The following is a 47,000-nucleotide window of genomic DNA, read 5'->3' on the forward strand; positions in this document are numbered from 1 at the left end:
CAAGCCCGTCGAGAAGGCGCTCGTGGCGGTGATCCAGGAGGCCTGGATCGCCGGGGTCTCCACGAGGAAAGTCGACGAACTGGTCCAGGCGATGGGGATGAGCGGGATCTCGAAGTCCTCGGTCTCCAAGCTCTGCCGCGAGATCGACGAGCGCGTGCAGGCCTTTCTGGAGCGGCCGCTCGACAGCGAGTGGCGCGCGCCAGCGGGCTCGAACCGGTGGCGCCACACTGGCGCGCCTGTGGCTCGACGCCACCTACCTGAAGGTCCGCGAGGGCGGGCGGATCGTGAGCGTCGCGGCCATAATCGCGGTGGCGGTGAACACCGATGGCCGCCGGGAGATCGTGGGCCTGCACATCGGCCCCTCGGAGGCCGAGCCCTTCTGGACGAGCTTCCTGCGGAGCCTCGTGAAGCGCGGCCTGTCGGGGACCCGGCTGGTGATCTCCGACGCCCATGAGGGCCTGAAGTCCGCCATCACGCGGACAATGAGCGGCGCCACCTGGCAGCGGTGCCGCGTCCACTTCATGCGCAACGCGCTGGCCCATGTGCCTCGGTCACAGAACACCGTTGTGGCTGCCGCCATCCGCCAGGTCTTCGTCCAGCCCGACCACGCAAGCGCGACAACCGCCTGGCGCCACGTGGCCGACCAACTCCGCGAGCGCTGGCCCAAACTTGGAAAGCTCATGGAAGACGCCGAGGCCGACGTGCTCGCCTACATGGCCTTCCCCGCCCGCCACCGCACCAAGCTGCACAGCACCAACCCGCTGGAGCGCCTCAACAAGGAGGTGAAGCGCCGCGCCGATGTCGTCGGCATCTTCCCGAACGAGGCGTCCATCACCCGCCTCGTTGGCGCCGTCCTCCTCGAGCAGAACGACGACTGGCAGCTCCAGCATCGCTACATGCAGATCGAGGGAATGGCCGAACTCGACGCCGAGACCGCACCCGAGATCGCGGACAACAACGCACCCCACATCACACCGCCCCCTACACCCAAAGCCGCCTGAACCGATGAACCCGGAGCCACACCGAAATTACACCTCATTGACGGACGTGATCCTGGCACCATGCCGGGACGGCCATCGAGGTGAGCTCGGTGCCATCGTCGGAGACCACCATGTCAGCGTCAGGCACCTCCAGCTTGTAATCATCGGCCACCGCCAGCACCCGAAAGCGCCGTTAGTCGGTCAGCGGACCGCTGAACCTTGATCGCTTCATTGTCCGTTTCCGCTGCCTCAGACTGGAGGAAGAAGCGGGCTCAGGTGATTAGGGGTAGGTCATCTGGTGCCCGGCTAGAGCTTATCACGGGAATTCCCGTGAGAGCTAGCAACAGCCGCTAGGACAACTCCTGCAACGCAAGGAGATCGTTATGCACACAACCGGACGCCAACAAACCAACGCTACTGAGGGGGCACAGCCACCTGATCGACTGCTGCGCAAGTCCGAGGCCTTCGGGCCTAGCGGCCTCATCCCCGTCGCCATGTCGACAGCCTACGACTGGATCAATCGCGGCCTGTTAGCCCCCCCGTCAAACTCGGGTCCCGTGTCAGCGCGTGGCGCTACAGCGACCTCAAGGACTTCATCCGCCGCTCCGAAGAAGCCACCAGTACCGGGCAACCTATCGCTCCTGTCGCTCATCACGCGGGAGGCGAGTGATGCGAGTCAGACTTTCTAAGCAGGAAGAACAGGACTCGAGAGGTCGACTAGCCTTTCTCAAGAAGCTGCACCTCCGGACTGGGTTTGGGGGAGAAGAACTTGAGAAAATGCTCAACGAGCAGTGCTGCACCGAGTTTCTATGTGGCAGACGGGCGTGTCCGCGCTGCGCCAAGCTATCGTCACAGCGGATGGCAATCGAAATTGAAGGGCTAGTTGATGAAGGAGAGCTAGGACCTTCATTAACCTTCGTGACCCTGGTGCATGAGCGAGGCACGCTGTCTCCGGAAGACATTGTGCACAGCAATATCAAGAAATTTGCATCTCAGGAAGGTCGGAAAATCTGCGGAGCGCTCAGACGAGGGGCCGCGGTCATTGGAGCCGTGGACGATGGCTTTATCAAGGATGTGGACGGCAGCGAATACTTTCAGAGACATTCCCACTGCATCGTCTCCGGCAAGCTATCACGGGGACAGCTGAAAAATTTGAAGCAGCAGTATCCCAAGACTGAAAGCATACAGCGTCCTGTGCATACCAATCGCATAACTCCAAACTCCATACTACCGCTTTGCAAGTACATGCTGAAGATAGAGCACTACGGGAAGTCGAAGTTTATTGCACGTCCTAAGTCTTCTGGCCGGAACCCATACAAGAGCTCCGCGACCATGAGGCTTCCTCAATACGCAGAGGAGGCACTGATCAGGAACCACGCCCAATTTAGGGTCACAGACAGCCTGATCCTAGTGGGCCTGCGGAGGAAGCGTTCGGCTGATCCTACAGCCTGCAACTCCACCATCCTGAAGCGGTAGTTGGTTTCAGGTTCTTTCTAAAAATTGGCTGTTGAGGGGTCTGGCGACCTTGGGAACGTCTTAAAGGCATAGGTTTGGGTGGGTAGTGTGACTAACTGCAGTGCCCACCAGCCCGCCATTCAGCCAGCATAATTTTTTATTGCGCAGTCGCAGGGGAACCGGGGGAAATGGGGGAAATCCCAGCCCACGTCACAGTCTCTTGTGCAATGAAGGAGGCCCAGACATGGCCAAGAGTAAGAAGTCAGTTAAGAGCACAAAGTCGGCGAAGAAAAAGATCGGAACAACAACGGCTGCAGAGGAGCAGAAAGTGACAGGCGTTCTGAGGATCGGCCAAGCAATGCTATCGCAGGACAACGACAAGTACGTCGAAGTCGTCAAAGGAGATGAGCGTTGCTGGATCAGCGCCTCCGACGCAGTGTCACGTGATGGCTGGATTACGGCAAAGGAGCGACTAAGGCAGAACAATATCCTTGTCATCTCAGAGCAAACCACGCGCCAGTGCAAGTCTCTACTTGAAGACGCCGATGCAACCGGACGGGGCCTTGTGGCTAAGCAACCAGGTTGGGTTGATGACGAGGTTTATGTTCATCCGGATGGGACGATACAAAAGCGGGAAGATGATGATCGAATAGTATTGGTGGACTTCGTCAGACAAACGATGTTTGATGAAAGGGGCAGTGTTGAGGAATGGAAGAACCGGATGGCGCCCTTCCTCAAAGCCGATCCGGTACTTTCTTTCGTCATGGCCTTCGCACTCATGGGGCTGATTGTGCCGAAGCTCCCGAACCAACTTGAAAACCCCATGATGGAGCTCGTCGGCGAGAGGGAGTTGGGTAAGACGACTGTCGCTGTGGCAGTAGGTTCGATGTTTGGAGGTTCGACAAAAAGCGGTCTGGGCGTTATACGGAGCGCCAACATGACACTGAATGCGTTTCGGCAGATACACCGACAGCACTCCGATTCAACACTATTGCTTGATGAAACGAATGTGGCGACGCCTCAGGTCAAAGAGAATCTCAATGTCGTATTCGATGCTGCTGCCGGACTGGACAAAGCCAGGTTCGGCGACAGCGGTCGCAAGGCTCCAATCCGAGGCTGTGTTCTGATGACTGGGAACATGCCGCTGGAAGATCACGGTCGTACGCCTCCGGATATAAGAGAGGCCGCTCGAACTCGCCTGATCACCATCAAGATGAAGCACCCCCTCTTTCGTAGGCTTCCCGATGGCTTTGACAGGCGTGAAGAGGCCATCGGCTCCCTTCTGACGCTTGTCCGCGAGCAACACGGCACGATATCTCGCGCATTGATTGAAGAGATCATCAAGGATGAGCAGCAGTTCCTTGAAGAACTTCAACGAAGGGCATTTAAGTTCGAGAAAAGGATTGATCCGCTTCAGACTAAGGTTTTGAACCGCGTGATCCGCGTATTCGCACTTTGCTATGCCACCGGGAGGATGGCAGCAAACCGAGGAATCCTACCAGAGACAAACGTTTGGTCACGCACACTCAAAGCCTTTCGTCAGTACGCCTATGATCTCCAGGTGACAAGAACTTCACCCTCGAAGCGGGCTCTCTTAGGGGCCTTGAAGAAGTTCGAGCCTGAAGTGGCACGCATCGACAAGACGAAACGGAACAAAAAACGCCAGACTGCCGAAGCGTGGATGTACATAGATACGGAAGAGAGCGTCTTGTTCCTCACTAGTTCTGCCGCCAAGCGCTGGTTCGGCGACGAGCTGTCGAAGATCAAACGTGAGCTGAGGGCTGAAGGCGTGCTGCAAGGCGAAAAGGGCAAGTCGCCGAAGCCCTCCATTAAGGCGCCAAAGTGCGTCCCGTTCGACGGCCGCGTGTATAGGTTCTCGATCTGAAGCGACGAAGGTCTCTTTCGCAAGAGTCCGTAAATCGGCATCTCCATAAAGGGGGGCGGACACAGCAGGTCACCTACTGGTGACCCCGCCCCACCCCCACATCTGATCTCGCTGCACGTCCCCCCACAGATTGGCCAGCAGAAGCGAGCTTGAGTTGGCGTGAGCGAGGGCGCCGGTCCGAGAGGCAACGCGATCCCGTCCTGGTATATGCCCCTTGAGGGGTAGAGAAGTCATGTCGGCTCCCGGCCCACAGTCGCCGTTCAAGAGTGCGCCGCGCGACCCGGCAGCATCCACCAGAGCTGCCGTTCGTGCAAAGAGCAGCAAAGTTAATTTCAGAGGAGACTGTTCGCTCCAAAGGATGAGGTGCTGATCTGCCCGATCGAAAATACGCGCGGGCAGATGGGCGTCGATATCTAAGCGGACGAACCATCCTGGCGGAGACTGAACATCTTTGTGCCGTCAGGCTGCTAACTGCCCGTGCCGTTCGAGGAGCCGCATCAATACCGAATTGGCGTGTGTAAAGTTCGCCTGCTGGCCCTGGAGTTGATACGCCCACTTCTGGCCATGGAACAGATTGTTGCGAAAGCGCCAGACGATGATCAGCACGGTCAGCAGCCGATCTCGCGGGGCGTTATTGCGCCCGTCCAGAACCGACCGGACCATATCGGGCTGATCGGCGGGGCGCAGATGCAAGTGGTCGAAGTGATGAGTGAATTCCCCATTGGCGAAATAGCGCTGCCGGAAATAGGCCAACTCTCCATCATACTGGTCGGCGTCGAGCATTCCCGCGTCGCGCCACTCGTCGGCCTTCGCGCAAATCCGGTCGGCGCGAGCAAAATTGCCCATCACCTGGGCCTCGAACAGGCTCCACAGAAAGGTGAAGTTGAAGATGGCGGCGCGGTCGTCTTCGGGCAGCGCTTGGAATCCCGGTGCTCGCGCCAACAGCCATTGCATACTCACTTTATACCCCCATTCTTTGTTGGTTTTAATGTCAGTCAATCCTCTGGCCCGTCGCGGTCATCTGGGGACATTTCCGAGAAGTCGGTGAGCGTGTCGCAAAACTCGCGGTCGACGACTTCCCAGATCGCATGCTCATCGCGCTCCTCGCTGATGTCTTCGCCGGTTTGCTCGCCGGTCAAGAAGGCTCGGCATTTGCAGGCCGGGCAGCTCTCCGACCAGATCTCGTCGTGGCTGCCCTTGAAGATTCCCATCTGGTGCTGCGGTTCGCGCAATTCCGCTTCGGCTGTCAGGCGCTCACGCTCTGCCCTCTTCAACGCCTCGAACTGCTCGCGGGCGGCCTCGACGCGTAGTTTGACGGCCGCCGCGAGGGCCTTCGCGGCCTCATCGAGAAGCTGGCGGGGCGCTTTTGCATCGGCCGCGCCGAGCCATTGCTCCAGAGATGAACCCATCTGGTGCAAGATCGTGTCGCACGCATGCCAATAGCGTGCCTCCCAGGCGTCGAGTCGCATCGTCCGGAACGGAAGATCGGCCGAATGCAGCTCAGCGTTTCGACGCTCGGCGATGTCCTGGCAGAACTTCTGGACCGTCTTGTCGAAGCGAGGGACGAGATGGGCCAAGCGCTCAAACAAGGTCTTGGCGGTGATCGTCTTTACGTCTGTGGTGACGTTGATGCCGGCGGCGACGAACATCGATTGCCAGTGGATTGGATCGACCACGAGGCTGGGATGCTTGCGAGCGAGCGCGGCCTTGCCGAGCAGTTCAAGCGCGAGAGAGGCCCAGAGCTGATACTCGTCGAGATCGCCGGCGCTCTTCCGTGCCAGCGCGCGGCCGATGTAGACCTTCGATTTCGCTTGGAGCGCGTCGCCGTTTATGGCGATGAAGACGTCGTCAGGCATCGATGAGAATCCTTGCGAGGCGTCGGCCGGACCTTGGGTCCGACGGACTGCGCCCGTGAAGGACGCGCCAGTTGTCGATGATGAGGATGTCGCCTTGGCGCCAGTGATGGGCTTGGGGCGACGCGGCGGCGATCCGGTCCTCGATGAGCGCAAGGGCCATACGGCCGCGCTGGTCAACGGCTTCAAGACAGCCGGGATGTCTTGACCGACGATACCGCGCGCAGCTGGTCCACGACCTCCAGCGTGCGGACGGAGACGGTGGCGACGCGGGCGAGGAGGTCGATGACACGCTCCTTGTGGTCGGCGAAGCGGTAGCGGGCGTCGGGGTTGTCCTTCAGCCACGCCTCGACGGTCCTGTCGCGTACCTTCCTCTCCTTGTGTTGGTCGAGCACCCAGTCGAGGCCGCTGCGGTTGCCCAGCCGGTAGTCCCATGCCTGGGGCGGAAGACCGGTGAGGGTGGTGGCGGCGTCGATCTCGATACGGCCGTCCGCCGGATGAGATTTGAGCTTGGGCTTGCCGGGGGCTGCGTCGGTGTCGTGGCGCTTGACGGGCCAGGGATCGGCGGTCTCGTAGTCGGTGTGGAGGTCCATAAGCGCCGCCCCTTGTGCGGCCCACCACGCGAAATCGGCGTGGAACGGGATGCGGGGAAACTCGCGCCGCAGGTTGATGGCGTAGATCTCGCGCCAAATGGGATCGTGGAGGCAGGCGTAGACGTAGTGAAAGATTGCATCCTTGGTGACGCCCGCGCGCTTGCCGTAGCGCTTAAGAAACTTGTTGAGGGCCCAGTCGGTGACGTTATCCATGCGGTCGCCTGTGGAGGTGTAGCGGTAGCGGGGAAATGCCTCTGTGTCTTCAAGCGTATGATAAGAATGAATTGCGCGCGAAGCGAGTGCCTGGAATGGCCGCTTAGCCGGATGTCCACCTACAAGAATGGCAAGGTCATCCTCCCTGTCTTGACTGATGCTATGGACGAGATATTCCATCTCGATCAATCGAGGATCATACGCGATCAGGCGCGAGCGGAACGGTCGATAAAGAATAGGTCGGACGATTGGTTTGGTTGTATCTAGACGTGTGGACCTTTCAAACCTAGCCTTGAGAGATCGCGTCCATTTAATTGGCGTGTTCTCCTTTTCCCACGGCGTGCGCTTTCCAATCAGACGATTGTATTTTTCTCGGAAGTCTCTGACGGCTTTCTTTGCGTATTTCTTTCTGTCCCATATGACCCATTCATCACGCGCCGTGACGACACCTTTCGAGAACAGCTTGAATACTGCCCGCTCCTGCCCCTTCACCTTCGCGGCCTTGGTCTTCTTGTCCGCCACCGGCAGCAGGTCGTCCCACTCGTTTTCCACCTGGTCGATCCAGTTGCCGCGCTTGGACGGTACGATCTCCCGCATCCGGCGCTCCGACAACGGTGTAGACAGGAACTGGATCTTGGCGGGCGCTTTCGCGTAGTCCTCCACCTCGTCGTAAAAAACTCTGAACCCCTCCGTCGCCGAAGACTTCACGAAGAACGCGATGGCGACGCCGACCTTGATCTTATCGTCGAAAACGTTGCCGCCCTCTTGCCGTCGCCGCTCCCCACTCGTGCGCGCGTTGCCCTTAAGGTTCAGCACCCATGCCTCGTTGAACTCATCGCCTACGTAGGCGCGGAAGCCGTCGAAGGTGCGGGCGTCGATGAAACTGCTGTTGGTCACGAAAGCAACGATCCCCTCGTCCGCGATGCGGTCGAAGGCCCAGCGGTAGAACCGGGAATACATGTCGTACACCTTGGTCTTCTGCGCCGTGGACAGCTTGACGAAGGTGTTCCTCACCCGCTCGTCGATGCGGGGATATTCGCGGTTCTTGTTGTTGTCGTTCTCGTTCTGCTGGTTGGCGTTGTAGGGCGGGTTGCCGATCACCACGCTGATCTTGCGGCGGTTCTGGGCCTGCACCCGCTCGGTGTTCTCGTCGGTAAACTGGCCGAGGAAGGACATCTGCTGGCCGCGCCGAATGCCGAGCCCTCCCACGTTGTCCAGCGTGTCCACGAAGCAGAGGTTCGGGTATTCCGCGATCTGGCCGGTGATGCCCGCGTAGGTCGCCTCGATATTCAGATTGGCTACGTAGTAGGGCAGGATCGCCACCTCGTTGGCGTGCAACTCCTCGCGGTACTTGCGCTCCAGTACCGCGCGCGGCTCGCCCCGCATGTGCTCGATCAGTTCGCAGACGAAGGTGCCGGTGCCCGTGGCCGGGTCGAGGATCTCGACGCCTTGGTCCGCCAGCCGCTTGCCGAAGTGCCGCTCGCACAGCCAATCGGTGGCGCGGACCATGAAGCGGACGATCTCGTTCGGGGTGTAGACCACGCCCAGCCGGTCGGCGGCGTCCGGGTTGTAGGACTGGTAGAAGCCCTCGTAGATCACCTTGAGGAAGGTCTGCTTCTCAGCATGATCGGTGATTTCGGCCGCCGCCGTCTCGATGGCCTGGTAATAGGGGCGCAGGCCGCGCAGCATTTCGCGCTTGGCGGTGCCCGCGAGGAACAGGGCCTCCAGTTCGTAAAGCTCCCGCGCCACATTGTTGGTGCGGTGGAACTCCCCGTCGTCGAAGACATGCGCGAAGATGTTCTCGGTCAGGACATGCTGGATCAACATCTCGCGTACGTCGGCCTCGACGATGTTCGGGTTCACCGTCTCTCGCGCGTGTTGAAGGAAAGCAGTGGCCTTAGCCGTGAAGGCTTCGTTGTCGTCATAGGCTTTGTCGATCCGCTCGCGAAGGTGACCCAGGATGGCTGGCAGTTCGACGCGGAACTGCTGGACCGCGCTGCGCCATTCGCCGATCACGGCGGGCTGCCAGTCGAAGAAGGCCACGAGGAGGCGATTGAGATCCTCGGCCGAGGCCATCGAACAGCGCATGACTTCGCGCCCGTCCTGGAAAAGGACGGCGGTCTCGGTGTCCTCAAAGATGGTGTTCGTGATCGGGTAGCCGACGGCACGCTTCTTCGCGATCTCCTCGTCGAGGTTGTCGTCGGAATCCTTTGCTTCCCAATAGCCGTGTTTGATCCTGATCTCGTGGAGGACGGTGCCGTCGGGAACGCGGGACGCGGCGGGGCCGTTGCCGCCGATAGGCAGCTCTGGTGCGAAGATCAGATCCTCGGCGTCGGACCAGTCCTCCAGAAGGCGCTGGAAGGCGGCCCGCAGTACCGTCTCCAGCCGAGAGCCGGTGGTAGCGCGGAGCTTGTCGATGCGGGCGTGATAAGTGCGAACCCTTGTGATAGTCACAGTCTGCTAGACACTCTCATTTGATTCATTAAAAACCGGATCGATGATGGGCCCAAACCCCATCATCGGCTTTCTGATGCTCTGCACTCGACGCTTCGCTTGCGAGCAATAGACAATGAAACCGTATCATCTTTCAATAGAGTAGTGCGGCAGTGACCGCCGGCCGGCATCAAGGGAGGGAGGCAATAACGATCTGCTTCGTGCTCAATCGCTAAACGAAGGTTCATCGGGTGGTCACTGTACCGCAGCGAACGACCGCTTCCCGCCATTGCCTTACCTTTGCAGTGGCCGCAGCGAACACTGCTTCCCGCCCAGCAGCGACGTTGCCGTACGGACTACACGCCCGCTCGAGACTAATGCGCGCGGCAACATTCTCGGCTGTTCGATATCTGCTAGATCGGGAAAGGATGGCAACTTGGTGCTCATGAACCTCGATTCAAAATTCTTCATGGGATTCCTGATTGATCCTCTCGGCCGACATCCGAGGTCCCTGACCCTGCAGGAGGACGGTATTGCGGCACGTGGCGCTGGGTCGCCCTGGATAGCGCTTGGAGCGATGGCGAAGCGGCCTTCCGTGAGGAAGGGCGTTCTTTCGTCGTCGCTTATGCTCGATCTCGGAGGCGGTCGATACCTAACCTTGCCAGCGGTGGATACGTCCGAGGCCGAAAAGTTCGCGCAGGCAGCTGCCAGCGCCTGGATAGATTTCCATCGGGCGGAGCTTGGAAAGGAGGACGTCGCGGTCCAGTGCATCCTGCAAGCGCTCCAGGCGCTGAAGGTGCCAGATGCTTACCCCGCAGCATGCCGGGTATCGCCTTTGGCGCGCGATGCTGCCGACCTGAACAACCGTGTGCTGTCTAAGCTGAACGCGGAAGCCGTCGGCAACAGGGCGATGTCTCGGGTTGCCCCTATCACGGCGTTCGCATCCGATCCGAATGCCGCCCGTGAAGCGGCTATCGATGTGTTCGTCGAAGCTCAGCTCCACCGTTGGAAGGGTTTTTTTGACACGGTCGAGTCCATGCCGCTGACGCCGGAACAGCGTCTGGCGGTCGTGATCGACGAGGACGCGACGCTGGTTCTGGCTGGCGCGGGGTCGGGCAAGACCAGCGTGATCACTGCCAAGGCCGCCTATCTCGTGAAGGCCGGAATTCGAGAGCCGAGCGAGCTACTGCTGCTTGCTTTCGCGAAAGACGCAGCGACCGAGATGTCGGAGCGGTTCGAAGCCAAGTGCGGGGTCGCAGTGGCAGCACGCACCTTCCATGCGTTGGCCTATGAGATCATCGGCGAAGTGGAAGGCGAAAAGCCCCCTTTGGCGCCGACCGCGACCGACGATAAGGCCTTCTTGTCACTGGTGAAGGAGATCCTGCGGCACATCGTGGCAACCGCCAGCGAGGTCGCGCAGACCGTGATCGGCTGGTTCGCCGGTTTCTTCGACGAATTCCCGACAGAATGGGACTTCAAGACGAAGCACCACTGGTACGCGCAGATCGAAAGCCGCAACCTGCGGACGCTGCAAGGCGAGACGGTAAACGGCTTCGAAGAGCTTCTGATTGCCAACTGGCTGTTCCGGAACGGCATCGCTTATGAATACGAGCCAAGCTACGAGCACGAGCTCGAGAAGACCGGTCGTCGCGCCTACACCCCCGATTTCCGACTGATAGAGAGCGGCGTCTACATCGAGCATTTCGGCGTGCGCAAGAGGCGCAACAGGGATGGCGAGGAAGAGCTGACCACGGCGCCATACGTCGATCGCGACGAATACCTGGCGGGTATGGACTGGAAGCGAAAGGTCCACGCCGAGCACGATACAGTTCTGGTCGAAACCTTCAGTTGGGAGCGAGACGAGGGCCGGTTGCTTGAGGCGCTGGCGAAGAAACTCGAGCCCCACGTCACGCTGCGGCCGATCTCCGACATCGAAATCTATGACTGTGTGGCAGAGGTTGGGGCTGTGGACAGTTTCACCTCGCTGATGGGCACCTTCCTGCGTCATTTCATGAACGGCGGCTACCGGGTCAAGGACTGCTCCGAGAAGGCGCGGAGGCTGAAGATGGGGAAGCGCGCCGAGGCGTTCCTCAAGATCTTCGAGGCAGTGTTTCGGGAGTATCAATCCCGCCTGGGCGATCGGATCGACTTCGAGGACATGGTGAACCGCGCCACAGCCCTCGTGGAAAGCGGACGCTACCAGAGCCCGTTCCGCCATATCCTTGTCGACGAATTTCAGGATATCTCGACTGGACGGGCGAAGCTGTTACAGGCCCTCAAGCGCCAGCATTTCGATACGAAGGTGTTTGCCGTTGGCGATGACTGGCAGTCGATCTACCGCTTTGCCGGATCGGACATACACATCATGCGCAACTTCGGTGCCGAATTCGGCGGCACCTTCGCAGGGGCCACTGGTGTCCATCGGACCGTCGATCTTGGTCGGACATTCCGCTCTGTCGACAAGATCGCACTGGCCGCCCGTCGCTTCGTTCTTCGCAACCCCGCGCAGATCACCAAGACGGTGATCCCGGCCGGCGAGAGCGACGAACCTTCGATCAGGATCGCCTGGACGCGCCGCGACAATGGCGAGAAGGCCCTGAACGACGCCGTGGCTGCTCTTGCAGCGACGGAGGGAAAAGGGGGCGGGAAGCCGTCGATCCTGATCCTTGGCCGATATCGTTTCCTGCGCCCCGATGTGGCGCGGCTACAGCGCCAGAACCCGGGGGCGACAATCACCTTCAAGACTATTCACTCGTCGAAAGGCTTGGAGGCCGATCACGTGATCATCCTCGGTGCCGACAATGCCAAGATGGGGTTCCCGTCGATGATCGTCGACGACCCTCTACTCAGCTTGGTGTCGCCCGAGGTCGAACCATATCCAAATGCCGAAGAACGACGCGTTATGTATGTCGCCGTGACCCGGGCCCGACGAACAGTGACGATCCTTGCATCCGAAGCACGTCCCTCCGTTTTCGTCGAAGAGTTGATGAAAGAGGCCGAATTCGGCGTGGTCGTGCCCCAAGAGGCCCAGAAGCACACCCACACCTGTCCGGGTTGCGGCGGGCGCTTGCTCCACATGGCTGGAAAGGACGGTCGCGACTGGTATCGCTGCGAGCATGTGAAGCTGTGCGGCAGTCGCATGCCGGCATGTCCGGCCTGCGGTATTGGCCTCCCGATCCACTCCCGAATCAGTGGGGATCTGGTTTGCGGTAATTGCGGCGTGACTCAGCCGGGTTGCCCCAGCTGCAAAGCAGGATGGCTTGTAGAACGCCGTGGCCGCTATGGAGCATTTCTCGGTTGTGTCCGCTTCCCCGACTGTGATGGCAAAGCCAAGCTGCAGACAGGCGCACGACACGCTGCGAGAGCGAGATCCCAACGACATTAGCGTGATCTGCGACGAAATCTTTCCGGCCGCGCATCCCCGTCGTTCTTGGTCATCGCGGAGAACGGTGGCTCACCGCCCGGACCGCCGGAATTGTCGCTACTGGCCCAGAGCCGACCTCCACCGGGTTGGTCAACGCAGCATGCTCTAAGCAGCGCGCCAAGATCAGCAGTGCGGACACCGCGACCTCAAACCGCTGCAAATGAAGGTCTGCTCATCTCTGTCAGGTATAGTCGCAAGACATGAGGGGGGATGCCGAAATCGGCGAGAGCAGTGCTGTAGGGAGCACAGTGGTCCGATATTCTAGGGCATAGTCATCTAAACTCAATCATGGATCGATAGAGCTTTCCCAGAGCAAGCGGTCCGCCACGCTCCTTCGTTTCGGTTCTAATCCGGCTAACGGCCAGATTTAGTTGAATGCGCGCCAGACGGTCTTGGTTTTCGGTGAAATCTCTGCGAGCCTCTTCCTCGAACTCCTTCACGACATCGCCGAGTATCTCTGAACGCAGGATGGCTTGACGAAAGGATCCTTGCGCCGTCTCTACTTCAAAGGGAAGCTCTATGGTCATTTCGCGTCCGAGATACTCGCCTGCTGATGTAAGGCGTTTGCGGTCGTCTTTTCCTTCCTCTCGAAGTTGGGCGGCGCGCCTACGGCGGAAGGACGTCGTCTCGTCATCGGCGCGGAGCCTTGGATCATCACCGAACGGTGCGGCCATAAGGCGCGATAAGTTGGGAGCACCGGCAAGCATCATTGCGCGCGCGATCGTACCCCGCGCCACGCAGTCGCGGATGAGCGGCCTGTCATCAGGTCCGATCTCTAACGGCGGGTCTTCCGGCTTGGGATCGATGATCACTAAACGGCTTGCGGTATCACTCGCCGCGCTGGCGATGTCGAAGCCCGTGACCAGCAATTGACCCTTAAGCGTCCCTCGAAACTCAATTGCACGCTTCTGAGCAAATCCAAGGCCCATCTGCTTTCGGCAGTAGCTAGGGCCCGATTGCGTCCCCTTGCACTCGATCACATACCACCGGCCCCTGGCGTCGAGAGCAACGAAGTCGGGCGACTTCCGTGCACCGTTCTTTGCCGTCGTTGCCGTGATGTGCACACCGCCTGGAAGACGCGGTGCCACACGGTCTATGAAGTATTTCCCATCACAGAAACCTACAAGGTCCAAGGCCTCGGTTAGTATATGGAGCGACATGCCCATGCCGAAGTCATCGGAGAGGATAGTCTTTTAATGCGGGTCGAGTTTGGAGAACTCATCGCTCACTCGGAGGTCTGCATCGTCCGAGAAAGCTCCGAAATATCGCACCCAAGCTCAAAGAGCATTTATGGAATGGCGCGCCGCATGAGCCGGGACCGTACAGTGGCCAATCATGAGCATGAACGCGATTAGATCGACCTGCCGCGGACCGACGATCGCGTGCAGCGATTTAGGTGGCCGATTGCGTGGCCATGTCCGCGCGTCAATCTCCAACTCAAGCTCATTCTCCACGATTCCTCCGTTCGTTCAGCTCCACGCGATGTGATCGTTCCTGCAAATGCGCACCGATGAATGGTCGTTCTAAAGCACGTGGCCCTTTTTGATAAGGCCCTCCCTGCGCTTTGGAACGGACCCAATTATGGGACTAGCTCGCGACACAACGCTTGAAGCGGTCGTGATTCGCGCCGCAGCATCTTTGACTCTGGGCTCGAAGCAGACTTGCGTTGGTGCGGCAGGCTTGGCCCGCCGTGATCGCACCGTGCACCGCCCCGGGTTTTCCGGGGGCTCCAAAGTTTGAGAGGACGGAGCCATGGGGGAGACATCAGCAAGGTATGCGCCTGAGGTGCGCGAGCGGGCGGTTCGGATGGTGGGCGATCACGCGGCCGAGCATGCGAGTCCGTGGGCACCGATCCAGTCGATTGCGCCGAAGATCGGCTGCACGCGGAGACGCTGAGAAGGTGGGTGCGCGAGGCCGAGAAGGCAGCCCCCCCCGGAGCCGAAGCGAGGCCGGAGGAGGCGGCGCGGGTGGAGGCGCTGGAGCGCGAGGTCCGGGAGCTGCGTCAGGGCGATTGGTTTCGAGCCAAGCGCCTACGGCACCCACGCAACGCGTCGGACTAAAGTGGCGCAGATATATCGCAAGACTGGCAACCTCCGCGCGGTGCAGCTCCTGCTCGGCCATACTAGTTGGATGACACGGTGCGCTACCTCGGCGTCGAGCTCGAAGATGCGCTCGCCATTGCGGAGGCGGTGCCGCTATCAAGCCTAAGATCACACTCGGCGGAAAGCCGCCATAATCTTCATGCATGAACGAGGCACCTACTGCACGAAGATGCTGTGATCGCCGCCCACCATCTAAACGGGCCTCCCTCAAAACTGCTAAGTTGTGCGCTCCAACAAACAATGGTTCTCTGTGAAGATGGAAGCTCTCGAAAACCTTCTGCAATTGCCCTACCAGACCCTTGCCATCTTGATTGCAGGCTACCTGTCCTATCGTCTGGCCTACACAGGCCGCGACACGACGCACCGGACACTGGACACACTTGCCATAGCGCTGGTGTTTGCGTTCGTGGCACAGGCCGCGTCAGCGGCTCTCTTGATCCTTTGCCACTGGAATAATCCAGCCCCATCGGGCGGCGAATTGCCGTTATGGGTCGGCTACGGAGCGAGCGTTGGCGGGATAGTTGTTGCTCTGTCGTCGGCTGGGGTATGGCGGCGGGTGAGCGTAAGCGCTGTTCCTGAGCTTCTGCGAAGTGCAGGCATATCATCGGCGGATAGAAATACCGCCGCATGGGAAACCGTCATAAATCGTGAAGACTCTGGACCATCGCAAATCACAATCGTGAAGAAGGACGGCACAACGCTTCAATGTGAGCGGCTGGACGATTTCAAGAAAGCACCGTTCGGCCCAATGATCTTGGGGCAAGACGGGTCAGTTGCGATATATGTCACCGATTATCGCGCAGCTAACTCAGATGAATGGGAAGAAGTGGACCCATCACATGGGGACTGGGGACTGGAGATCACAATCATCCCGGCAGGCGAAATCTCGGAGGTGCGGATACGGCACGCCCCTTCACTTCTTGGGCGGTGGCGGCGAAGCCGGAGCGCTGGGGATGGGGCGGGCGTTGTCGGGTATATAGACGGGTCCGCCACCTGACTGTGCTTGAACCCCTGACTGCGCTTCAAACGGCATAGCGTTACCTCTTGGGTGGCGGAGGCGAAGACGGGGCCGCAGGCATGGGGCGGGTGTTCGTCTCCGGGATCGGACGCAACGGCAGCGTTGTAGGACGCGTAGGCGGTGCGGAGGGTTTCCCACTCATCGGATTACCTTTCCGGGTTTGCTGGCAACAAGTTTCTGTGACCTTTCAACGACAACTCTAGCGACGGACGGCGTCGACGGGTGTCTGACATGTTCTACCTCTTTTGGGAGGTGGCGGCGTTCCCGGCGCAGCGGCACGGGGCTGTTGCGATCCTTGCACCCGCACCTCTCCCCGCTGTCGCGGGAGCGGTTTGGGTTTTGGGTTTTGGTGGTGGAGGCGTCGGTTTTTGACCATGCTCAGCGCTTCGGTTTAGGCGGCGGTGGCGCGGACGGTGCGCTTGCCATCGGTTGTTGCGAGTTGATCGAGATGCGCGAGTAATCCGGTTTGGCAACATCATCTCGATTCGCTGTCTCGGTTTCTTCTTTGCTCAACTTCGCGCCCCTCTGACTCGATAGGTTGTCAGAGCATAAGGAAAACACGGCTTCGCTTCTAGCATGATCTGACGTAGTGACACCTTACTAGCACAAGATGTTGCGCGAGGCCACTGTTCGAGATGGATTACCCTTGAAGGGTCTAGTCTTTCAAGCCGTATAAAGTCCGCCTCGACCTTTGCCGCCGCGCCCCCCTCCGGAAGTCTATGGTACTCTTTATCCTGTTCGCACTCTGATTTGTCATAGTCATCACTCATTGAAACGCGCTCCGTTCGGTAACGTAGTTGACTTCAACAAATTCCTTCTCGGAGAAATACCGATAGTGCTGACTATCCATCACGTTGAAAAGCGCCGCTGGCAGGAAATACTTCGGGTTCGGCCTCAGCTCGTGAGCGTTCTGGTATAGGTCGCGCACCCAAGCCAGATTCGTGAGGATAAGTATCTTGTCCGGCGATAGCGGAAAGTACCTTTGCGCGACCATACGGATATCTGGAACATTAGAACCCAAACATCGTTTAAACGCCGACAGCATTTGCGAAGCTCGAGATAACGAATTCAATCGCGTGCTACTGGTATCGGCGATCTGCCAAACAGCTTCGATTCTGTATTCGCCGCATCTCAGGGAGAGAGTTCTATTCTTGCAGGTGCTACCCAGCATGGATCGAAGCCATCCTAGCCCCTTTGGCGTGTGAAGTTTCTGCACGCTCATATAAGGTAGAAGCGTATTGAACGCGCCATTAGATTGGGAGTTGAACTCGAAGTCGGCAAAGTGTGCGACGGCGGCTGGGGCGCTTGCTGAGGGAAAAGGTGTGATTATGGCATGTAGATGCTGGCCGTGTTCTGTTTGATGGGATACTGTGGCTCTGCCTTTACAACAACGCCAATCCAAACGTCCAAGTCCTCAGGCGGATGAATTGATTGGAGCAACGGGGCGCAAATATACCCACATTCGTGGTCTCAGGAAGGACCCAAAGTGGGATCCAGATCCCGATAAGCTTGCATCACCTCGCGGAAGGCTAAGGTTTCGGCGGCTGGGCGGGGAAGGCCGGCATCGTGTTCCAGGATTGCAGCCCGTTCCTCGAACGCGTCGCGGGCGGTGTCATCCAGGGCCATGTACCTTGCAACAAGCGACATCTGCGACGGATGCGACAACTGCCAGACGAGCGAGCCAGGCTCTGAGTCGCAGTTCGCCAAGTCGGCAAGCGCTGCGTGCTTGGCCGGTGCTTTGTCGACGCCTTCCTGTCGCGGTGGGGTCGGCGGAATCTGCACCTTTTCCGCCTCGTCGAAATCGAAGCGAAACAAGTCATTCATATGCACAAAGCTCCCAAGAATGGCTCGTGACATGTCCACCCACGACTGTGCCGAGCGGTAATGGGCGGATATGTCTATATTGAACCAGCACCACCAGCAAGCGTTCGACCGTCTTGCTGTCACGGATTTTCGCCGGGCCAGGACTTACGATCATGCGCTTATCGAACGGCTGCCCGCTGAGTCGGGGTTTTAGCCAATCCAGTAGCAGCTGCGCCTGAGCGAGCGTCTCATCGACCGGGCCGGCATCCATCAGCCGTTGAGCCTCTGCGACATACCAAGCAGAAAGTTTTACACCACACTGCATGGCCCGAAGCGGCAGCTCTCTGGCTTCCGGGTCATCGAAGACTGCCAGCACGCCGGCAATGCGAGCCGCTTGCTCTGCCGCCTTCGAAGCAAACCCGGTGATATGGGCCAACTCGCCGTTCGGGCACTGGGCCCCTTCGATCTTGTTTGCAAACTGGATCAACAGAGCGCGGGCTTCTGTGCTGAGCGGCAACAAGCGCGGTGCAAGCTCCAGCGGATCATCATGCGATGGCGGAGGGCGGTGAAGAAGAGCAGACACCCGAGCTTGAAATGTTGCCAGCCTTTTCTCCGCCCGATGCCGCTTCTGCACTTCTACGTCAGAATCTTCGATAAGGCGCTGGCCGATCCTGCTGGTCGGCCAAGCGATGAGCATACGTGACATCAGTCCCTGATCTCTGAGAACCTCATTGCGCAGGACCTCTTCCGCGATCCCCGGCTGGATCATCAAGTGCAGGGCGCCCCGCCGGTGCCGGTACGTTGCCTGAGGAGAGCCTGCGCGGGTCCGGTTGAGGGGGGCGGCATCCCAAAGCTTAGAAAGCCCGGCAGCGGTCTTGAGCTGATTGTCGCGGCCCATGCCGTGGCCGCCGAAGAACTGCCCCCCCTTCATCGGCAAATATGCCGATCGACGGGTCCCCATCTTCGAAGTGGCGGAGAAGGCCCTCGAAAGTGATGTCCGAGAGCACCTTGCGTGGCACGATGGGGCAAGCTGGCGACTGCGGAGTGGTGCCCTCGACGACACCGCCTTCCTCAGCTCTAGACTTCAACGTCTTCCGCACGAGGGCTTCGTGGAGGCTCAGTTCGAACTTGTAGGTCTCGAGGTCGCGGCGGTACGCGGCTGACTTGGCTTCTTCCCAGTCATGGACCGGCTTCAATGACAGTCTATCGCAGGAGGACTTCCGCTCTCCCGAGGCGGCCACTGTCAGCAAGAACAGACTGAGTGGCGTTTCCCCGCTGAGGTGCTCGACGTCGCAAAGGTGCTGGGTTGCCAGCGAGGCCATGGCCAGCACTGATTGAAACGCGATTTCGATCGGAGCTCCGGTCAGATCGGCAATGGCCTTCGCCGGCTCTGCGATCGGGCCGAGGTAGTCAAGCGGCAGCGCCAGTCCCGACCTCCTTTGGCGGAGAAGGGGCTCAGGCCGATCCCTTGGTGCGGGATGAGGTGCAATTTGAGTGGAGAGGTCTGGAGCCCGTGTTCCAGACATAGCTCCGCAATTCCCTATTTGCATAGACATCAAGCCGTCCTTTCACCCGCTATCGGCGAGCCTATCTGTTTCGAAGTGCAGACCACAGGCCGGAACACTTCCCCCGGGTCAAGAGGAAAGTTTGGCTGACGCAGTTTCGGGGAAGTTCGCGCTTCAGCTAGATCGATATCTTCGCGAGAGCCTGCCGCCGTCCGAGAAGGCCCCCGCCTGCGCCGTAGGATGGCCGGTCGTACTTGTGGCCCAATATGTCGGCGCGTACTCGATCATCCACGCCCGCTTCCAGAAGCGCGTCCTCCACATAGTGCCGAAGACTGTAGGCGCTGTGCTGAGGCGTCTCTTTCAGCCCGTGAGCATCGAGGAACTTGTTCACGAGGCTTGACCATGCATTTGACTTGTCTCTGTAGCGCTGGATTCCACCTCGCGCGACGATCCGGCGCGCCGCTGCAAGTGAAACCCCCAACAGTGGGATGTCCCGAGCGGTATGGCGCTGTTTCAGCTCGCGCCCATGGGCTGCTACACGAATGAATGGTATCTCGTCGTCGAGGCAGAAGTCTTCCAGGGGACATAGGAGCACCTCGCTTGGGCGCAGCCCGGTGTTCACCTGAACTAGAAGGGTATCTGCGGCCTCTTCGTTGAGCCCATTTAGCGCTCCTGCAGCCAACAATTTGCCTTCGACCCAAGCGCGCGAAAACGGAGGGCGGCTTATCTCTGGGTCCACAGATTTGTCGAAGCGAAGCTTCGCGAATGGGTTCTCTAGGGCAAAATGCCCCTTCAGCTCGCACCACTCATGAAAGAGCTGTGAGAGATGCCCAAGTCTTTGTTGGCCGTCTCTGCGCGGGTCTCACCGGAATGAACCCGCTCGGCCCACCAGCTTCGAAACGCCAACGCATCCTCGCGAGTGATCTTGTCGATGCCGGACGCACGCCGCTTAGGCACGGCTTTCTCGAAATTTGTAACGGCGCGCTCCCGCGGAAGCCGCCAAAGATGGCGCTGTCGATCAGATTTCCGAATGCGGCGGGTTTTCGTGAGCTCGATGTAGTCATCGAGGACGGCCCTCAAGGGCGGCAGAGCAACCGGAACGCCGCCGAGCAGGGCATTGGTGACCTCGGGAGGCTGCGGCTTCTCGAGGATGCCTGCGGCTGCCATCAGGCGCGGCAGGTTCTCCGTGAAGGATCGTTGCAGCAGGATGTCGCTCGGCAAATAGTCGAAGCCATGGCTTTCTGCGATATCCTTCGCTGCCTGATACTTCTCGTGCGCAAGAGCGTCCTGCCCAAGCTCTAACAAGCGCCACTCTGTCCGTTTGAGGTCCTCAAGTTCGTTCGCCTTGCGCCTTGCAACGCTCAAGTCAGCGGTCCTTAGTGCTTGCCGGACCTGGCGGATCGGCTGACCGTTTCTGCCTCGAACTTTGCCGAACAGGTGCTTGGGCACGTTCAGAACGAAGTAGTATCGACCTCGATCAAGTGTCAGACCCATCGCCTCACCCTCCTCGAAAATCTGCAGCTATGCGGGAATCTATGCGGGATTTCATGAGGGACAGGATGCCATGCGCAGGTTAACAAAACCTTACGCGACTGATTTTCCGACGTTTTCTGCGGGATGACTGCCTTCATAGTGGCAGATTACTGGCGGAGGAGGTGGGATTCGAACCCACGGGACGCTCTCACGCCCAACGGTTTTCAAGACCGCCGCAATCGACCACTCTGCCACTCCTCCGGCCGCGCCGACGCACGTAGCCAACGGGGTGCGATTCGGGAAGGGTGGCGGGTGGGGGAAAGTTGGCGGGGGACCGGGGCGAGGCTTTCAAAGGAAGGGCGATGCGGCTATCCTCGCGCGGGAGGCTCGCGGGAGACGACCGACGGGCCGGGTCGAGCAGGAAGGGCCGGACAACACGGCCGGCGGTCGGGACAGGCCGCGTCAACGAGGGGGCAAACGAATGACGGGCAGCAATTCTCGCCGTGGGGTGTCGGGGCGGACCGCGATCTTCGTCGTCCTGGGGCTGGGTCTCGCCGGGTGCGACGGCGACGGCGGGCTCCGGATGCCGTTCGACATGCCAGGCCGCGCCGCCGCCGGAGAGGGCAGCGCGACCGGCGGGTCGGTCCAGTTGGTGGAGCGCGACCTGGAGGCGCCGGAGGTGTTCCAGGTCACCGAGCAGGGGCTGTGGGACGGGCGGCCGTCGCTCGGCGGGGTCTGGGTGGCGCACCCGGACGTGACCGATCCGGAGCGGGTCATCATCCGCAACCGCGACAACGGCAAGTTCGTCATCGGCGCGCTGTTCCGGCGCGAGCGCGAGAACCCGGGGCCGCGGCTGCAGGTTTCCTCCGACGCGGCGGACGCGCTCGGGGTGCTGGCCGGGGCGCCGGTCGAGCTCAATGTCACGGCGCTGCGCCGCGAGGAGGCCGCCGAGACCGCGCCGGCGGCCGCCGCGAGCGCCGCCGAGGCGGGGCTCGACGCACCCGCCGCCGTCGAAACGACGAGCCTCGCGCCGGCGGCCGAGAGCGCCGCGCCGGTGGCCGAGGCCGCGACGCCTCCGGCGCCCGCCCCTGCCCCGGTGGAGACCGCCTCGACGCTGGAGAAGCCCTACATCCAGATCGGCATCTTCTCGATCGAGTCCAACGCCGAAGGCACCGCCGACCGGATGCGCGCCGCCGGCATCGTGCCGACGGTGCTCGCGCAGGAGAGCCAGGGCAGCCCGTTCTGGCGGGTCATCGTCGGGCCTGCGCGCGATGCCGCCGAGCGGGAGCGGCTGCTCGAAAAAGTGAAGGCGCAGGGGTTTGCCGACGCGTACGCCGTGACAAACTAGCGCCACCGTTTTCCCACAGGACAGGACGCGCCGCCACATGATCCGACGCTTCACCGCCCGCCTGCTGGTCGCTCTCGCGGCCGGCCTCGCCTTCGCCCAGATGGCCGCCGCGCAGGGCTTCGATACCCGCGCGAACGCCGCCTACGTCTACGACGTGACGACCGAGACGATCCTGCTCGAGAAGAACGCCGACGAGCCGCTGCCGCCGGCGTCGATGTCGAAGCTGATGACGCTCTACATGGCGTTCGAGGCGATCGAGAGCGGCCGGCTCCGGCTCGACGAGCAGTTGCCGGTGAGCGAGCACGCGATGTCGTACGGCGGCTCGACCATGTTTCTCGACACGACCGACCGGCCGACGGTGGAGGACCTGCTGCGCGGGGTGATCGTGCTGTCGGGCAACGACGCCTCGGCGGTCCTGGCGGAGGCGCTGTCGCCCGACGGGACGGAGGCCGGCTTCGCGCGGCTGATGACCGAGCGCGGGCGGCAGATCGGGCTGACCAACTCGACCTTCGCCAATTCCAACGGCTGGCCGGCGCCCGATCACCGGATGTCGGTGCGCGATCTCGGCGTCGTGGCGACGCGGCTGATCGAGGATTTCCCCGACCTCTACCCGATGTTCGCGGAGCAGACCTTCGAGTACGACGGCCGCGCGCCCACCAACGTCCGCAACCGCAACCCGCTGCTCGGGCTCGGGATCGGCGCGGACGGGCTGAAGACGGGGCATACCGAGGAGGCCGGCTACGGGCTCGTCGGCTCGGCGGTGCAGGAGGACCGGCGGGTGGTGTTCGTGCTGGCGGGGCTCGACAGCACGGCCGAGCGGGCCGAGGAATCCGAGCGGGTGGTGAACTGGGCATTCCGCCAGTACGTGGAGAAGGGCCTGACCGAAGCGGGCACGCGCATCGCCGAGGCCGACGTCTGGATGGGCGCGGCCTCGACGGTGGGGCTGACGGTGGCGGAGGACGTGTCGCTGCTGGTGCCGGTGCTGAGCCAGGGCGGGGTCGCGGCGGAGGTGGTCTATACCGGCCCCGTCGAGGCGCCGGTGGCGGCGGGCGACGAGATCGCCGAGCTGCGCATCACCCGCGCCGACCTGCCCGAGGTGCGCATCCCGCTCGTCGCCGAGAGCGACGTGGCCCGCGGCGGCTTTGCCGAGCGGGTGAAGGTGGCGGCGCTCGTGCTGCTGGGCAAGGTCGCGCCGGGGGCCGACCTCGAGGCGCTGCCGCTGCTGGGCGACGAGGCCGAGCCGGCGGCCGAGCCCGAAGCCGACGGCGCCTGATCCGCGTGGCACCGGGCCGGTTCATCACCTTCGAGGGCATCGACGGCTCGGGCAAGTCCACCCAGGCGCGGCTGCTGGCCGAACGACTGCCCGACGCGCTGCTGACGCGCGAGCCCGGCGGCAGCGCGGGGGCCGAGGAGATCCGCGCGCTGGTGCTCAACGGCGATCCCGGCCGCTGGTCGGCCGAGACGGAGCTGCTGCTCTTCACCGCGGCACGGCGCGATCATCTGGAGAAGACGATCGAGCCGGCGCTCGCCGCCGGGCGCACGGTGATCTGCGACCGCTTCGCCGACAGCACCCGGGTCTACCAGGGGGCGACGCGGGGCGACCTGCGCGCGACGGTCGACAAGCTCCACGCGCTGACGATCGGCCGCGAGCCCGACCTGACCTTCATCATCGACATGGACCCGGAGACCGCCCTCGCCCGCGGGGTGGCCCGCCCCGGCGCGGAGCGGCGGTTCGAGGATTTCGGCCTCGCGCTGCAGGAGACCGTGCGCCACGGCTTCCTGTCGCTCGCCCGCCAGTTCTCCGAGCGCTGCATCGTCATCGACGGCGACCGCCCGGCCGAGGCCGTCGCCGCCGAGATCGCCGCCCGCCTCGAGCTCGCCGACTGACGACCGGCCCGCGGCCGCGCGCCGACATTCCCGTCACGCCCGATTGCGGCCCCGGCCCGATTGCGCGACAACCGCCGCGATGCCCGTTTCCGCCGACCTCCCTGCCCCCGACCAGATCGAGGGCGCGCCGCACCCGCGCGAGACGCCGCTCCTCTACGGGCAGGCGCGCGCCGAGGCCGGCTTCCTCGACGCCTGGGAGTCCGGACGGCTCCATTCGGGCTGGCTGCTGACCGGGCCGCGCGGGGTCGGCAAGGCGACGCTGGCCTGGAAGATCGCGGCGTTCCTGCTCGCCGAGCCGGCCGATGACGGGCTGTTCGGCGCCCCGCCCCGCCCCGACCGGCTGGGCCTCGCGCCGGACCATCCCGACATGCGGCTGATCCTCGCCGGCGCGCATCCACGCCTCCACCTCGTGCGGCGCGGGCCGAACGACAAGGGCGACAAGCTCTCCGCCGACATCCGCGCCGACGTGGTGCGCGGCATGAAGCGTTTCTTTCAGCTCTCCGCCGCCGACGGCGGCCGCCGCGCGGTCATCGTCGACGCCGCCGACGAGATGAACGTCTCGGCCGCCAATTCGCTGCTCAAGGAGCTCGAGGAGCCGCCCGAGCGGACCACGCTGCTGCTCGTCTCGCACCAGCCCTCGCGCCTGCTGCCGACCATCCGCTCGCGCTGCCGCGAGCTGCGCCTCGCGCCGCTGGGCCCGGACGACATGGCGGCGGCGCTGGCGCAGGCGGGGGTGGAGGTGGCCGAGACGGAGGCGCTCGCCGCGCTCGCGGCGGGCTCGGTGGGCGAGGCGATCCGGCTGGTGCGCCAGGACGGGCTGGCGCTCTACGGCGACCTGGTGAAGCTGCTCTCGGGCGCGCCGCGCATCGACCGCCCTGCGGCGATCAAGCTCGCCGAGAGCTGCACCGGCCGCGCCAACGACCGCCGCTTCGAGATGACGCTCGACCTGCTCGACCGCCTGCTCGCGCGCATCGCCCGCGCCGGGATCGTCGGCGCGCCCGACGTGCAGGGCGCCCCGGGCGAGGCCCGCCTGCTCACCCGGCTCAGCCCCGACGCCGGCGCCGCGCGCCGCTGGGCGGAACTGTCGCAGACCCTCATCGAGCGCTCCCGGCACGGGCGGGCGGTCAACCTTGACCCTGCCAGCCTGATCCTCGATATGGTCTTCAAGATCGAAGAGACCGCGCGCGCCACCGCCGCCGCGTCCGAGGCCCAGGCATGAGCATTCCCGAGATCGTCGACAGCCACTGTCACCTCGACTTCCCCGATTTCGAGGGCGAGCACGCGGCCCTGATCGCGCGCGCCGCCGAGGCCGGGGTGACGCGGATGGTGACGATCTGCACCCGGCTGCGCCAGGAGCCGCAGGTGCGCGCCATCGCCGAGGCGCATGCGCCCGTCTTCTACGCCGCCGGCACCCACCCGATGAGCGCCGCCGAGGAGCCGCTGGCGCGCGTTGACGAGCTGGTCGCGCTGGCGCGGCATCCGAAGTTCGTCGGCATCGGCGAGACCGGGCTCGACTACCACTACACCGCCGAGAGCGCCGAGGTGCAGCGCCGGTCGCTGCGGATCCACATCGACGCTGCGCGCGAAACCGGCCTGCCGCTGATCATCCATGCCCGCGACGCCGACGAGGACATGGCCGCCATCCTGCGCGAGGGCTACGCAAACGGCCCCTTCGACTGCGTGATGCACTGCTTCTCCTCGGGCGCCGGACTGGCCCGTGCGGCGCTCGATCTCGGCTTCTACCTGTCGATGTCGGGCATCGCCGCCTTCCCGCGCAGCCAGGAGCTGCGCGACATCTTCGCCACCGCCCCGCTCGAGCGGATCCTGGTGGAGACCGACAGCCCCTACCTCGCCCCGCCCCCGCACCGGGGCAAGCGCAACGAGCCGGCCTACACCGCCCATACCGCGAAGGTTGGGGCGGAGGTGTTCGGGCTCGACTACGCCGACTTCGCCGCGCGGACCTCGGCCAACTTCGACCGCCTCTTCTCCAAGGCCGCCGCCTGGGCCAGGGCCGCCTGATGGCGCGACTGACCGTCCGCATCCTGGGCTGCGGCTCCTCGGGCGGCGTACCGCGGCTCGGCGGCCACTGGGGCGCGTGCGATCCGGCCAACCCGAAGAACCGCCGCACCCGCTGCTCGCTGCTGGTGAGCCGCGAGGACGCGGGCGGCGTGACGCGGACGCTGATCGACACCTCGCCCGACATGCGCGCCCAGCTGCTCGCCGCCGACGTGGGCCGGCTCGACGCGGTGCTCTACACCCACGCCCACGCCGACCACGTCCACGGGCTCGACGACCTGCGGCAGGTGGTGTTCAACACCCGCACCCGCCTGCCCGTCCATGCCGACGGCGAGACCTCGGAGGCGCTGCTCAACCGCTTCGCCTACGCCTTCGCCGCGCCCGCCGGCTCGCAGTATCCGCCGATCCTCGACCTCTTCGACCTCTCCGGCCCGGTGACGGTCGACGGTGCGGGCGGCACGATCACCTTCACCCCCTTCCCCGTCCGGCACGGCGCGATCCATGCGCTCGGCTTCCGCTTCGACGACATCGTCTACCTGCCCGACGTGGCCACCATTCCCGACGACAGCTGGCCGATGCTCGCCGGCCTGCGCTGCTGGATCGTCGACGCGCTGCGCCGCGAGCCGCACCCGACGCACTCGCACCTCGCCAACACCCTCGCCTGGATCGAGCGCGCCGCGCCGGCGCGGGCGGTGCTGACGAACATGCATATCGATCTCGATTACGAGACCGTCGCCGCCGAGACGCCCGCCCATATCGAGCCCGCCTACGACGGACTTACCCTCGCCTTCGACGTCTGACGTGGGGGCACTCGTCAACGTCATCCTGCCGGTCTTCATCGTGATCGGCTTCGGCTACCTGGCGCGCTGGCGCAGCCTCCTCGACGACGGGCAGGTCGACGGGCTGATGCGCTTCACCCAGAACTTCGCGATCCCCTGCCTGCTGTTCAACGCCATCTCCAGCCTCGACCTCGCGGCGAGCTACGACTGGCGGCTGCTGGTGAGCTTCTATGCCGGCGCCATCGCCGGGTTCGTCGCCGGGCTGGTCGGGGGGCGGGTGCTGTTCGGGCGCGCCTGGGAGGACAGCGTGGCCTTCGGCTTCTCGGGGCTGTTCTCCAACCTCGTGCTGCTCGGCCTGCCGATCATGGAACGCGCCTACGGCCCCGACGCGCTGATGAACAACTTCGTCATCATCTCGATGCACGCCCCCTTCTGCTACGGCATCGGCGTCACCGCGATGGAGATCATCCGCTCGCGGGGCGAGCCGGCGCGGACGTTGCCGCTCAAGGTGCTCAAGGCGATGTTCTCCAACGCGCTGATCCTCGGGATCGCGCTCGGCTTCGCGGTCAACGTGACGAACTTTCCGATGCCGACGGTGCTGAGCGAGGCGCTCGACCTGATGGTGCGCGCGGCGCTGCCGGTGGCGCTGTTCGGGCTCGGAGGCGTGCTGGTGCGCTACAAGCCGCAGGGCGACATGCGCGCGATCCTCTTCGTCAGCTCGCTCAGCCTGGTGCTGCACCCGGTCATCACCTACGGCCTGGGCACGGCCTTCGCGCTGGAGCGCGACGCGCTGCGCTCGGCGGTGATCTGCGCCGCGATGGCGCCGGGGGTGAACACCTACGTCTTCGCCAACATGTACGGCGTCGCCAAGCGGGTCTCGGCGTCCGTCGTGCTGATGGCGACGGGGCTGTCGATCCTGACGATCTGGGGGTGGCTGGCGGTGCTGCCGTGAGGCGCCTTTTTCGGGGCGGCGGGGATCGTGGAGAGTGCGCAGCCTCCGGCGGGGATATTTGCAGGACAGAGGGTGCAGGCGGCGCACCCGATCCCATCGGCGGCGCGGGCGGCGAGGTGGGTGGCGCGAGGTGGGGGGCGGCGTTGCGGTGCGCGTTAACCTTGAGCGGGCGGGATCAGCCTTAACCAGCCGCGCAGTTAACGCATTAACCTTAATACCAGGTTAGTGCGTCGAACTTGGCGCGGCGGAGGGCGCCGACCCTTGCGGAGGCGCCCCCGGATCAGCCGGGGGACATGCCGCGCAGGCGCTCGGAGCGGCGGCGCAGCAGTTCGACGGTGGTCAGCAGGATGATCGAGAAGGTCACGAGGATCGTCGCCACGGCGAGGATCGTCGGCGAGATCTGCTCGCGCAGGCCGATGAACATCTGCCAGGGCAGCGTCTTCTGCGCCGCCGCGCCGACGAAGAGCACCACGACCACCTCGTCGAAGGAGGTGATGAAGGCGAACAGCCCGCCCGAGATCACGCCCGGCAGGATCAGCGGCATCTGCACCGAGAAGAACGTCTTCACCGGCCCAGCCCCGAGGTTGGCCGAGGCGCGGGTCAGCGAGCGGTCGAAGCCGACCAGCGTCGCCGTCACGGTGATGATCACGAACGGGATGCCGAGCGCGGCGTGGGCGAGGATGACCTTGATGTAGCCCGTGAGCTCGCGGCTGAAGCCGAGGTTGTCCTCGAGCCAGTTGCCCATCGCCGAGTAGAAGAAGAACATCCCCGTCGCCGAGATGATCAGCGGCACGATCATCGGCGAGATCAGGATCGCCATGATCGCCTGCCGCCCCGGCACGTGGCTCTGGGACAGGCCGATCGCGGCGAGGGTGCCGAGCGACACCGCGATGATCGTCGCGAAGGGCGCGATGATCAGCGAGTTGCGCATCGCGAGCTGCCAGTCGCTGTTGGAGAAGAAGTCGCGGTAGTGGCGCAGCGAGTAGCCCTCGGGATCGAGCGCCAGCATCTCTGGGGTGAAGGTGAAGAACGCCTCGGCGTTGAAGCTGAGCGGGATGACGACCATGATCGGCGCGATCAGGAAGAAGAAGATCAGCCCGCAGATGAACAGGAAGGCGTTGTGCCACAGCACCTGCCCCGCCGTGGCGTAGGGAGGCACGCCCTTGCGGTAGTCGCCGCGCACCAGCCAGTAGGCGACCCAGCCGAGGATGGCGCCGACGATGGCACCGCCGACGAGCCCGCCGAGGCCCCCGACGAGCAGGCCGAGCAACGCGCACACGCCGATCACCGCCCAGCGGCCGGTGGCGCGCTTCTCCCGCAGGCTGGTCCCGGCGAGGTAGGTCACGCCCGCGCCGACGACGACGCCGGCGATGGCCCCGATCAGCGGCCAGCCGGCGGCGTTGCCGGCGATGAAGCCGAGGAACGCGCCCAGCAGGGCGACGAGCGGCAGGGAGAAGCCGAGCAGGTTGCTCTCGCCCCTGGAGGTGACCGGTTCGGTGGTGGCGGCGGTCATGGGGTCAGCCTCCCAGCTTCACGTTGTCGATGCCCACGATGCGGTCGTAGAGCCAGTAGAGGACCAGCACGAGGGCGAGCAGGATCGTCCCCAGCGCGGCGGCGAGGCCCCAGTTGAGCGATGTCGAGATGTGGTAGGCGATCCGGTTGGAGATGAAGACGCCCTTGGTGCCGCCGACGATCTCGGGGGTGATGTAGTAGCCGATGGCGAGGATGAAGACGAGGATCGAGCCCGCGCCGATGCCGGGCACCGATTGCGGGAAGTAGACCCGCCAGAAGGCCGTCCAGTTGGTGGCGCCGAGCGACTTAGCGGCGCGCAGGTAGGAGGGCGGGATGGTCTTCATCACCGAGTAGAGCGGCAGGATCATGAACGGCAGCAGGATGTGGGTCATCGCCACGATGGTGCCGAACTGGTTGTTGATCATGATCAGGCGGTTGCTGTCGGAGACGAGGCCGAGCCAGACGAGGATGTCGTTGATCACCCCCTGTTGCTGCAGCAGCACCTTCCAGGCCGAGGTGCGCACCAGCAGCGAGGTCCAGAACGGCAGCAGCACGAGGATCATCAGCACGTTGGCGGTGCGCAGCGGCAGGTTCGCCAGCAGCCAAGCGACGGGGTAGCCGAGGGCGATGCAGGACACGGTGATCCCGAGCGACATCAGCATCGTGCGCAGGAACAGGGTGCCGTAGACCCTCTGGTCCTCGTCGACCGGCTGGATGCCGTCGGGCGTCAGCTTGCGGTCGGCGGAGGCGGCGAAGTAGCCGGCGGTGTAGTCCGAGGAGAAGGCGTCGATGGTGCCCCAGACGTCCTCGCCGAGCCAGTCCTCGTCGATCTCCTCGAAGGCGGCGGTGTAGTCGAACGGCTCGAGCCCGGCGGCGATCTCGGCGGCCTCGGCGAGCAGCTCGGCCTCGGCGCCTTCGAAGGCGGCGGGCGCGTCGGGGTTGGCGGCGAGGTCCTCGTAGAGCGACAGGTAGACTATGTTCCACGGCTCTTCGTCGACGGGGCTGTCTCCGTCTTCCGTGCGCAGCACGGCGGCGAAGTCGGCGTACATCTCGGTGGTGCGCGGCAGCGCCTCCTCGACGCCGTCGGCGAAGACGAAGCGCGGCGGCAGCTCGTCGAAGCCCCGGCCCGCCGCTTCCTCGCGCGCGGCCCACTCGTCGCTGGCGACGATCCAGCCCTCGTTGGCGAGCAGCCGGACCCAGGTCTCGCCCTCTTCCCACGCCTCGTTGGCGTCGACGAAGGCGTCGGTGTAGTCCTCGCCGATGTCGTCGACGCCGCGCCCGGCCTGGCGGAACAGCGACGACAGGCCCGTCGTCTCGTAGTTGAGGCGCGAGCCGAGGCGGGTGTGGTTCTTCAGTTCGGCGGCGACGACCATATCGCGGGTCAGGGCGGCGAAGACCTCCCCGGACGGCGGGCCGCTCTCGGAATCGTACCCGTCGAGCGCGGCGACGGTGCGCGGCAGCGTCTCGGAGACGATTTGGTTCTCGACCGAGCGGAACAGCATCTGCCCGATCGGGATGATGAAGGTGAACATGATGAAGATCAGCAGCGGCGCGATCAGCAGCAGCGCCCGGATCTTCTGGCGGCGCAGGGCGCTCGCGAGGCTCTTCTTCAGCGGACGGCCGTCGGCGGCGAGCATGGGGCCGTCGGCCCGCTCGGCATCGCGGATGGCGGTGTCGGGGGTCGGGCCCGCGATCTTGTCCTGGGCGGTGGCGTCGGTCATCTGTCGGCCTCCTGCGCGGCGGGTGCGGGCGTCATCGGGGTCGGAGGGCGCACGCGGCGCGCGCCCTCCGGTCTTTCGGCTTACTGGGCGAGCCAGGCCTGGAACTTGGCGTCCAGGTCGTCACGGTAGTCGGCCCACCACTCGTAGTTGTAGAGGAAGGTGTTCTCCGAGTTCGCCGGATCGGTCGGCATGTGCGGCGCCATGTCGACGCCGAGTTCGGCGTGCATCGAGACCATCGGCGCCGACGAGTCGCGCGCGGGGCCGTAGGAGATGTACTTCGACTGGTCAGCGAGGCGCTGGGTGTCGGTGGCGAACCAAAGGAAGTCCATCACCCGGTTCAGGCGCTCCTCGGGCAGACCTTCGGGGATGATCCAGCCGTCGAGGTCGAAGACCTGCGCGTCCCAGAGCATCTCGACCGGCTGGTCCTGCTCGACGATGAGCGAGAACAGGCGGCCGTTGTAGGTCGAGCCCATGACGATCTCGCCGTCGGCGAGGAGCTGCGGCGTGTCGGCGCCGGCGGTCCACCAGACGACGTTGTCCTTGATCTCGTCGAGCTTGGCGAAGGCCCGGTCCTGGCCCTCTTCCGTCTCGAGGACGTCGTAGATGTCTTCCTTGGCGACGCCGTCGCAGAGCAGGGCCCACTCGAGGTTGCCGATCGGACGGCGCTCGAGCGAACGCTGGCCGGGGAAGTTCTCGAGATCCCAGAGGGCGCAGATGTCCTCGGGGGTGCCGGTCCAGCCCTCGGCGTCGGTGCGGTAGCCGACGGTGGTCGAGTAGACGATCTGCGGGATGAAGCAGTCGGAGACGATCAGGTCGCCGAAGTCGTCGCTGGCGTCGGTGCCGTCGGGCGCGGGGGCCAGGACCTCGTCGTGATCGACCTCCATCGCCAGGCCCTCGTCGCAGAGGCGGATGGCGTCGGAGGCCACGACGTCGACGAGATCCCAGGTCAGGTTGTCGGCCTCGTTCATGGCGCGCAGCTTGGCCACGGCCTCGGCGGAGGATTCATCCCAGGTGATGGTCACGTCGGGGTTCATCTCGAGGTAGGGCTCGACGTAGGCCTTCTGCTGGCTCGCCTGGTAGGCGCCGCCCCAGCTGACGAGCGTCATGCTGTCGGCCATCGGCTCACCGGCGACGGGGCTTTCCATCGCGTGGCTTTCGGCGAACGCCACCGAGCCCGCGAGGGTCAGGGCGCTGGAAGCCATCAGGATTTTGGTCAGTTTCATTCAATTCTCCCGTTTAGGACCCGGATCGTATTTGTTCGGCGCGCGGACCGGGTGACCGGCGCACCGTGTCGTCATTGCGCTCAGGCGTCGAGCGCACGACAATCCTCGGGCAGCCAGCCGATCTCGATCTGGTCTCCCGGCGCCAGACGCACCTGGTCGGGCGCGTTCCGCGTCTTGATGACGAAATCGTCGTTGCCCGCCACGCGAAGGCGGGTCCGGAAGATATCGCCCATGTAGATGAACTCGAGCACTTCCGCCTTGAGGGTGTGAGCCCCCTGCTGCAGGCGCTCGGGGTTGTACTCGACCCGCTCGGGCCGGATCGACACCTTGGTGCGCTCGCCGACCTCGGAGACGTTGACGGGCTTGGCGTCGATGATGTCGCCGCTGTCGAGCTTCACCACGCAGTGATCGCCGCGGATCTCCTCGACCACGCCCTCGAGGGTGTTGTTCTCGCCGATGAACTGCGCGACGAAGCTGTTCTCGGGCGCCTCGTAGAGCTGGTCGGGCGGCGCGAGCTGCTGGATGCGGCCGTCGTCGAACACCGCGACGCGGTCCGACATGGTCAGCGCCTCGGTCTGGTCGTGGGTGACGTAGACCACGGTGATCCCGAGCCGGTGCGCGAGGTGGGTGATCTCGAACTGGAGCGTTTCGCGCAGCTGCTTGTCGAGCGCACCGAGCGGCTCGTCCATCAGCACGAGCTCGGGCTCGAACACCAGCGCGCGCGCCAGCGCGATCCGCTGCTGCTGGCCGCCCGAGAGCTGCGCCGGGCGGCGGCCGGCGAAGTCGCCCATCTGGACCATGTCCAGCGCGCGCTTGATCTTGCTCTCGCGCTCGGACTTGCCCATGCCGCGCACTTCCAGCGGGAAGGCGAGGTTCTCGGCGACGGTCATGTGCGGGAACAGCGCGTAGTTCTGGAAGACCATGCCGATCCCGCGCTTGTGCGGCGGAATGTTGTTGATCGGCTTGCCGTCCAGCTTGATCTCGCCGTGCGTGGCGGTCTCGAAGCCGGCGAGCATCATCAGGCAGGTGGTCTTCCCCGAGCCCGACGGCCCCAGCATGGTGAGGAACTCGCCCTTCGGCATGGAGAGGTTCAGATCCTTAACGACCAGCGTTTCGCCGTCGTAGCTCTTCTGCACTCGCTCGAAGGCGACGAACGCGGTGCCGTTCGCTGTATCTGCCAAATGGCGCTCCCTGATGTTGTCCGACGGTAGACCCGCCTTGATGGAGACAATCTAAACCCAAGCCCGCCCACCTTTGCAACCGATTCACCAATGTTGAACATCGAGGGCTTCGATCTACGGCCGACCGCGCCGTGCCGGAAGTGCCGCAAAAATGGGCTGTTTTGTCGCTAACAGGCAATCCCGGCCTGCGCCGAATGTCGACCAGTGACGCAGCGGAAGCCGTGGTCGGGGCCGCTTCGGACGCAGGGGAAGCTCCGGCCTCACGCTGTAGCAATTCGCCCTTCAGGTTGCAGGATTGATCCATTGTGGCCTTAAGGGACCACTTCGGGCGTGTTGTCCGGACGCTCCCGTCACGCCTAGTGACACGCGGCCGGCGGGCGGGCAGAACGGTCGGGTAAGGGGGCCGATAGATGCACCCACCGCCAAAACGAGGCGCAGCAGTAATGACGCAGGCCCCATCGCTCGCCAGAGCCGTGCTCCTCGCCGTTTGCGGCGCCGTCACCATTGGCGGGTTCGTCATGGTGCAGGATCGCAGCCAGACGCGCGCGGCCGAGGCCTTCATCACACTGACCGACAATGCCCGCACCGCGCTGATCGAGCGCGTCGAGCGGCACAACAACCTGCTCGTCGGGATGCAGCTCTACCTCGACAGCTCCGACAACGTGACCTTCGCCGAATGGCGCGACTACGTCCGTTCCCTGGAGTCGGTGCGGGGGCTGACCAGCCTGGTCGGCCTCGGCTACGCCAACAACCTGCAGCCCGGCTCGCTGGAGCAATTCTTCGAGGCCACCACCTCCGACGGCATCGCCGACTTTCGGATCCGGCCCGCCCGGACCGGCGACATCGAGCGCTACGTCATCAAGTTCTTCGAGCCGGTGGAGAGCCTTGACCTGCAGGGCCTTGACCTCGCCGCCTACCCTGCCCTCGCCGAGGCCGCCCGCGACGCCGCGCGCAGCGGCGAGACCATCCTCGCGCCGCCGGGCCCGGCGAGCACCGGGGGCACGATCCTGATGCTGCGCCCGCGCTACAGCCTCGACGCGCCCGTCGACACGCCCGAGGAACGCCTCGCGGCGCTGCGCGGCTGGAACCTCGGCCCGCTCGACCCGCAGGTGCTGGTGCAGGAGATCGAGGACGAATTCGCCGGCGCCTTCCGCGTCAGGATCGACGATGCCGGCGCGCGCACGCGTCTCGCCGACACCACCCTGCCCGACGTCCAGCCCGACTTCCGCCTGACCGAGGTGGTGCCGGTGCTGGGACGCAACTGGGCCTTCACCTGGGAGAGCACCCCGACCTTCGAGGCGATGAACGCGCGCAGCACGCCGTGGATCGTGCTCGTCGCGGGCGTCGCGGTGACGGCGCTCGTCGCGGCGCTGGCCGGGGTGCTGGCGCGGCGCGAGATCGCCGTGCGCCGGCTGGTGGAGGAGCGGACCCGCGAGCTCGAGGCGCGCGCGGAGATGAACCGCTCGTTCCTCGACAACCGCGTCGTGGCGATGCTCATCGTCGACGCCGACGGCTCCGTGCTCAGCGGCAACCAGGCCGCCGCGCGGCTCTTCGGCTACGCGGTGAGCGACCTGAAGGGCGTGCTGCTCAACAACCTGATCCCCGGCGCCATCGCCTCGATCGACTGGACCCTCTCGACCACCCAGGGCGTCCACCGCGACGGCTCGACGCTCTATCTCGACGTGCAGGTCAACCGCTGGACCAACGCCGGCGACAACGCCCGCTCCACCGTGCTGATCCGCGACGTCTCCGAGCAGACCCGCACCTCGCGCCAACTCGACGAGCAGGAAGAGCGCTTCAACCGCGCCATCAACGAGGCCGGCATCGGGGTCTTCGACATCGACCTCGAGAGCGACGTCTCGGTCGTCTCCAACAGCTGGCTGCGGGTCATGGGCCTGCCCGCCGACGTCACGCTCGAGAACCCGCAGGCGCTGTTCCGCGAGCGGGTCCATCCCGAGGACCGGCCGATCATCGAGGCGGCGAACTACGCCCACATCGACGGCCACACCGACCGCACCGTGACCGAGTACCGGGTGCGCTTCGACGACGGCACCTGGCGCTGGATGCGCTCCAACGCCGTCGTCACCGAGCGCGACGAGGACGGCCGTGCGCTGCGCCTTCTGGGCGTGCAGACCGACGTCACCGACCGCCACGAGGCGCAGGACGCGTTGCGCCGCAGCGAGGAGCGTTTCCGGAAGTTCCTCGCGCAGGCGCCAGTCGGCATGGCGATCTTCGACGGCCAGGGGCGTTTCCTCGGGCTCAACGAGGCGATGGTCAAGCTGACCGGCTACAGCGAGGCCGAGCTGCTCGAGATGCGCTTCGGCGACCTGCTCTCCAAGGACGACCTGGCGCAGATCTTCGACACCGTCGTCGAAACCCACGGCGACGGCGCGCGCGGCTATACCGGCGAGCACCAGCTCAGCCACCGCAACGGCGGGCACGTCTGGGCGCTGCTGTCGGTCGCCTGGACCTTCGACGCCGATCGCGGCAGCGACCTCTACATCGTGCAGCTGCAGGACATCAGCGAGCGGCGCGAGATCGAGCGGCTGAAGAGCGAGTTCGTCGCCACCGTGAGCCACGAGCTGCGCACGCCGCTGACCTCGGTGAAGGGTGCGCTCGACCTCGTCGTGGGCGCGATGGCGGACAAGCTGCCGAAATCGTCCCTGCGCCTGCTCGACATCGCCCAGAGCAACACCGACCGGCTGATCTACCTGGTCAACGACATCCTCGACCTCGAGAAGATCTCGGCGGGACAGATCGATTTCCACATCCAGCCCGAGAGCGCCAACGAATTGCTCGACGCCTCCGTCAAGCAGACCCGCCCGATCGCGGTGCAGCAGGACGTCCACCTCGTCTGGCGCCCGCAGGAGCCCGACCGGATGGTGCTGGCCGACGCCGGCCGCCTCAACCAGGTGCTGCTCAACCTGATCTCCAACGCCTGCAAGTTCTCCCACGCCGGCGGCCGCGTCGAGGTCTGGTTCGAGGTGCGGGGCGCGGAGGTGATGTTCTTCGTCAAGGACGAGGGCGTCGGCATCTCCGCGACGCACCGCAACAGCATCTTCAAGCCGTTCTCGCAGGTCGACAGCTCCGATACCCGCGAGAAGGGCGGCACCGGGCTGGGGCTGAACATCTGCAAGGAACTCGTCGAGCGCATGAACGGGCGCATCGACTTCGAAAGCACCCTCGGCGAGGGCACGACCTTCCGCTTCACCTGCCCGCTCGCCGAGCCCGCCGACGCCGAGCCGGACGAGACCGACGCCGCTTCCTCGCGCACGCGCATCCTGCTCGTCGAGGGCGACGCGGGGTTCGGCGGGCTGCTGCGCAGTCACCTGAGCGGCGATTCGGAGGTGGCGATCGTCACCTGCATCGACGCCGCGCGCGAGCGGCTGCGCAGCGCGCGCTACGACGTGGTGATGGTCGACCTCGGCCTCGCCAGCGCCGCCCGGCGGCTGGTGCGCGACATCGCGCGGGAGCACCCCGACTCGAAGATCGTCGCCCTCAACGCGCTCGCCCACGACCCGGGCGGCCTGCCCCTGACCGAGGAGGCGCTGCAGATCGGACGCTCCCTCGACCAGCTCCGCAACAGCTTGCGGAAGGCGTCATGACCGATCCTGCACCTCCTGCCACAAATCCGTCTCCGTTCGAGCAAAATCGAAGCTCAATGGTCGCCTACAAAAATGCCGAAGGTTCCCGCCGTATTTCGGGACCCCGCATTGGGAGAGACCGCCGGTGGCGGTCGCGGAGATGGGTTTGAGATCATGCGCTTCAGGCAGTTGAACAAGGCTGGACTACTCGCACCGCTCGCGGCGCTCACGTCTTCGCCCGCAATTGCCCAGGTCACCGATCCCGCCCCGTCCAACCAGGCGCTCTACTGGCTCGGCGTCAGCGTCGTCGCCGTCTGCGCCGGCCTCGTCGCCACCCGTCTGCGGGCGCAGACCGCCCCCCGCGAGCCCAGCGAGACCGAGAAGCAGCTCGCCCACGAGGTACGCGCGCTCAACGCCCACGCCATCGTGCTGGTCGCCGACAGCCGGATGCGGATCGTTCACGTCAACGACCGCTTCGTCGAGGCTTCCGGCTTCACCCGCAGCGAGCTGGTGGGGCGTCCGACGAGCTGGATCTACCTGTCAAACGACCAGAAGACCCACGGCGAGATCTGCCGCCACATCTTCGACGGCAAGACCTGGTCGGGCGAGACCCGGCTGCGGTGCAAAGACGGCACCTACCGCTGGACCCAGACGACGATCATCCCGCGCCTCGACGAGAACGGCAAGGTGATCGGCACCGTCGGCATCCGCACCGACATCACCGCCTCGAAGACCGCGAGCGAAGAGCGCGACATCGTTTCCGCGCTGCACCGCCTGTCCGACGCCGTCGTGATGTTCAGCGCCGACAGCTTCCGCATTCTCTACCTGAACGAGACGGCGATGAGCCTGCTCGACTGGAACGAGGCCAGGTACCCGACGAAGCGGATGTTCGACATCGATTTCGAGCACGATCCGGACGAGGTGCGCTCCGTCCTGCAGAAGCTGGTCAACGGCACCGCCAACAGCCTGAGCTTCGAGATCCGCCTGTCCGACCGCCCGTTCCTGGCCAACCTGCAGCTCGTCCGCCCCGCCGCGGGCGAGGCGCGTTTCGTGGCGATCCTGCGCGACCTGTCCGAGCGCGAGGAGATGGACCGGGCCAAGAACGAGTTTATCTCCACCGTCAGCCACGAGCTGCGCTCGCCGCTGACCTCGATCAAGGGCGCGATGGGGCTGGTCCTGTCGGGCGCGGCGGGGGAGATCTCGCCCAAGGCGGCGGAGCTCGTCGAGATCGCGCACCGCAACGCCGACCGGCTCGTGCTGATCGTCAACGACATCCTCGACCTCGAGAAGATCGCCGCCGGGCGCATGGAATTCACCCTCGAGCGGCACGACCTGATGGTGATCCTGCGCGAGGCCCGCGCGGCCAACAACGCCTATGCCGAACGCTTCCAGGTCAAGATCAGCGTGCGGCCGCCCGCCGCCCCCGCCTGGGCGAACGTCGACGCCGACCGCATCCTGCAGGTGCTGACCAACCTGCTGTCGAACGCCGCGAAGTTCTCGCGCCCCGGCAGCGAGATCCTCGCCACCGTCAGCACCGAGGGCGGCCGCCACACCGTCTCCGTCACCGACCGCGGCGTCGGCATCCCGCAGGAGGCGCTGGCGACGATCTTCGAACGCTTCCAGCAGGTCGATAACCCCGGCCACAACGCGCCGCGCGGCAGCGGGCTCGGGCTCAGCATCGTGAAGGCCATCGTCGAGAGCCACGGCGGCAGCGTCAGCGTCGACAGCACGCCGGGCGAAGGCACGACGGTGAGCTTCACACTCGACGACGCCGACGCCGACGCCGCAGCGCCGGACGAGACTCCCCCGCTCATCGCAGCCAATTCTTCCTGAAAGGTACCCCAATGACCCTGCGCATCCTGCATGTCGAAGACGACGAGGACATTCGCGAGATCGCGAAGCTCTCGCTCGAGATGACGGGCGAGTTCGAGCTGATGCAGTGCGCCAGCGGCCCCGAAGCCATCGCCGCGGCGCCGGGCTACGCGCCCGACCTTCTGCTGATGGACGTGATGATGCCGGGGATGAGCGGCGAGCAGTTGCTGGCCGAGCTGCGCAAGCTGCCGGGCTTCGCCGACACGCCGGCGATCTTCATGACCGCCCGCGCCCAGCCCACCGAGGTCAAGGCGCTGCGCGACCAGGGCGCGCTGGAGGTGATCGTCAAGCCGTTCGACCCGCTGAGCCTCGCGACGCAGATCCAGGACATCCTCGCCGCCGCGCCGGCCTGATCGGCAACGCTCAGACGAGAAAAGGCGCGCCGGGCGGGCGCGCCTTTTTCTCGTCCGGGGGTAGAGGGATCAGGCGGCGTCGCAGTAGTCGAGCGACAGGCCGAGGAACCAGTCGAGCGCGGTGATGCATTCCTGCACCTCGCCCTGCCCGTCCTCGAGCACGGCGATGAACACCAGCTCCGTCTCCCGCGCCGCGTCGCCCAGCGGGGCCAGGCCGAGCGAACCGGCGGCACCGGCGATGCGGTGCAGGATGGTCTGCGCCTCGCTGAGATCGTCGGAGCTGGCTTCCCCGGCGCGGGCGGCGGCGAGGATTTCCTCCATCCGGTCGTGCCGCTCCACGTGGACACGCAGAAACCCGGCGCGCAGCCGGATCAAGGCGCTGCTGCTGAGTTGAAGGCCGCTCATCCCGCGCTCTCCATGAACCAGATGTCGTCGAGCTTGCGCTCCGCCTCGCGGGCGGCGTCCTCGGCCGAGCTGTGCGCCTCGGCGAGCGCCTCGATGGCGCGGTCGCCCGCGTGCCAGGTCAGGCGCATCACCCGCCCCGGCGCGACGCGCACGTTGAGCGGCTCGCCGGTGCTGAGATGAAGCTCCATCTCGCGGATCACCCGGTGCATGTGGTCGAGGAAGTACTTCAGGTCCGGCGTCCAGCCGCCCTCGGTGACGCAGGCGAAGGTGCCGTTGCCCACGTAGGAGATCAGGAACTGGTGCGGCTTGAGGCAGTCGGAGATCGCCTCGGAGACGTCGACGATCATGCACTGGAAGTCGAACTCCGACATCTTCGCGTAAAGCTCCTCGACCCGGCGGATCGTGAAGGCGAAGACCGAAGAGCCGAACAGCGCCTTGCGGCTCAGCTGCATCAGGTAGTTCTCCAGCGCCTGGAACTCGATGACCCCGTCGACGTCGCGGATGTCGAAGGGTTCGTGCAGCGGCACCCGGGCCTGCGCGTGCGCGGCCTCGGTCGCGAAGAGCTTGGCCGTGTGGCGGCGGCGCTCGGTGACGAGGCCGTCGACGAGGTTGATGCGCGCGGTCAGCTCGTTCATCTCGAACGGCTTGGTGACGTAATCGGTCGCGCCCGCCGCGAAGGCGGAGTCGATGTAGCGCTTTTCCGACATCGCGGTGATCATCAGGATCGGCGTGCGGCGCAGGCCCTCGTAGGCCCGGATCTCGCGGACGAGCTCGATCCCGTCCATGCGCGGCATCTGGATATCGAGGAGGAAACAGTCGAATTCCTCTCCGTCGGCGATGCGTTCGAGCGCCTCCACCGCGGAGTCCGCGGTGTGCAGGTCATGGTCGCCGATCGTCCCGATGATCTCCGTCAGGAGTTCCAGGATGATCGGATCGTCATCTACGGCTAGGATTTTCATTTGTTAACCCACCACTCGGTTTCGGTGCGCAGTTGTCCTGTCATTCGGAATCGGCACCGACGAGAACTGCCTTTCCATGCCAAGCTGGCCCTCAATCTGGGCGAGATTTGGGCTGCATCACGCTTTTTTGTTAGCCACCCGACACTCGCGGCTTGCACAACCGGCAGCCGCCATGGAGCGGCCCCCCACGCATGGGTGCGGCTTTCGGACCATTCTCGGTGAAAAAATACCATGTGTCGCAGCGGCATCGCGACGTCACACCGAAATTGCGCCACAATGGCGGTCTATCCCTTTCAAAGTTAATGAATGACTCGAAATCCATTGGCCGCCCCGGCGGGCATGGATATGACCAACAGACGGAGAGCAGGAGATGAAGCTAGCCCCTATGGTTGTCGGATCGGTCCTCGCGGTCCTCGCTGCCCAGGCTGGTGCGGAGACGGTGCTGACGATCAACGGCGCCGAACCCCGCGAGTACACCCTCGAGCAGCTCGAGGAGATGCCGCAGGCCGAGTACGAGACGACGAACGCCTTCGTCGGCGAGCCGACGACGTTTTCCGGCCCGCTGTTGCGTGACCTTCTGGCCGAGGACGAGCTGCCGGAGGACGCCGAGATCACGCTGCGCGCCATCAACGACTACGAGGTCGACGTTCCGCTGAGCGACGCGATGACCTACGACGTCATCATCGCCACGCGGATGGACGGCAAGCACATGTCGGTGCGCGAGCGGGGGCCGCTCTGGGTGATGTACCCGATCTCCGACCACCCCGAGCTCGAGGATTCGATCTACAGCAGCCGCCTGATCTGGCAACTGGTCGCCATCAACACCGAATGACCGCGACGCTGGTCCGATATCGCTGGATCATGTTCGTGATCCTGATCGCCGGGCTGATGGCCGCCGCCGCCAGCCTGGGGACACTGCGCGGGCGCATCGCCACGCTGGGGGAGCAGAGCTCCACCGGCTCGGTCTGGTTCGTGACGGGGGTCGAGTTTGACCTGCTGCGTCTCGAGCATGCACTGTCGGACTACGTGCTGGGCCAGGCGACGGCGGACGACGTCAACCTGAAGTTCGACATCCTCTGGAGCCGCGTCGCCACCGTCCAGGCCGGGCAGATCGCCGACAAGCTCGCGCAGTACGAGATCGGCACCGAGCTCTTCGCCGAGATCGCCGACACACTGCGCGCGGTCGAGCCGAGGCTCGTGGGGCTGCCGGAGACGGTGACCGACGTCAGGGACACGCTCGAGCTGCTCGAGATCTTCCGCGCCTACAACGTGCCGATGCGCAACGTCTCGCTCGACGTGCTCGAGGCGAGTTCGCGCGAGACCAAGTCCTGGCGCGACACGCTGCTGCAGATCGCCGAGTCCAACGCCTGGCTGAGCGGAGCGATGGGGATCTCGGTCGTGCTGCTGGTGCTGGTCTTCGGGCTCGACAGCGTCCAGTCGCGCCGCTCGCTGCGCGAGAAGGAGCGCCTGCTCGAGGAGACGCAGGCCGCCAACCTGGCGAAGTCCGAGTTCATCTCCGTCATCAACCACGAGCTGCGTACGCCGCTGGCCTCGATCAAGGGGGCGGTGTCGCTCATCAACGGCAACGCCGTGGGCGAGGTGCCCGAGCGCTTCCGCCGGATGCTCTCGCTCGCCGAGCGCAACTGCAACCACCTGATCCAGCTGGTCAACGACCTGCTCGACGTGGAGAAGTTCAGCGCCGGCAAGATGGAGTTCCACTTCAAGAACATCGACCTGAAGAGCTTCCTCACCGCCGAGATCGCCACCAACCAGACCTTCGCCAACAACTTCGGCGTGACCATCGAGGCCGCGCCGATGCCCGAGGGCGTTCATGTCTGGGGCGACGAGAAGCGGCTCGGGCAGGTGCTGTCCAACCTCCTGTCGAACGCCGCCAAGTTCTCCAAGCCCGACAGCACGATCGTCGTCGGCCTCAAGGCGACCGGCACCGAGGCGGTGATCTCGGTGCAGGACAGCGGCCGCGGCATCCCGCGCGAGAAGCAGAGCCGGCTGTTCGAGCCGTTCTACCAGGTGGATTCGTCCAACGAGCGCGAGCGCGGCGGCACCGGCCTGGGGCTCAGCATCGTGAAGTCGATCGTCGACGCGCACCAGGGCCGCATCCGGCTCGTCAGCGAGCCGGGCCGCGGCACCACCTTTTACATCAAGCTCGAACGCGTCGCCGTCGCGCAGGCCGCCTGATTCACCTCTCCACAAGGAAGACAACATGTTGAAGTCCATCTCCGCCGTTCTGGTTCTGGCGCTCACCCCGCTTGCCGCCGCCGCAGAAGAGGTCCGCCCCGGCGTCACCTTCGCGGGCGAGCCCGAGGCCGCCGGCTCCGAGCGCGCGGCGATGCAGGACGTGATCTTCGACTTCGCCGCCGCCTGGGCGAATTGCGATGGCAGCTACATGGAGCACGCCTTCGCCGACGACGTGCTCTTCGCCTACCCCACCACCGCCATCGAGGGGCTCGACGCGATGCTCGCCGACCTCGAGCTGTTCTGCGGCATGGCCACCGACACCAGCTTCTACTTCCCCGCCGACGCCTTCTACATCGACACCGAGACCGGCCGCATCGCCGCCGAGGTGCAGTTCCGCACCATCCAGCGCGGCGCGCGGCAGGTGGTCAACGACGTCTGGATCGCCACGATCGAGGACGGGCGCGGCACGGTGCTGAAGGAGTATCTCGACGGGCGGGTGAAAGACCTCCAGTCGCTCGGCGTGCTGCAATACGACGAGAGCCCCGAGACGCTGACGCCCTGGCCGCCGCGCACCGAGGCGTGGGCCGAGTGCTTCCCCATCGCCCGCGCCGCGCCGATCAACAGCTGCCCCGCCGAGTGAGCTAGAAGCTCGGCGGCGTGCAGGCGCTGACCACCTCGCAGACCGTGTCGCCCACGTTGCGGAACCGGTGCGGGGTGCTGGAGGCGAAGTAGTAGGCGTCGCCCCGGTTCAGCACGAACACCTCGTCGCCGACCGTCACCTCGAGGCTGCCCGCCACGACGATGGCGCATTCCTCGCCCTCGTGCGACAGCGGCCGCCGCCCGCTGTCGCGGCCGGGCTGGTAGAACTCGTGCAGCATCTGCAGCGCCCGGTTGGGCCGCTGCGCCGCGACCAGCCGGTAGGCGACGCCGGGCGCGCCGATGTCCACATGCTCCTCCTTGCGGAAGACGGGCGCGTCGCCGAGGGCGAGCTCAAAGCTGAAGAAGGTGGCGAGGTCCATCGGGACCCCGTCGAGGATCTTCTTGAGCACCGCCACCGATGGCTGCGTCGCCATCGACTCGATCTGGCTGATCGTGCCGCTGCCGACACCGGTGCGCCGGGCCAGCTCGCGCTGGGAGAGTCCGCGCGACTGGCGCACCACCCGGAGGCGTTGGGCGACCATCTGGTCGTGCGAAGGCTGCGCCATGGGGGTGATTTCCCGCTTTCGATCCGAAGCAGCCCTAGCGCATTGGCCTTGTTTCGCGCAAGTCGCACGGCGGCGCAAAATCAGGATTGATCGGTTTTGCGAGCGCGTGCTTAGGCTGTGGACGACTCATCAGCCCCGGAGGTCCGCGATGAACCGTCCCCTCACTCCCAACGACATGTCGAGCTTCTGGATGCCGTTCACGCCGAACCGCGATTTCGCCGCCGATCCCCGGCTGGTCGTCGCGGCGGACGGGATGCACTACACCAGCTCCGACGGCCGCCAGATCATCGACGGCGCCGCCGGGCTCTGGTGCGTCAATGCCGGCCACAACAGCCCGCGCATCGTCGAGGCGGTGAAGAAGCAGGTCTCCACCCTCGACTACGCGCCGCATTTCAACTTCGGCACGCCGCAGGCCTACGAGCTCTCCGCCCGCCTCGCCGCGCTGTTCCCGGCCGGGCTCGAGCACGTGTTCTTCACCAATTCCGGCTCGGAATCCGTCGACACCGCGCTGAAGATCGCGCTGCACTACCACCGGATGCGCGGCGACGCCGCCCGCACCCGTCTGATCGGCCGCGAGCGCGGCTACCACGGGGTCGGCTTCGGCGGCATCTCGGTGGGCGGCATGGTCAAGAACCGGATGCACTTCGGCACGATGCTCGCGGGCGTCGACCATATCCGCCACACCCACGACCCCGAGCGCAACGCCTTCTCGCGCGGATGCCCTGAGCACGGCGCCGAGTTCGCCGACGACCTGATCCGCCTCGCCGAGTTGCACGACCCCTCGACCATCGCGGCCGTGATCGTCGAGCCGATGGCCGGCTCCACCGGCGTGCTGCTGCCGCCGAAGGGCTACCTGCAGCGCCTGCGCGAGATCTGCGACCGCTACGGCATCCTGCTGATCTTCGACGAGGTCATCACCGCCTACGGCCGCCTCGGCAAGGCGTCGGCGGCCGAGAAGTTCGGCGTCACCCCCGACATCATCACCACAGCCAAGGGCCTCACCAACGGCACGATCCCGATGGGCGCGGTGATGGTGAGCGAGAAGATCTACGACAGCGCGATGGAGAACGCCGACGCGCCCATCGAGCTGTTCCACGGCTACACCTACTCCGCCCACCCGATCGCCACCGCCGCCGCGCTGGCGACGCTGGAGACCTACCGCGAGGACCAGCTCTTCGAGCGCGCCGACGCCCTCGCGCCGGTCTGGGAGGACCTGGTGCACGGGCTCAAGGGGCTGCCGCACGTCAAGGACCTGCGCAACCTCGGCCTCGTCGCCGCCATCGAGCTCGAGAGCCGCGAGGGCGCCGTCGGCGCGCGCGCGACGGAGGCGATGAAGGCGGCGTGGGCGAAGGGCCTGATGGTGCGCGTCACCGGCGACACGATCGCCCTGTCGCCACCGCTCATCGTCACCGAGGCGCAGATCGCCGAGATCTTCGACATCCTGTCGGGCATCCTGCGCGACCTCGCCTGACGCCAGAGACGTAACGCCAGACAAGAGAGGAGGGCCTGGATGCTGATCGGGGTTCCCAAGGAGATCAAGAACCACGAATACCGGGTCGGGCTGACGCCGGAGAGCGTCGCCGAACTGGTCGGGCGTGGCCACGAGGTGATCGTGGAGACGTCCGCCGGGGCCGGCATCGGCGCCGAGGACGAGGCCTACGCCCAGGCCGGGGCGGAGATCGTCGGCGACGCCGCGACGGTCTTCGCGCGCGCCGAGATGGTGGTGAAGGTCAAGGAGCCACAGGCGGGGGAGCGCGCGATGCTGCGCGAGGGGCAGATCCTCTACACCTACCTCCACCTCGCCCCCGACCCCGAGCAGACCCGCGACCTCGTCGAGAGCGGCGCCGTCTGCATCGCCTACGAGACCGTCACCGACGCGAGCGGCGGCCTGCCGCTGCTCAAGCCGATGAGCCAGGTGGCGGGGCGGATGTCGATCCAGGCCGGCGCGACGGCGCTCGAGAAGGCCCACGGCGGGCGCGGCGTGCTGCTCGGCGGCGTGCCCGGGGTGGCCCCGGCGAAGGTCGTGGTGATCGGCGGCGGCGTCGTGGGCTTCAACGCGGCGCAGATGGCGGTGGGGATGCAGGCCGACGTGACCATCCTCGATCGCTCGCCAGCGGTGCTCGAACGGCTCCAGACCCACTTCGAATCGCGCGCCCGGGTGATCTACTCCACCGGCGCGGCGCTCGAGGCCGAGGTGCGCGCCGCCGACCTCGTGATCGGCGCGGTGCTGATCCCCGGCGCCGCCGCGCCCAAGCTGGTGAGCAAGGCGCTGATCGGCGAGATGCAGCCCGGCGCGGTCGTCGTCGACGTGGCGATCGACCAGGGCGGCTGCTTCGAGACCTCCCGCGCCACCACCCACGCCGACCCGACCTACATGGTCGGCGACGTGGTTCATTACTGCGTCGCCAACATGCCCGGCGCCGTGGCCCGCACCTCGACCTACGCGCTCAACAACGTCACCCTGCCCCACGCCCTCGCCATCGCCGACAAGGGCTGGAAAGCGGCACTGGCGGCCAACGAGCACCTCGCGAACGGCCTCAACGTGGCGTTTGGCAAGGTGACCTACGGCGCGGTGGCGAAGGACCTCGGATACGAGCACGAGCCGACGGAGCGGGTTCTGGCGGCCTGATTTGATTTGGCGCCTGGGGTGCACAACGAAGATCGCGAGGTCCATCGACATGCCGGCCTCGGAGGTCGACAGCGGCGGGTAGAGCACCCAGCCCACGCCGGAGCCGAGCTGGCCGTTGCCGCCGGGCGACAGCAGCGAGGCGAGGCCGAGGCCGACGCCGGTGACGTAGAGCCAGAAGGACAGGTTGTTCATGCGCGGGAACGACATGTCCGGCGCGCCGATCTGCAGCGGCATGAAGTAGTTGCCGAAGCCGCCGAACAGGGCCGGGATGACGACGAAGAACATCATCAGCACGCCGTGATACGTGATCATCACGTTCCACAGATGCCCGTTGGGCGTGCACTCGCTCTCGGCGGCGGGCCAGAAGCGGGCGCCTTCCTCGCACATGTACTGCACGCCGGGCGTCATCAGCTCCATGCGCATGTACACGGTGAAGGCCAC

The 47,000-nt window shown here is 64.8% G+C and carries 37 protein-coding genes, 1 tRNA gene and 5 pseudogenes; 22 read left to right on the forward strand and 21 right to left on the reverse strand.

Features of this window, described 5'->3' with window-relative positions; all coding sequences use genetic code 11:
- Positions 1–1,001: pseudogene (locus OG2516_RS07070) on the forward strand (IS256 family transposase); the annotation flags it as partial.
- A 55-nt stretch (positions 1,002–1,056) separates the two neighbouring features.
- Here OG2516_RS07070 and OG2516_RS20950 read toward each other — a convergent pair.
- Positions 1,057–1,173 (reverse strand): annotated as a pseudogene (locus tag OG2516_RS20950) (IS3 family transposase); the annotation flags it as partial.
- A gap of 476 nt (positions 1,174–1,649) precedes the next feature.
- Between OG2516_RS20950 and OG2516_RS19905 the strand changes: the two are divergent.
- Both OG2516_RS19905 and OG2516_RS19460 read left to right on the forward strand, forming a co-directional pair.
- Positions 1,650–2,456: a hypothetical protein gene (locus OG2516_RS19905; RefSeq protein WP_156799287.1), complete on the forward strand. Its 807-nt coding sequence runs from the start codon at positions 1,650–1,652 to the stop codon at positions 2,454–2,456.
- A gap of 223 nt (positions 2,457–2,679) precedes the next feature.
- Complete coding sequence (locus tag OG2516_RS19460) at positions 2,680–4,320, forward strand: DUF927 domain-containing protein (RefSeq protein WP_083788464.1); 1,641 nt, start codon at positions 2,680–2,682, stop codon at positions 4,318–4,320.
- A 459-nt stretch (positions 4,321–4,779) separates the two neighbouring features.
- Here the strand turns inward: OG2516_RS19460 and OG2516_RS07085 are convergent, their stop codons facing one another.
- The 4 genes from OG2516_RS07085 to OG2516_RS07100 are packed head-to-tail and all read right to left on the reverse strand — an operon-like array spanning position 4,780 to position 9,433.
- Entirely contained in the window at positions 4,780–5,274 is a 495-nt protein-coding gene (locus OG2516_RS07085; RefSeq protein WP_007254956.1) for a hypothetical protein, read from the reverse strand.
- Positions 5,275–5,315: 41 nt separating this feature from the next.
- A complete protein-coding gene (locus OG2516_RS07090; protein WP_007254957.1) occupies positions 5,316–6,176 on the reverse strand; it encodes a hypothetical protein in 861 nt (286 codons plus the stop codon).
- Positions 6,169–6,336 carry a TauD/TfdA family dioxygenase gene (locus OG2516_RS20955; RefSeq protein WP_007254958.1) on the reverse strand — a complete coding sequence of 56 codons (168 nt, stop codon included), beginning with the start codon at positions 6,334–6,336 and terminating at the stop codon, positions 6,169–6,171. The genes OG2516_RS07090 and OG2516_RS20955 overlap by 8 nt, the downstream gene beginning before the upstream one ends.
- 22 nt (positions 6,337–6,358) lie before the next feature.
- Positions 6,359–9,433, reverse strand: a complete 3,075-nt coding sequence (locus OG2516_RS07100) for a type ISP restriction/modification enzyme (RefSeq protein ID WP_007254959.1) — start codon at positions 9,431–9,433, stop codon at positions 6,359–6,361.
- 604 nt (positions 9,434–10,037) lie between these two features.
- On the opposite strand from OG2516_RS07100, the gene OG2516_RS07105 reads away from it, so the two are divergent.
- On the forward strand, positions 10,038–12,797 hold the full coding sequence (locus OG2516_RS07105) for a UvrD-helicase domain-containing protein (RefSeq protein WP_007254960.1): 2,760 nt from the start codon (positions 10,038–10,040) through the stop codon (positions 12,795–12,797).
- Between the two features lie 311 nt (positions 12,798–13,108).
- Here OG2516_RS07105 and OG2516_RS19910 read toward each other — a convergent pair whose 3' ends face one another.
- Positions 13,109–14,002, reverse strand: coding sequence for a hypothetical protein (locus OG2516_RS19910; protein ID WP_156799288.1), 894 nt, complete (start codon positions 14,000–14,002; stop codon positions 13,109–13,111).
- A gap of 586 nt (positions 14,003–14,588) precedes the next feature.
- On the opposite strand from OG2516_RS19910, the pseudogene OG2516_RS20690 reads away from it, so the two are divergent.
- From OG2516_RS20690 to OG2516_RS19915, 3 genes and pseudogenes are all read left to right on the forward strand, one after another.
- Positions 14,589–14,848, forward strand: a pseudogene (locus tag OG2516_RS20690) (transposase); the annotation flags it as partial.
- A pseudogene (locus tag OG2516_RS20695) lies at positions 14,838–15,085 on the forward strand (hypothetical protein); the annotation flags it as partial. The pseudogenes OG2516_RS20690 and OG2516_RS20695, both read left to right, overlap by 11 nt.
- Positions 15,086–15,161: 76 nt before the next feature.
- Positions 15,162–15,935: a hypothetical protein gene (locus OG2516_RS19915; protein ID WP_156799289.1), complete on the forward strand. Its 774-nt coding sequence runs from the start codon at positions 15,162–15,164 to the stop codon at positions 15,933–15,935.
- 787 nt (positions 15,936–16,722) lie between these two features.
- On the opposite strand, the gene OG2516_RS19920 is transcribed toward OG2516_RS19915, so the two are convergent.
- From OG2516_RS19920 to OG2516_RS07130, 7 genes are all read right to left on the reverse strand, one after another.
- Positions 16,723–17,127 (reverse strand): hypothetical protein, encoded by a 405-nt coding sequence (locus OG2516_RS19920; protein WP_156799290.1) that lies wholly within the window; start codon positions 17,125–17,127, stop codon positions 16,723–16,725.
- A 299-nt stretch (positions 17,128–17,426) separates the two neighbouring features.
- Complete coding sequence (locus OG2516_RS07115; protein ID WP_007254961.1) at positions 17,427–17,780, reverse strand: hypothetical protein; 354 nt, start codon at positions 17,778–17,780, stop codon at positions 17,427–17,429.
- On the reverse strand, positions 17,773–18,690 hold the full coding sequence (locus OG2516_RS19475) for a DUF3987 domain-containing protein (protein ID WP_245544275.1): 918 nt from the start codon (positions 18,688–18,690) through the stop codon (positions 17,773–17,775). Before OG2516_RS19475 ends, OG2516_RS07115 begins: the two co-directional genes overlap by 8 nt.
- A complete protein-coding gene (locus OG2516_RS20960) occupies positions 18,614–19,315 on the reverse strand; it encodes a DUF3987 domain-containing protein (RefSeq protein WP_083788468.1) in 702 nt (233 codons plus the stop codon). The genes OG2516_RS19475 and OG2516_RS20960 overlap by 77 nt, the downstream gene beginning before the upstream one ends.
- Before the next feature lie 127 nt (positions 19,316–19,442).
- Entirely contained in the window at positions 19,443–20,003 is a 561-nt protein-coding gene (locus OG2516_RS19485) for a tyrosine-type recombinase/integrase (RefSeq protein ID WP_425357545.1), read from the reverse strand.
- Between the two features lie 53 nt (positions 20,004–20,056).
- Entirely contained in the window at positions 20,057–20,758 is a 702-nt protein-coding gene (locus tag OG2516_RS07125) for a DUF6538 domain-containing protein (RefSeq protein WP_156799291.1), read from the reverse strand.
- 150 nt (positions 20,759–20,908) lie between these two features.
- Positions 20,909–20,998 (reverse strand) — tRNA-Ser (locus OG2516_RS07130).
- Positions 20,999–21,218: 220 nt separating this feature from the next.
- On the opposite strand from OG2516_RS07130, the gene OG2516_RS07135 reads away from it, so the two are divergent.
- From OG2516_RS07135 to OG2516_RS07165, 7 genes are all read left to right on the forward strand, one after another.
- Positions 21,219–22,085, forward strand: coding sequence for an SPOR domain-containing protein (locus OG2516_RS07135; protein WP_040615015.1), 867 nt, complete (start codon positions 21,219–21,221; stop codon positions 22,083–22,085).
- 37 nt (positions 22,086–22,122) lie between these two features.
- Entirely contained in the window at positions 22,123–23,358 is a 1,236-nt protein-coding gene (locus OG2516_RS07140; RefSeq protein ID WP_007254965.1) for a D-alanyl-D-alanine carboxypeptidase family protein, read from the forward strand.
- 5 nt (positions 23,359–23,363) lie between these two features.
- A complete protein-coding gene (tmk, locus tag OG2516_RS07145) occupies positions 23,364–23,972 on the forward strand; it encodes a dTMP kinase (protein WP_007254966.1) in 609 nt (202 codons plus the stop codon).
- Between the two features lie 79 nt (positions 23,973–24,051).
- Complete coding sequence (locus OG2516_RS07150; protein WP_007254967.1) at positions 24,052–25,191, forward strand: DNA polymerase III subunit delta'; 1,140 nt, start codon at positions 24,052–24,054, stop codon at positions 25,189–25,191.
- On the forward strand, positions 25,188–25,991 hold the full coding sequence (locus tag OG2516_RS07155) for a TatD family hydrolase (RefSeq protein WP_007254968.1): 804 nt from the start codon (positions 25,188–25,190) through the stop codon (positions 25,989–25,991). The genes OG2516_RS07150 and OG2516_RS07155 overlap by 4 nt, the downstream gene beginning before the upstream one ends.
- Complete coding sequence (locus tag OG2516_RS07160) at positions 25,991–26,788, forward strand: MBL fold metallo-hydrolase (RefSeq protein ID WP_007254969.1); 798 nt, start codon at positions 25,991–25,993, stop codon at positions 26,786–26,788. The genes OG2516_RS07155 and OG2516_RS07160 overlap by 1 nt, the downstream gene beginning before the upstream one ends.
- 1 nt (position 26,789) lies before the next feature.
- Positions 26,790–27,719 (forward strand): AEC family transporter, encoded by a 930-nt coding sequence (locus OG2516_RS07165; protein WP_007254970.1) that lies wholly within the window; start codon positions 26,790–26,792, stop codon positions 27,717–27,719.
- A gap of 280 nt (positions 27,720–27,999) precedes the next feature.
- Here the strand turns inward: OG2516_RS07165 and OG2516_RS07170 are convergent, their stop codons facing one another.
- The 4 genes from OG2516_RS07170 to OG2516_RS07185 all read right to left on the reverse strand — a co-directional run bounded on the left by OG2516_RS07170 (position 28,000) and on the right by OG2516_RS07185 (position 33,356).
- The gene (locus OG2516_RS07170; protein ID WP_007254971.1) at positions 28,000–29,232 is read right to left on the reverse strand and encodes an ABC transporter permease; all 1,233 of its coding nucleotides are present in this window, start codon (positions 29,230–29,232) and stop codon (positions 28,000–28,002) included.
- A gap of 4 nt (positions 29,233–29,236) precedes the next feature.
- Positions 29,237–30,952 carry an ABC transporter permease gene (locus OG2516_RS07175; RefSeq protein ID WP_007254972.1) on the reverse strand — a complete coding sequence of 572 codons (1,716 nt, stop codon included), beginning with the start codon at positions 30,950–30,952 and terminating at the stop codon, positions 29,237–29,239.
- A gap of 80 nt (positions 30,953–31,032) precedes the next feature.
- The gene (locus OG2516_RS07180; protein ID WP_007254973.1) at positions 31,033–32,175 is read right to left on the reverse strand and encodes an extracellular solute-binding protein; all 1,143 of its coding nucleotides are present in this window, start codon (positions 32,173–32,175) and stop codon (positions 31,033–31,035) included.
- 80 nt (positions 32,176–32,255) lie between these two features.
- Positions 32,256–33,356 (reverse strand): ABC transporter ATP-binding protein, encoded by a 1,101-nt coding sequence (locus OG2516_RS07185; protein WP_007254974.1) that lies wholly within the window; start codon positions 33,354–33,356, stop codon positions 32,256–32,258.
- Positions 33,357–33,799: 443 nt separating this feature from the next.
- Here OG2516_RS07185 and OG2516_RS18925 point away from each other — a divergent pair, with 443 nt between their 5' ends.
- From OG2516_RS18925 to OG2516_RS07200, 3 genes are all read left to right on the forward strand, one after another.
- Entirely contained in the window at positions 33,800–36,961 is a 3,162-nt protein-coding gene (locus OG2516_RS18925) for a PAS domain S-box protein (protein WP_007254975.1), read from the forward strand.
- A 153-nt stretch (positions 36,962–37,114) separates the two neighbouring features.
- Complete coding sequence (locus OG2516_RS07195; protein WP_007254976.1) at positions 37,115–38,773, forward strand: PAS domain-containing sensor histidine kinase; 1,659 nt, start codon at positions 37,115–37,117, stop codon at positions 38,771–38,773.
- Positions 38,774–38,784: 11 nt separating this feature from the next.
- The gene (locus tag OG2516_RS07200; RefSeq protein ID WP_007254977.1) at positions 38,785–39,165 is read left to right on the forward strand and encodes a response regulator; all 381 of its coding nucleotides are present in this window, start codon (positions 38,785–38,787) and stop codon (positions 39,163–39,165) included.
- Between the two features lie 69 nt (positions 39,166–39,234).
- Here OG2516_RS07200 and OG2516_RS07205 read toward each other — a convergent pair whose 3' ends face one another.
- Both OG2516_RS07205 and OG2516_RS07210 read right to left on the reverse strand, forming a co-directional pair.
- Complete coding sequence (locus OG2516_RS07205; RefSeq protein WP_007254978.1) at positions 39,235–39,570, reverse strand: Hpt domain-containing protein; 336 nt, start codon at positions 39,568–39,570, stop codon at positions 39,235–39,237.
- On the reverse strand, positions 39,567–40,529 hold the full coding sequence (locus tag OG2516_RS07210; protein WP_007254979.1) for a response regulator: 963 nt from the start codon (positions 40,527–40,529) through the stop codon (positions 39,567–39,569). Before OG2516_RS07210 ends, OG2516_RS07205 begins: the two co-directional genes overlap by 4 nt.
- A 370-nt stretch (positions 40,530–40,899) precedes the next feature.
- Here OG2516_RS07210 and OG2516_RS07215 point away from each other — a divergent pair, with 370 nt between their 5' ends.
- From OG2516_RS07215 to OG2516_RS07225, 3 genes are read left to right on the forward strand one after another with little or no spacing between them, the layout of a single operon-like run.
- Positions 40,900–41,361, forward strand: a complete 462-nt coding sequence (locus OG2516_RS07215; RefSeq protein ID WP_040615016.1) for a putative pterin-binding protein — start codon at positions 40,900–40,902, stop codon at positions 41,359–41,361.
- Positions 41,358–42,725, forward strand: coding sequence for a sensor histidine kinase (locus tag OG2516_RS18930; protein ID WP_007254981.1), 1,368 nt, complete (start codon positions 41,358–41,360; stop codon positions 42,723–42,725). Before OG2516_RS07215 ends, OG2516_RS18930 begins: the two co-directional genes overlap by 4 nt.
- A gap of 25 nt (positions 42,726–42,750) precedes the next feature.
- Positions 42,751–43,365: a nuclear transport factor 2 family protein gene (locus tag OG2516_RS07225; RefSeq protein ID WP_007254982.1), complete on the forward strand. Its 615-nt coding sequence runs from the start codon at positions 42,751–42,753 to the stop codon at positions 43,363–43,365.
- Position 43,366: 1 nt separating this feature from the next.
- Here OG2516_RS07225 and OG2516_RS07230 read toward each other — a convergent pair whose 3' ends face one another.
- Positions 43,367–43,930: a cupin domain-containing protein gene (locus tag OG2516_RS07230; protein WP_007254983.1), complete on the reverse strand. Its 564-nt coding sequence runs from the start codon at positions 43,928–43,930 to the stop codon at positions 43,367–43,369.
- A 148-nt stretch (positions 43,931–44,078) separates the two neighbouring features.
- Between OG2516_RS07230 and aptA the strand changes: the two genes are divergently transcribed.
- Positions 44,079–45,401 carry an omega-aminotransferase AptA gene (aptA, locus tag OG2516_RS07235; RefSeq protein ID WP_007254984.1) on the forward strand — a complete coding sequence of 441 codons (1,323 nt, stop codon included), beginning with the start codon at positions 44,079–44,081 and terminating at the stop codon, positions 45,399–45,401.
- A gap of 39 nt (positions 45,402–45,440) precedes the next feature.
- Positions 45,441–46,559 carry an alanine dehydrogenase gene (gene ald / locus OG2516_RS07240; RefSeq protein ID WP_007254985.1) on the forward strand — a complete coding sequence of 373 codons (1,119 nt, stop codon included), beginning with the start codon at positions 45,441–45,443 and terminating at the stop codon, positions 46,557–46,559.
- Positions 46,560–46,577: 18 nt separating this feature from the next.
- Here the strand turns inward: ald and OG2516_RS19490 are convergent.
- Positions 46,578–47,000 (reverse strand): annotated as a pseudogene (locus tag OG2516_RS19490) (cbb3-type cytochrome c oxidase subunit I); the annotation flags it as partial.

The sequence above is a fragment of the Oceanicola granulosus HTCC2516 genome, assembly GCF_000153305.1.
GTDB lineage: Bacteria > Pseudomonadota > Alphaproteobacteria > Rhodobacterales > Rhodobacteraceae > Oceanicola > Oceanicola granulosus.

Excerpts from the sequence above, each read along its gene's own strand:
- OG2516_RS18925 (WP_007254975.1), top strand. The coding sequence starts at position 33,800 with ATGACGCAGGCCCCATCGCTCGCCAGAGCCGTGCTCCTCGCCGTTTGC.
- OG2516_RS07160 (WP_007254969.1), top strand. The coding sequence starts at position 25,991 with ATGGCGCGACTGACCGTCCGCATCCTGGGCTGCGGCTCCTCGGGCGGC.
- OG2516_RS07210 (WP_007254979.1), bottom strand. The coding sequence starts at position 40,529 with ATGAAAATCCTAGCCGTAGATGACGATCCGATCATCCTGGAACTCCTG.
- OG2516_RS07155 (WP_007254968.1), top strand. The coding sequence starts at position 25,188 with ATGAGCATTCCCGAGATCGTCGACAGCCACTGTCACCTCGACTTCCCC.
- OG2516_RS19905 (WP_156799287.1), top strand. The coding sequence starts at position 1,650 with ATGCGAGTCAGACTTTCTAAGCAGGAAGAACAGGACTCGAGAGGTCGA.
- OG2516_RS07225 (WP_007254982.1), top strand. The coding sequence starts at position 42,751 with ATGTTGAAGTCCATCTCCGCCGTTCTGGTTCTGGCGCTCACCCCGCTT.
- OG2516_RS07170 (WP_007254971.1), bottom strand. The coding sequence starts at position 29,232 with ATGACCGCCGCCACCACCGAACCGGTCACCTCCAGGGGCGAGAGCAAC.
- OG2516_RS20960 (WP_083788468.1), bottom strand. The coding sequence starts at position 19,315 with ATGTCTATGCAAATAGGGAATTGCGGAGCTATGTCTGGAACACGGGCT.
- OG2516_RS19460 (WP_083788464.1), top strand. The coding sequence starts at position 2,680 with ATGGCCAAGAGTAAGAAGTCAGTTAAGAGCACAAAGTCGGCGAAGAAA.
- OG2516_RS07180 (WP_007254973.1), bottom strand. The coding sequence starts at position 32,175 with ATGAAACTGACCAAAATCCTGATGGCTTCCAGCGCCCTGACCCTCGCG.
- OG2516_RS07140 (WP_007254965.1), top strand. The coding sequence starts at position 22,123 with ATGATCCGACGCTTCACCGCCCGCCTGCTGGTCGCTCTCGCGGCCGGC.
- OG2516_RS20955 (WP_007254958.1), bottom strand. The coding sequence starts at position 6,336 with ATGGCCCTTGCGCTCATCGAGGACCGGATCGCCGCCGCGTCGCCCCAA.
- OG2516_RS07195 (WP_007254976.1), top strand. The coding sequence starts at position 37,115 with ATGCGCTTCAGGCAGTTGAACAAGGCTGGACTACTCGCACCGCTCGCG.
- OG2516_RS18930 (WP_007254981.1), top strand. The coding sequence starts at position 41,358 with ATGACCGCGACGCTGGTCCGATATCGCTGGATCATGTTCGTGATCCTG.
- ald (WP_007254985.1), top strand. The coding sequence starts at position 45,441 with ATGCTGATCGGGGTTCCCAAGGAGATCAAGAACCACGAATACCGGGTC.
- OG2516_RS19910 (WP_156799288.1), bottom strand. The coding sequence starts at position 14,002 with ATGGGCATGTCGCTCCATATACTAACCGAGGCCTTGGACCTTGTAGGT.
- OG2516_RS19920 (WP_156799290.1), bottom strand. The coding sequence starts at position 17,127 with ATGCTGGGTAGCACCTGCAAGAATAGAACTCTCTCCCTGAGATGCGGC.
- OG2516_RS07105 (WP_007254960.1), top strand. The coding sequence starts at position 10,038 with ATGCTCGATCTCGGAGGCGGTCGATACCTAACCTTGCCAGCGGTGGAT.
- OG2516_RS07150 (WP_007254967.1), top strand. The coding sequence starts at position 24,052 with ATGCCCGTTTCCGCCGACCTCCCTGCCCCCGACCAGATCGAGGGCGCG.
- OG2516_RS07090 (WP_007254957.1), bottom strand. The coding sequence starts at position 6,176 with ATGCCTGACGACGTCTTCATCGCCATAAACGGCGACGCGCTCCAAGCG.
- OG2516_RS07135 (WP_040615015.1), top strand. The coding sequence starts at position 21,219 with ATGACGGGCAGCAATTCTCGCCGTGGGGTGTCGGGGCGGACCGCGATC.
- OG2516_RS07230 (WP_007254983.1), bottom strand. The coding sequence starts at position 43,930 with ATGGCGCAGCCTTCGCACGACCAGATGGTCGCCCAACGCCTCCGGGTG.
- OG2516_RS07115 (WP_007254961.1), bottom strand. The coding sequence starts at position 17,780 with ATGAATGACTTGTTTCGCTTCGATTTCGACGAGGCGGAAAAGGTGCAG.
- OG2516_RS07125 (WP_156799291.1), bottom strand. The coding sequence starts at position 20,758 with ATGGGTCTGACACTTGATCGAGGTCGATACTACTTCGTTCTGAACGTG.
- OG2516_RS07175 (WP_007254972.1), bottom strand. The coding sequence starts at position 30,952 with ATGACCGACGCCACCGCCCAGGACAAGATCGCGGGCCCGACCCCCGAC.
- aptA (WP_007254984.1), top strand. The coding sequence starts at position 44,079 with ATGAACCGTCCCCTCACTCCCAACGACATGTCGAGCTTCTGGATGCCG.
- OG2516_RS07215 (WP_040615016.1), top strand. The coding sequence starts at position 40,900 with ATGAAGCTAGCCCCTATGGTTGTCGGATCGGTCCTCGCGGTCCTCGCT.
- OG2516_RS07200 (WP_007254977.1), top strand. The coding sequence starts at position 38,785 with ATGACCCTGCGCATCCTGCATGTCGAAGACGACGAGGACATTCGCGAG.
- OG2516_RS07085 (WP_007254956.1), bottom strand. The coding sequence starts at position 5,274 with ATGCAATGGCTGTTGGCGCGAGCACCGGGATTCCAAGCGCTGCCCGAA.
- OG2516_RS07205 (WP_007254978.1), bottom strand. The coding sequence starts at position 39,570 with ATGAGCGGCCTTCAACTCAGCAGCAGCGCCTTGATCCGGCTGCGCGCC.
- OG2516_RS19475 (WP_245544275.1), bottom strand. The coding sequence starts at position 18,690 with ATGAAGGGGGGGCAGTTCTTCGGCGGCCACGGCATGGGCCGCGACAAT.